Genomic DNA, 48,786 nt, shown 5'->3' on the forward strand with positions numbered 1-48,786 from the left:
GATCCCCTCATTCGCCCTGGGCAGGGCCCAGGAGATGGTGAGCATCCTGCTCTCCCACATGGCCAACAACCTGCTGCCCACCGCACCCATCTACCTGGACGGCATGGCCCGCAGCATGACCCAGGTGTACGAAGACCTCCTGCCAGAACTGCCAGAAGCCCTGCAAAACCAGGTGAAAAACGCCCGACTGCAGCCCTTCTTGCGCAGCCCAGTGGCCCTGGTGGAAGACGAACGCCACCGTGAATCGATCATTGCCTCCAGGGAGCGCAGCGTGATCATCACCTCATCGGGAATGCTGCAGGCCGGTCCCAGCCCCATGTATGCCAGGGGCCTTTTGGGAGACGAAAAAAACGGCCTGTTCATTGTGGGATACCAGGATGCAGAGTCCCCGGGTCGCAGGCTGCTGGAACTCCAGCAAGGGGGAGAGGTCATGCTGCCCGTGGGACCAAAAGGAGGAGGCAAAACGGCCTTTGAGCCTGTTGCAGCGTACTGCCGGGTGGAACGCTTCTACCTCTCCGCGCATGCCGACCGCATGGGCATCATCAGCCAGCTGACCAGTTACCCCAGCGACAAGGTGATCCTCACCCACGGGGAAGCGAATGCCCGTCACGCCCTGGCAGACCACCTGAAAAAAGAACGGGAAGTGCACCTGCCGAAAGCTGGAGAGGTGGTGGAAGTGCTGAAAGCCGCTCCGCACTTGAAGCGCACCAGCATCGTGATCCCACGCAAAGCGGTCTCCGCAAACCAGACTTCAGAGACTGGAGGGGCTACCACCGATGCCCCCAGAGAAACCAGGGTCAAAAAATTCAAAGAAGAGGTTCAGGGGGTGTTTGATGCAGAAACCAACACCCTCACCTTGCACTTCAAAGACCTGAAAGACCCGAACTTCTTCCCCACGGGAACTTACCGGGTGGAGGGTGTGCGGGGTTCTGTGACCCGGGTGCAGATCACAGAACGTTGGCGGGGTCCAAAGCAGGTGCCAGCGGCGGATTCCCTCTCGGCGATGATTGCTCGCTTGAGTCCCTATCCTGTCACCCTTCAGGAGGTGATCAACCGTGGGTTTTCAGGGAGCAAACTTTTGGCCCAGAAGTGGCTGAAGCAACGCATGGCCGAAGGAACTTTTGTGCGTTTGAAAAGAGGCGTTTACACTCTCTCCAGCGAATCCAGACAAAGCTGAGAAGTAGGGTGTGGGGGAATGTCGATCAGCTCTTCAGACCGAGGCGTTCTTTGAACTTGTAATAATTCTGGGTGGGACGGTAAGCCACCAGAAAACCCGTGTTGGCAAGCCCCTGGGAAAAAACCACGAATCCAGTTCTGGTGAGTCTTTCTGCCAGGCCTTTGAACTCCTCTGGATCTGCTGGAATTTCCAGGCACAGTTCTTCAAATTTAGCTCTAAGGCGTTCAGTTCGATCTGGTAAGGCATTGACCTCCTCCAGAAACTTGAAGAAACGTTCTATGACGATCAGAAGCCGCATTTCCCTTTCGGACATGTCTGCAAGGATTCTCAAATCTTCCTCAAAGACGTCCATGCTGGTGTCTGAAAACTCTCCTCGCATTTTGAATTCCATGAACAGAAACGCAAAATACCGCCGTTTTTCACGGTTGCGGGTTGCTGCGATGTTCTCTGAAACCAGACAGGAAGCATGGATGATCGGTTCCTGTTTCAGGTCTTCAACCGTCAGATGGCAATTGTTGCTTTCAAGGTCTGAGATGAAGTCCTGAAGACGCTGCATGCTGGCTTTGGTGAGGGCCTCTTTGGCCTGTTCTGCTGCAACTGACAGACCCATATCTACCACACCTACGGTGGCGGCCACCGTACCTGCAACCAATGCAGCGGCTGGTGCTGTAGCGGCCACCAGAGCACAAAGAAGAAGAAATGCCGGAACCCCATAGCGCAAACTGCTGGAATTGTAATTTTGGATGTCCATGGTTCAAGTATGCCTAATTTGGCTTTGCTGTTCTCAGGTTTGCGGGGTTGATGGACAGTGGAAGGTGAAATTTGGCCTGAAACGACAGTTGGTCGCAAAAAGAACAGGGGCCTGCATGGAAAGCAGGCCCCTTGAAGATCATTGAGAATTACTTTTTGGGAAAAATGGACACACGGTTGTTCAGGAGGCTCACCACTGCAAAATCCAGTTTGGTGTCGTTGTTGATGTCCCCGAGGGCCAGTCCGCGCAGGGCGGGATCCACGGCGGTGTCCACTTTGGTCTGGAAGGTGCCGTCCCCGTTGCCGTTGAGGATGCTGACGTTTCCGGTGTTGGTGTGGGCGGTGATGATGTCGAGGTTTCCATTCCCGTCGAAATCTCCGAGTTTCACGGCTCCTCCGAGGCCTGCCACGGTGTAATCCACTTTGCTTTGCAGGGTGCCGTCTCCGTTGCCGAGCAGCACGCTGACTTTGCTGGTGGTGGAACTGACCACCACCACGTCTGTTTTGTTGTCGCCGTTCACATCTCCCACGGCAACTTCACGGGCGTTGGCGGCGGTGGCATAGTCGGTTTTGGCCTGGAAGGTGCCGTCTCCGTTGCCGAGCAGCACGCTGGTGGTGCTGGATCCGTAGTTGGCGGTGACCGCGTCGAGTCTGCCGTCATTGTTCATGTCGGCGAGCGTGACGTGGTAGGGCTGGGTTCCGGTGGTGTAGTCGGTTTTGGCCTGGAAGGTGCCGTTTCCGGTGTTGAGCAGCACGCTGATGCTGTTGGAACCGGATTGGAAGTTGGACACCACCAGGTCGGGTTTGCCGTCACCTGTGAGGTCTCCAGCGGTGACCGCGAGGGGGTTGTTTCCGGTGGCGTAGTCGGTTTTGGTCTGGAAGGTGCCGTTGCCGTTGCCGAGCAGGATGCTGACGGTGTTGGTGGAGTTGGCGGTGGCAATGTCGAGGTTTCCGTCTCCGTTGAAGTCGTGGAGTTGCAGGCCGAAGGGGCGGGTGCCGGTGTTGATTTCCTGTCGGGCATCAAACACCCCGTTGCCGTAACCGAGCAGCACGCTGACCGAACTGGCGTTGGTGCCGGAGTAGCCCACCAGGAGGTCGAGGTTTCCGTCGTTGTTGACGTCTCCCAGGGTGATGTTCACGGGGCTCTGGGAGTTGGTGGCGTAGCGTTTGACGGTGTCGTAGCCCGCTGCACCTTGCGCTCCGGTGCCGATGCGGAACCGGAGCACGAACGCGGAGGCGGCGTTGGTCCAGTTGATGGTGGCTTCCACTTCTTCGCCGGGTTTGAAGCCTGCTGTGGCGGAGGGGGTGTATTGCCAGCTGCCGTCTGGGAGTTGGGTGAGCGTTCCGGAGTTGAAGGGGTTGCCGTCGGTGAGGCGTTTTCCGGTGAAGGAACCGAAAATCAGGAACTGGCTGCCGAGGGGGTTGAGGGTGAAGTTGTGGTCGGCGCAGTTGAACACGGCTTTGACGGTGGTGTTCTGGTTGGCTTTGCTGGAGGTGGGCGGGAGGGGTTTGCTGAAGCTGGAGGTCTGGTTGACCAGGTAGGGGGGGTTGAAGCCGCTGGCCAGGGGGATCTTGCAGATGGTGCGGGTGGGCAGTGCAGTGAAGGTGCTGCCGGGCAGGATGTTGACCAGGGTCGCTCCTGCGGTGTTGGCGCGGGTGACCAGCAGGTTGCTGTCTGCAGTTTGTTCATCAAGGGCTTCGGTGACGCGGGTTTCGGTGTCCTGAAGGACTTCGGCAATGAAGCTGAATTTGCGGGGGGTGTTCTCGATGGGGGTTTGCAGGGGGGTTTTCCAGGCCATGGTGAAGGTGCCATCGTACTGGTCGGTGAGGGGGTTGCCGGGGAGGGTGCGGCCTCCGGCCACGTTGTCGACCACATAGCCGTAAGGGAAGAGGTTGAGGACCCCATCGGAGAGGGTGGCGGGCAGGATGGCGTCCACTTCGGCCTGGGTGAGGGCCTGGAAGCTGGCTTTGCTGGGGATGGGGCTGAGGTTGGCGTCCACGGCGGTCATGGGGAACATTTGTTTTGCCAGTGCGGGGTCCACCAGCACATCGTCTGCCCTTCTGAGTTTGCGGATGGCGGTGTTGGCCATGGTGTTGGCGGTTTCAGCGGCAACCAGGGTGATGTTGGTGCGGGCATTGGGGTCGGGGGTTCCGTTGCCTGAGGCGTTGCGGATGGCGTAGGTGGCCACGAAGTACCGCCAGCCGTTCACGTCGTAGACGTTGCTGGAGATGCCTTTGAATTGCACCTGGGGGTTGCCGAAGGTGAGGGCCTGTTTCTGGATGCCTCCGCTGGTGCCGAGGTCGAGTTCCACCCTGCCGAGGGATTTGAATTTGGCGGATCTGTTGTGTTCGCTGTGGGGCAGGGGGGTGGTGCTGCAGGCAGAGACGAGAAGGGCGAGGGTGAGGCTGGAAAGCAGGGTTTTTTTCATGGGTTGCTCCTGGGGGGAATCATTGTTTGTCGTCGGGCAGCACGGTGGGCACCGGGGTGCTGTATTGCACCCGGGTGTTCAGGTTTTGTTTCTCCTGGGGGGGTTGGATGTCCACCAGGATGGGGGTACTTCCTTGCAGTTTGTAGCGGGTGAGGGAAAAGCCGACTTTGAGTTGGCCAGTGGCCTGGTCTTTGACCTGACAGGTGGCTTTGACGCTGAGGTCGCCGCTTTTCAGTTCACCTTTGAGGTAGTGGATGCTCCACTTTTCTCCGGGGGTGATTTCCGGGGAGAGGTCTTGACCGTCGGGTTTGGTGAGGGTGACTTGCATTTTCAGGCAGGGTTCGCCGGTCTGCAGGGTCACCACCACTTCCGGGGTGAGCACCGGGGTGGGGGGAGGTTTGGGGAACAGGAGGTCCAGTTCCTGGGCGCATCCAGTGAACAGCAACGCGCCCATCAGGCTGAGTGTGATGGTTCTTTTCATTCTATCACCACCGAGATTATATAACACTTCCAAAAAATATAACGCTTTGAATTATACTCAGGGAATGATTGACACCCCCAGTTTTATAGAGGAAGTATGACGCGCTTCGTTTCGCTTGATGCTCTGCGGGGAATTGCTGCATTGATGGTGGTGTTTTCCCATGTCGCGGTTTTCACCTACTATCCGTTTGCAGAGCACCCCAAAATCCCCAGTGCCCTGGAATTTGTGTTGTGGAACCTGGGGGCCACAGGGGTGGACACGTTTTTCGTGTTGAGCGGTTTCGTGCTCAGCTTGCCTTACCTGCAGCAGGGTCGGGAAATGCAGCCTTTGAAGTTCATCTTCAGGCGCTTTCGACGGCTCTATCCGGCTTATCTGGTTTCTTTGCTGCTTGCAGTGGCCCTGAAGCACTTTCATGGAACAGAGCCCCTCACCGAAATCGTGATGCGCTGGTACCAGCCCCTCACCGTTCAGGAAGTGCTGCAGCACCTGCTGTTGCTCAACCCGAAAATGCACATTCAGTCGGTGAATCCGGTGTTGTGGACCCTGCTGGTGGAATTGCACATGGCGTTTTTCATGCCGGTGGTGATCCGCTTCCTGGCATCCAACACCATGTCATCCTTCACCGTGCTGTTGGTCACCCTGGGAGGGGGTTTCCTGGGGGGGTTCTTTGTGTTTCCCCTGGGCATGGTTCCCCTGTTCGTGATGGGCGCACTGCTGGCCCTGCACCACTCCGAAGTGCAAGACGCATTCCAGAAGTCCCCCCTGCTGCGCAATGCGGCTTTCTTGCTGGGGGTGGCTTTGGTGTTTCACCGGTACTGGTGGATTCAAGAGGACCTGTTTTTCATCCGGTACATCTCTGCTTTCGGGGCCACACTGGTGATCCCTGCCATTTTGGCTTCACCTCAGTTGCAGCGCTTCTTGCAAACCCCGCTGGTGTCCTGGTTCGGGCAGATCAGTTACTCCCTGTACCTGGTGCACCTGCCCATTTTGTTTTTTGTGGCTTCACACGCCTACTCCAGCCTCGGCGGCTCGCTGGGCACCGGACTGGTGGGCATGGCCCTCAGTGTGGGCGCAGCGGCCCTGCTTCACCGCTGGTTTGAGAAACCCGTGCTCAACACTTCACGCCCCATCAGGCAAAAAAAGGAGATGGTTCATGCTGAGTAAATTGCGCAATTTGCCTTTCAGGGTTCAGGCCATGTCATTCACGCAACTCTTCCATGCGGGTTTGGGGTGCGTGACGGTTTACGGCACCACCATGTACCTGTCTGCGCTGCTCAAAGCGGGAGGTGCAGATCCAGCCATCAGCGCTGCGGTGCTTCCGGTGGCGCTGGCATTTCTGTTCAACTGGTGTGCTTGCTATGGGGCCAGGCGGCTTGCCGAGTGGATCCACCAGCAGGATTGGAGCAAAGAAAGGCGGTTTTTCTGGTCTTGTGTGACTGGAAGCATCCTGCTGGCTTCAAGCGTGGGTTTGCTGGTGTTGCTGCTGGCCCTGGCTTTTTTCGGTCTGGTGTGGATGGCTGCAGTGGCACCTGCTGCGGGATTGTTGATGCTGCTGGTGGTTTTGCTGTATGGCAGGGTGGCCTTGCCTTTCGGGATTCGGCTTTTTCAGGAACTGGACTGAGACCATGGGGGTGAAAGACAGCATCAAAGCCAAATTGCCGCTGGAGTCGGTGGTGGCAGAGCACCTGCAACTGCTTCCAGCAGGTCCGCACCGGCTCAAAGCCAGGTGCCCCTTTCACCGTGAGGACACCCCTTCTTTTGTGGTGGACACCCAGGCCGATTACTATTACTGCTTTGGGTGCAAGGCCAGTGGGGACGTGTTTTCTTTTGTGCAGCGCTCCGAGAACCTTTCTTTCTCGGAGGCCCTGCAGAAACTGGCGGACCGGGCGGGCATCAAACTTGAATTCGCCTCCAGCAAAGAGAAGATGTCATTGCTGGAGGTCAACCAGTTCGCCTTGCAGTATTTCCAGGCCTGCCTCAATCAGCCTGCTGGGGCAGCAGCCTTGCAGTACTTGCATTCCAGGGGCCTCACCAGTGACTCCATTCAGGCGTTCGAGCTGGGCTTTGCTCCCTCAGGGTGGACGGCTTTGCTGGAGCACGCCAAGGCGGCGCGCATCGATGAACAGTTGCTGCTGGACGCTGGATTGCTGGCGCAAAAAGAGCACCGCACCTATGACCGTTTCCGCAACCGGGTGATGTTTCCCATCCGGGATGCCCTGGGCCGGGTGGTGGGCTTTGGGGGCAGGGTGCTGGATGACAGCAAACCCAAATACCTCAACACCCCGGAAACCCCGCTGTTCAGCAAGAAAACCGTGCTTTACGGCCTTGATCGGGCCAGGGGGGTGGCCTTGAAGGATGGGTTGGTGCTGGTTGAGGGGTACCTGGATGTGATCATGATGCAGCAATCGGGTGTGCACAATGCCGTGGCCACCCTGGGAACGGCCCTCACAGCCGAACATGCGGACGTGCTGTCCCGGCTGGGAATCCGGCGTTTGAAGTTGATGTTCGACCGGGATGAGGCGGGCATCAAAGCCACCCTGGCAGGTCTGGATCAGGCCATTGGTCGGTCTTTTGCGGTTTCCGCCCATCAGGTTCCTGCGGGCAAAGATCCCGCTGAATTTTTGCTTTCCGGAGAAGTCTCGGAACTGGTGAACGGCCTGCAGCATGGGATCAGTGAGGTGGATTTTCGCGTTGAGGTGGCGCTGTCTGCCTGCGATGTGAAAACACCCGAGGGCCAGCGGGATTTCTTGCAGCAACTGCTTCCCCGCATGCAACCCCTCTCTGTGCTGGATTTTGCTGCACTGGACATGCGCCGCCAGGTTGCCAGTGTTCTGGGCATGCCGGAGCAGCGCCTGCTGGAGTGGCTGGACCACCATGCCAAAGGCCCAAACCTGGAATCCTGGCAGGTCACCCCTGGGGGGCAGCCCAGCACGGAGGACCTGCTGGTGTTTCACCTGTGGAAGCATCCAACGTGGAGGGAGTGGTGTGGGGAGGCGGACGGCTACCAGTCTGTGTTGCTGCAGCAAGTGTTGAAAGGGTTGCAACAGCATCAAGACCCGCAGATGCTCTTGGACTGGCTGGAACAGCAGGGCCTGAAAGACGTGTTGCTGCAGGTGGTTTTTGCTGAGCATGAAGCCATGAGCGAAGAGGCTTTTCAGCGTTTTTTGTCGGAGTACCGGGAGAAGTTGGGGCGGGTCACCCTGAAAGCGCAATTGCAGGTGTTGCGTGCGGAGTTGAGCACTGCAGATCCGCAAAGGCAGCGTATGTTGCTCTCGGAAATTCACATGTTGCAACAAAAACTTCAGCAGGTGGTGCACATTGATTGACAACGGCCAAATTGTATGATAGCAATGAAATAGAAAGGAGGTCATGATGCAGGGAAGACAATACATCGATAAAAGCAGCCAAGGAACCGCGAAAAACGTACCAGCAGTGATTGTGAAGGCGTTTTTCCCGCTGATCCTCCTGGCTTTCGTCATCCTGGGGGGTTTGGTGGCCATTCCCCTCAACCAGATGGGTGTGCACCCCACCACCACCATGAGTGTGGTCACGTTCATCGTGCTGATCGGTAAAATTTACCAGCGGTTGTTTTTGAAGACCGAGTGATTTGACCTGGTTCAAAGGGGTGCCTTCAGGCACCCCTTTTTCTTTGTATAACCTCCAGAAAATATGACGCTTCAATATTCTATGATGCTCGAATTTTATCTGTTATGATGTTTTTTATGAAGGCTTTTATAGCGGAAGCGAGAATCATTGTTGCCCCCTGCAATGTGAGTGTTGTGGGCCGTAGGCAATTGAAGGTGGTGTCCCAGGAGGGAGCGTCTTTTCAACTGGAATACCGGGGCAGTCCGAAACGTTTGATGGAATTGCTTTCCCAGGCCGCAGCACAGCAGTGCTGCATCAAATTTCTGGTGTATCTGACGGTGCCCAAAAACGGCATCGCCAAGAACCGTTCGGTGGCCAGTTACGCCGAGATCACCCACGACACCAGCAGCTTTTTTGTGGTGCAAGGCAAATACGCCAAGTACGAACACGACCACCAGACGGTCAGGCTGGGCATTTATCCCGAGAACAAGCGCCTGCAGCCTTTCACGGTGTTCATTCGCATGCCCCAGGACCTTGCTTCGCAAATGAAGCGCCGCAAAAACTACCGTTTCACAGGTCCCCTGGGGACCGGTCGGGTGCTGTCCGTGGAATCCATGCAGCAAATCACCCCCCTGGAGAAAGAAAACCATGAACGAGCAATTTAAGAACGACAAGAAGTTTCTGACCTCGGTCGGCAGTGGTCTGGTGGTGTTTCTGGTGTGTGCCACTGCCTTTGCAGGCACCCTGGCCAGCAGCCAGCGTTTCAGGGTGGATCCTGCCCTCGGGACCACCCTGGGCAGCCCCACGGCCAAAGTGGTGGTCACTGAATTCATTGACCTGAACTGCCAGCATTGCAAGGCTTTTCAGCCCATGGTCGGCCCGATCCTCAAAAAGCACCTGGCTGCAGGTGAAATTCGGCTGCAGTATGTCAACGTGGCTTTCTTGCACCAGGACAGCAAACTGGGCTTGCGTTATGAAGCCTGCATCCGCAAAGACAGCCCTGCACTGGCAGGGGCCTTTGTGCAAGAGGTGCTGTCCCACCAGACTTCAAACCATGGTGTGAACACGGCAAAAGTGTACCTGCAGTCCTACCGGCAGGCGGGTGGAACCCAGGAGAAGGCCTTGAAGCAATGTGTGCAGAAAACCAGCGATCAGGAAGCAGAGGGGAACCTGGATTATGCCCTGAAAGAGGTGGGGCTCAAAGGCACGCCCACCTTGCTGGTGAATGGGAAGTCTGCAGGCTTCAGTGCATCCACCCTGAAGCAGTTGATTGCCGAGCAGCTCCAGGAGGCAAAACATGAATGAGTCCATGACGGTTTACGAGCGCTGGCAGGTGTTCAACCTGGAAAACTACCCGAATGTGTTTTACACCTCCCTGGTGCTCGCTGGATTGTTTGCCATTCTGGGTCACGCCTTTCAGGTGGCGGTGCTGCTGCTGCTGGCCGGGGTGTTTCTGCTGCCCACCTTCAGTGTGCTGGTGCGTTGTTGCTTCAGTTATTTTTTGCCGCAGGAGCGCAACCGCATGGGGTTGACCGTGGCCATCATGGTGGCTTTCATGACCATCAGCATGCAATACAAGGTGGTGGTGAATGCGGCTTACCTGATCAGCCACAGCCCCAAATACGACTTTTCTACGATGAGTTGCCTGTTCTTTGTGGTGGTGTGTGTGGGACTGTGCATGGTTCCTCAGCTCAGCAGGCACTTTGAGGCCACTGCGCAGGCAGAAGAAAAAGCCAGCAAACAAGCACCCACCCCCAAAAGCGAACACACCATCACCATCTCACCCTTGAAAAGCAAGTAGCTCTTCAATTAATATAAAGCTACGCCTAGTTTTTAACGCCCCCAATTTAGGGGGTGTTTCATTTTTTCTATAACGCTCCAAAAAAATATGACGTATAATTTACGCATGACTGCCCTCGAAAAACCCGTACCAGCCACTTCTGGAGATGAAGTGCAATACCTCGCCAACCTCTACATCAACCTCTACCGTGCCCACAACATGCTGCGCACCTCCCGCTCCCTCAGGGACACCACCATGAAATACCTGGGACAGGAGATCGCCGGGGTGCGCAAGCGCCTCTTGCAGCTCACCGACAACACCTTTGATCCGATGATCCAGTGCATCGGACACATCTACAAAAGCGCCATGGAAGCCATTGAAGCCCGGGACTGGCTGTGGGAGCAAAGGGGCCAGCTGGAAAGCGAAATCAGGCGCCTCAAAGGCGACAAGGACCCCGGACCGGAACACAAAAAACGCCTCAATGCACGCATGGCCCTGGTGAAAAGCATCAACGAGGAAATCGAGCTCATCAACGGGCTGGGGCACGACACCCTCCGGGTCACCGTGCGCCTGGGAAACCGCAACTGAATGCTCACCCTGGAACAATTCTCGGCCCTCAGCTTCAGTTTCCTGATGGGTTACGCCAGTGCCCTTTCCCTCAAAACCATTTCCAAACTGGCCGCCATCTTGCTTGGGGTGATTTTCCTGATGCTGCAATGGCTGTCCTGGGTGGGGGTGCTCACCATCAACTGGGAGAAAATCCGTGACGCCCTCGGCATGGTCAGCGCACAGCAACTGGTGAACACCCAGAACCTGCTGACCGCTGGCCTGCCAGACACCGCCAGTTTCCTGCTGGGGTTCTTCTGGATCTGGAGGAAAAAGAAACTGTGATCATCAACCTCCCCCACGACCTGAAGGCAGAAGCCGCCACCCTCGGGGCTTTCATGGCCCACCAGCAACTCTGGCAGGAGCCGGTGGCTTTCTTGCTGACCCACAAAGACTTCTATGACCAGCGGCACCGACTGATTTTTGGAGCCATGACCCGGTTGCGTCAGCAGCACAAACCCGTGGACTTGATTCACGTGTGCGACTACCTGACCAGCCACAAGCAACTCGACAACGCTGGAGGGCCCGCCTACATTTCCAGCCTGCCAGAAGCCTTCTCCACCATGTACGAAGCCGTGCACCACGCCCGACTGGTCATCGAGAAAAGCACCCGCAGGCACATGATTCAGGGGGTGCAAGATGCAATGGGGCACGCGTTGGATCTGTCCCTGGACAACACCCAGGCCGCGTCAAACATTGAGGTGGCCGTGCTGGGGGCCACCCGCAAAGACAAAACGCAGGTGGGTCAGCTGGAGCATCTGGGTGACCTGGTGGACGACACCATGGAACGCATCAAGCAGCCCAGCAGCAACGATGACATCCGGTCCACCGGCTTTGCCACCCTGGATCGGTTGATCAACGGCTTTTCCCTGGGAGACCTGATTTACCTGATGGCCCGTCCCAGCATGGGAAAAACCAGCATCGCGCTGTCCATCCTTGAGTCCATCAGCAAATCCAGACCCTGCGCTTTTTTCTCGCTTGAAATGCCCAAGCGCCAGATCCTTTACCGTCTGGCCAGCCTGAACCTGCTGATTCCCCTCAACCGCATCATCTCAGGGGACCTGGATTACGATGAGAAACGCAAAATCGGCCAGTACCTGGAGACCCTCAAGAAGAGCCACCTGTACATTTACGACAAGCGCCTGAACATCCGGCAACTTGAAGAAAAATGCGAGCGCTTCCACCGCGACCATGGGGATGTGGGCATTTTCATGCTGGACCACCTGGGTTTCCTGGGGGCAGACCAGAAGTTCTCCTCCTCAGTGGAGAAACTGGAGAATTTGAGCAACCGCAGCAAGCAACTTGCCAAGGAACTCGACACCCCTTTCTTGATGTTGTGGCAGCTCAGCCGGGACCTGGAGAAACGCGAAGACAAACGGCCCATGCTCAGTGATGCCAGAGGCTCCGGGGCGGTGGAGCAGGATGCGGACATTGTGATGTTCATTTACCGTGACGATTACTACCAGCAGAACAAACCCAATTACAAACCCACCGGTCTGACAGAGCTGTTGATTGCCAAGCAGCGCAATGGTCCTCCGGGCATGGTGCCCATGATGTTCAGGGGCGAATACACCCGTTTTGATGAGCTGCAGGAAAAAGTGGCATAGTATGACGCTGTTTGACTTTCTTGATGCCAGGCGATAATATTAATGCAAGTGTGTGGAATTCCTCCTCGGAGGAACCTCTATATAACTTATCTGCAAATTGGGCGTAACTCCTCGTGGGTTACGCCCAATTTGCGTGTGGAGCCGAGAGTGTGAAAAATGAATGACGCTCTGCTTCTTGTATGACAGTGCTTGACTTTTGTGACGCTATAATATCTATTATGGTGTATACACCGTACCCGGAAATGTGCAACCTGGAGGCACCGAAATGCGCGACCCAAACGATCTGGACCTGAAACCCTTGAGCCAGTTATTAAGGGAATTCCCCAACCCACAGAAGACCGAAGCCATCTACAAAGCCATGCGGGAAGCCATGCGGGAAGAAAAATTTCTGGCCGCTGAAACCAAAGAAACCTTCACCTTGCCGAAAGAATTCAGAAAACGGGGAAAGAGCCAAGAGGACACCAATGCCACTTACTCCAAAACCGTCAAAGAACACGTCATTGACGTCGGCGACCCTGGATTCAAAGCCTGGTGGAAAGAGATGAACACACTCTATGGGCGGGTCACCGAGGCCAAAAACACCTTTCATGCCGCAGAAGAACTGCTGAACAACAGGGAGCTCTTCTTGCAACAGGTGCAAGTGTCCAGGGAAACATCTCGCAACCGGGCGGCCCGCATGACCACCGCCTGGCAGAGCCCAGAAACCTCACCCAGAAAACCCAAGTCTCTGGCCCGTTCCCGCAAGAAGAAAGGCTCAGACTCCACAGCGGAACCCAACAATTGATTGACGCTCAATTGCCTCCAACCGACCGGCCAAAATGCCCCCGCTGAGTGATCCAGCAGGGGCATTTTTCGTGCAGGTTCAAGGCGCTGCAGGAATGTTGAGGGTGGCTGTGGCCCCCCAGGGCAGCCAGGAACCCTGAAGTGTCACTGGGCCTCCCGTGGCCCGCAATTTGATGCGGTGCTGGTGGAAGCCAGACTGCACTTCCCCCACCCCTTCAGGGTTGCTGAGCACCTCAGCTCCTTGAACCTCATCGAGGAGCGCAATCATCCTGAGCCTGCCCGGGTATGCGGTGTGGGTGGTGAGGTACAGGTAGAATTCCTCCCCGGGATGCACCTGTTTCACCGAGGCCAGCAACTGGTGCTCCAATTGTGGTCGGTAGTTGATGATGGCGGTGGCCTCTCCGCCTGCAGGAACCGAAACCTGTAAGGGCTCGGCTTGCAGGCCGATCATGTTGATGGGTTCGACCCGGATGATTCCCGCGGCCTTCACATTGCTGCCGCTGCCGCTGGCCACCAGCACATTGCTGCCATGCAGGTTGGCGCTTGCAGTGATGGGAATGAGGTTGTAAGGCGTTTTGACGTAAGCCTCCAGGTGAAGTTGTCCGAAGCGCGGGGCACCCGCACCCGAAAGGCCCAACTGGAAAGCCAGGGTGTTGCTGGCCTGCACGGCCTTTTGAGGGACCTTGGCGTACACCCGGTAATGTCCCAGCAACTCGGGAAGCGGATACTCCAACCACTGAAGGTTGTCGGGTGCAGTGAGGTCATAGGTGTTCCCCAGGGGATCCACGAGTTTCAGCATCACCTCTGCAGGGCCGTCTCCATCGTAGATTTTCAGGGTGGCCCCTTCGCGCACTTCATTGAGGGTGAATTGGTAGACCTCAGTCCACGAACCAGGAACAGCGGTGTTTTGACGGTTGAAACTTCCCAGGGTGCTGGGGCCTTGCAAGGTGAGTTGGAAGTGGTTGACGGCAGCCCCCTGGGTTTCGGTGCTGAACTGGTATTGCCCTTTTGACAGGCGTGCATTGAGGAAGGTGACGGGCATGCTTTTGCCGAGTCCGAAGTACCGCATGGCCACGATGTGTCCCCGGGAGTCGGTGAGCTTGAAGGTGGTGAGCGCGGGCTGGTGATCGAAGTGGCGGTCCGCTTCGGTGGTGCTCTGGGTGTCGATGCTGGGGCCAAACAGCTGGATTTGGATGTTGGCGTCTTCCAGCACCGTGAGGGTGTACTGTTCCGGGGTGCCCCATGGGGAGGCTTGCCCCACACTCACCAGGGGTGCCGCTGACCCAGAAGAGACCATCAAAAGAAGGAGCATCATACTTTTCTTCATGGTCATATTATATGGGGAGGAATAGATTTTTTGTGGAGAAATACTGTTTTGGTGTATACTTTTGCGGAATGGAGGATTTGGGCTGCGATGTCAAGCGACATCATAAAATCGAGTTTTATGTGTTCTGGTGAGCGTTATGCTATTCTGTAGCCAATGAAAAGATTCCGGGCTGAATGAAGCAACAAAAAAAGAGCCCCGGCTAAAGCTCCGGGGCGAAAAACTCAACGTCCTAGGTGGACAGGGATACCGAATTCGACACTCGTAGTATACCTGATGTCCATCTCCTTTTTCAAGTGCAAGAGAGGAAAAACGAGATGCAGAACGACGACTTCGACCTGTTTACGGTCGTCAATCCCCATGACATGCCAGCACACTTTTTGCCCCACCTGAAACCCAAAATCAGGGCACGCTACTACCGCAGTTACTCCGCACTCAGGTTTGTGGGTGAGCACCTGCGCAGCCGCATGGACCCCGATGGAGAAACCCCTGAAGTGATGCACTTCTTCTTTCTGGTGGAGTTCCTGACCCCCATGCTGAACCTCAGCCCAGCCACCGTTTCCCGCCACCTCGCCGTGCTGGAAAAGGCAAATTTGATCTTGCGCAACCGCAGTTATGGTCGCGCTGACATTGCCCAGGGAGACGGCACCCGGCAAAGCATGGATGTCACCACCGGCACCATCCTGGCGGTGCGGATGGACCCGTATGGAGAGGAGCCCCTGTTTGTGCCTTACCTGATGAAAACCAGGTCCTGGCGCAACCTCAACCAGGACATTTTTGACCGTCAAACGGCCTACCATTTGAAAATGAGGGCATCAGATCAAAACTCCAGTAAAGAAGAAATCCTTGGAGACATTTTGACCTTCACCCTCAAAAGAAACCACACACAAAACAACACTTTAATGCTGATGCCCTCACTTCAAGAAAACCTCAAGCCAGAGGAGAAAATTTCCATTGCCATCTCCATGGCTGTCGCTGCGCCTGCATCCCAGCGCACACAGGTGATCCAGCAGAGTGCCCGTGAGTTGTGTTTCACCATGGATGATTTGGGGGTGGTGTCTTACCGCTACTACCTGTGGCTGCTGTGGAGGCTGTGCCAGATGCCCCAGCTGGTGCAGCATGTGGTGTTGACCTTGCAGAAAGTGCAAATTGAAGCCCGGGAGCGACTCAGCCTGAAACTCAAACCCACACGCAGTCTGGGGGCCGTGGCACGGAAAATCCTGAATCATGATGGTACCCGAAATCAATTGATGCTCAAAAAAACTATATTGCTCTGAAATCAATATGATCCTATAATCGTCCTCAGGTGACGATATGGAGATGAATTTTGCAACCCTCAGCATCAAAACCCATGACCGTGGGGAGATCTTGTGCACCCGTCTGAGTTCGATGGTGCCTCACCTGTTTTCACCAGAGCGCGAAGCCGAAAAGTTGACTGAAGCAGGATTGCGAAAATTTCTGCAGATGCTGCGAAAAGCCGTGGCAGACCAGAAATTCAGCGCAGGAAAATTACAGGAACTCTTTGACTTGCCTTACACCTCTCCTGCAGTGAAAACAGACCGCAACGTGCGACACAACGAATACCTCATTGAGGTCAACACCAATTTCAAGCTCTGGTACCTCGAAAGCCTGACCGAAGTGTTGAGGTGGCAGGAAAAAGCCCACAACAAGAAATCCAAGCGCAAAGTCACCCTCAATGCCGTGCAAGCCGGTGAAGTGGACCTCACCGAGATTTTTCGCCGCACCCAGGAGCAACTGGCCAACCCACGCAAACACAAGCCAAAAGGCAAAAAACAGCAGCAGGAGCCTGAACTGGTCACCCATCCCTGAAGCAGTGCTCAACGAAACAACCCCCTTCGAAAAGGGGGTTGTTGAGTGTGTAGGCAAAGTATACTTTAGTGAGCATCACCAATCAAGTGAGCATTAATGAAAAAATCACCGTTATAAAGTTTCGTGCTATTATACTTCCATGAAAAGATTTTCTGTTTTCATGGTTCTGGCGGCAGCGTCATCTTTTTTGGGTAGCGTTAAAGCGGAGACCTACGGTTCCGTGGGAAACGACATTGTGCAGGTGTTCAACAGTGAACTGCTGCAAAGCCGTCCAGGTTTGATCCTGATTTCCCCAGGCTTCACCACCACCCTCACCTTCGATCAGAACATTGACCTGGGACGCACCGGACTCCCCAGCTGCATCGAAGTCGAGACCGATGAAACCTACATGCGTGAAATCGAAATTCGCGCAGCCAAAGGGGTCACCAGCTGCGAAAGCAACATCCGACTGAGGCTCGAAGGTGGGCGCACCCAGCACTTCATCTTCAAAGTCAGCGACAAGATCCCCAAAACCCCCCGCCAGTACAACTCCGTCAGCCCCAAATCCAAAGTGAACGTGCCGCAAGAGCAACCTGAAGGGGCAAAAAACGACATTGCCTCCGAACCTGACCCCTACGCCCCCAAAGCCACCCCTGCGCCCAAAACCGCCCCCAAAACCCTCTCCAAAGGCGACCAGAAAGTTCAAGAAGCCCTGCAAAACCGCAAGGACACCCAGAGCAACATTCAACCCACCGAACAGCTGATCATCGACACCCGCGCCACCATCAAGGCCAGCGAAACCGAAGTGCGCAAAGGCAACGAAGCCAGCTGGCTGGACCTTGCCCTCAACCCCGTGAAAGACAAGACCGGCAAGGTGACCATCTACTTCAATTACACCAACCTCGGCGAGAGCGTGGTCAGCATCAACCCCGAGAACCTGCAGGTCAAAGTGGGGGCCACCACCGTCAAATCCACCCTGCTCAGCAGCAAACCCGGCCTGATCAAACTGCAACCCCAGGAATCCACCCAGGGCCTGATTGAACTCGGCCAGGTGGACGTCAACACCCTCAACAAAGTCAATCTGATCTGGAAGGTGACCAACCTCTCCACAGGAGAAATGTACGCCTATGACCGCATTTTCTCAGTTCAGTAAAACACCAGGCAAAAACAAAAGGAGGGCGACAGCCCTTCTTTTGACTTTGGGAACCCTGCTGGCCGCACCCGCACACGCCCAACTCCCAGGGGACAAGGCCACCGCGATTGTTTCTTACATTGAAACCAACTTCAAACCCAAGAACCTGACGGCCCCCACCGACCTCAAAAGCCTGTACCGCAAAGCTGGACCGTTCATTGAAGTGATGGACCTGCAAAAATTCGAGACCTTCCGGCAGAACAAATGCAACGCCATCCCCAAAGACAAACGAGACCCCAGCAAATGCCCCCGCTTTGAGTGGTACACCCCCTTCTGGCTGGTTGATGTCAAAGACCCCGCCAGAGACGGGGTCCAGGCCAGTCAGGAAGTGGCCCGCAAACTCAAAATGGAATGGCAGCGGTTTCAGGACCGACTGCACTGGTTTGTGGTGGCTTCCATCAACAACCGACTGGACTTCCGCCTGAAAGCCCCACCCTGGCACAACATTGCACCCAACTGCGCCTTCCCGGACATCGGCGACACCCTGGTGGATGCCGTGCGCACCGTCGACCCCCTCGGCAACACCGAACGTATCGAAAACATCCCCACCCCAGACCTGCAAATCAGCACCCCGAACGTGGTCTTCGACAATGCACAGATCCCCAACAACGGCAAGTTTCCCTTTGTGGACATCAAACCCAGCGTGGACCTGCCCTTCAAGATCTACCCCAGAACCCACACTGCAGACAACTGCGAACACTACGACGGCCTTTTCGCAGACAGCGGAAATGGCGTGGATGTCCCCTTCATGTACATCCCCCGCCACCGGGAATGCGTGTGGTACGTGTGCGTGGATGAAGGGCTGGTGGGCACCATCATTGGTGGAATCACCGGCAACAACTACCCCCAACCGCTGTACCTCAACATCAACCGCACCAAGTCCCGCATGGTGGAAGCCTGCAACAAAATGATGCAAGAAGAGTACCCGGAGTACCTCGCCAACGTGGCCAAAATCCTCGCGGAAGCCATGCCTCTCGCCATCCACTGGGATGGACTGGCATCCTTTGATGGACTCAAATCCGGCGTCATCTTCCAGCCCGTGGCCAGCTACACCCCACAACCCACCCAGATTGCAGAACTCGCCGCCAACAGCGAAAACAAAAACGCCCTCCCCTACTACATCGACAAAACCCTGCCCAGACTCAACACCGACCTCGATGTGCGCCTGCAGAAACGGGCCGGAGAATGGCGACTGGAAGAACTGAAACGCTGGCTGAAACCCGCCACCGTGCTGGAAAACGAAAGGTTCGGATACGTCACCCTCTTTCAGGTGTGGAATGAAATTGAAACTGTGGTGGATGCCCGCCCGAACATCTACCACTACCACTCGATCCTCTGCAACGCCTTCCCTCCATTCAGTTCGGAATGCCACGACGAAGAACAGATGTGGTGGATGCCCAACCTGGTGGCCACCCCGGCAGGATGCCACATTGACGGCGGAAACGACGGCCCAGGCACCACCATCCTCACCGGAGTGCAACGATTCTACTGGAAGTGGGTCAATGTCCCAGAAGGCGGATACCAGATCCCCAACACCAAAAATTCCCCCATCAACCCCTGAGGAGAACAACCATGCACCGACCCCTGTTCATGCTGATGCTGCTGGCCACCAGCCCGGCACTGGCCCAGACCCCCAACCCGGCCTACAAAGACGTGCAGAAATCGGATTTGATGCTCAAAGAAATCCGGGAGCGTCAGGCCAACAGCCTGAAAAACACCATCATCAACACCGCAGACATCCCCAGGTACCTCTCCCGCGCCAAAGCCGAAGTCCTCGCCCTCATCCCCACCATCAGCCAGACCACCGCTCAAACCCTGGTGAACCTGGCAGGCAAAAGAATCAAAGTCACGGTGTACACCAGCCAGGGGGCTTACAACCAGAAAAACTCTTACTTCCCCCAGATGGCCCGATACGGCGTGAACGTCATCACCCTGAAAAAAGTGGGGGCGGGAAGCGACTTTTTCATTGACGCCAACCAGCTCATCAAAGTGGCAGGCAAGCAATCCAATTACATGACCGGCACAGAAATCCCCACCATTCGCGCCACTGCCCTGTACGGCATCGAAATGCTTTTGAAACAGAAATGAGGTGACCCGCAACGGTGCCCCAAAACGGGGCACCGATTCACGCATGGAACTGCCCATCACCACCCAACTCAGAACCCTGCTCACCACACAACCCACCCGGCCCCCCAGCCCCAAAGAGACCGCTCTGCTGCAGCAAATCCACCACCGCAGGGCGGTTTCCCTGCAGGTGGCCCAGAGCGCCATGGACCCCACCACCCTGCAATTCCTGGTGGAAGAACGCTACCTGGTGATCTTCCCCACCGTGCTGGGACTTGCTGTGGCCCTGGGGTTCTCCGGCAGAAAGGCCATCGGTCACACCAAACATCAGAGCTTCGTGGGTCTCGAAGTGGCTGTGCGCAGCATCTACCAGCAAGATGTGCTGCGCATGCTGCTGGAAAAAGGTGCACAACTGCAGCGTTACACTCCCGTCAAGCCCAGCGAAGTGCAGCTGCACGGGCAACTGTACCTGCTGCTCACCCACCCGAGGGGCATGCGTTCCCCCAAAATCCTCAAGTGCCTGAACGAGCACCGCAACTGGTTGCTCCAAAATCAGGCAAAAATCATGCTGGTGCAGCCCAACCAGCGCACCAGCCAATACGTCCAAAAGCACCTCTCGGATGTGTTTGTGTGTCTAGATCACCGCTTGCCGCTGACCACCATCACAAAGGTCCCCACCAGCGTGAAGTTGTGAAAACATCGAGATCCAGACCCAACTGCTGCAACGTCGAACGGTACAACCGCTTGAGGGCCAGGGTGCGGGTCTGGCTGCTGGACACCCACACCAACCGATCGTACTCCCGGGAAAACTTCCTCAATTTCTGACGGATCACCTGAGGACGGTACGCCCCAGTGTCATATTCCACGGCCAGCCTCACATGGTCCACGGTGGCCACTGCGTCCGGCGCATTGCCTTTCCCCAGGCTCTCCGCACTGCAAGACCACTGTGCAGGAGGAATGTTCAGGTCCAGGCGGGCCGATGCCGCCCCCACCATGTGCCCCAGCTGGTCGGATGTGAAACGCAACGTGAAGTCTTTTTTCAGCCCCATCAACGGAACCAACTGGGTTTCCAGGGCATCGTTTGCCACTGGTGAAACCATACAGTATTCGATGTGAACCCCCGGAACCAACTGGCAATACTCCAGCGGCAAATGAAAGTGCTTCTCCACAAGGTAAGCAGAAAGCACTTGGTCGGTTCCAAGTGCTTCTTTCAGGCGGTTGACACCAATGAATTTGTTTCTGTTTGGCATCACGTGATGTCAGCGGGTGGAATCCGCCGCTCCACTCACCCCAAACACAATCAACGCAGGCTGATCACGGTTGGTGTGGGCAATGCTGATGAAAGGGGTCTTCTGGTCTTCAGGCAGGCTGAACAGGCTGCTGATGTTCCCCGCCAGCATCAAACTCAGCGGAGGCACCTGCCCTGTGGAACTGGCCACATTCAAACCATTGCCTGTGGACATCTGAATGTCCCGCTGATTGGCCAACTGGTTGACATACCCGGCCACACTCGAAATTCCGGCACGCAGAATCTGGTTGGCAATGTCAGGAGCCACATCGGTGAATTTGGCATTCATGCCCCAGGTGTAGTCCATGTCCGCCACCCGACCCTGAATGGGAATTTCAGTGCTGCCCTGCAGCACGCTTTGCAATTCCACCTGCACCCGCTTGGTGGCATCCACGTAAGCAACACCAAACCACACCGCTCCATCTTCCCCATAAAGCATGGCTGGAATCGCACCACCAATGGGCACATCCAGGTTCAGTGCAATGCGGGCTGGAATCATCTGACCTCTGGTGTACGCCACACCGTTGGGAAGTTTGGTGCGGGTGTTGGAATTCGCTTCCACACTGGTGTTCTGGTTGCTGCTCGGGTTGACCGTCTGATTGCTCTGATTGCTGCTCGGGTTGACCGTCTGATTGCTCTGGACACTGGAGTTCTGGCTTCCAGCGCTTTGAACCACAACGTTGGGCTGGGCGGTGGGGGAGGTTTTTTTGAAGCCAAAGGAACCAGAATTGCTGGTGGTCTGGTTTTGTTTGGCATTCACCACCTGGAAGGATGCGTTGCTGGTCTGGTTGTTTTTGCTGTAAATGGTGCCGGTGCTGGTGTTTCCTGCTGAGGTTTTGGAAACCACCGCCATGCCTTTTTGTTCGTTCCCGGCAGGGTTTTTGCCGAATGAGCCTGTGTTGGTGGTGTTGGTTTGCTGGTTTTGAACAAGGGTGAGGTTGCCCGGGTCTGCTTTTTGGGCTTTGACCAGTTGCATGGATGGGTTGCTGGAGGTGGTTTTGCCTGCCGTGAAAGCCCCCTGTCCGGGGTCTTTTGGGGTGTTTTTCACCATTTGCATTTTTGCGTTGTTGGGCTGGCTCTGGTTTTGCACCATCTTCATGCCCTGGGATTCGCCGGTCTGGGCATTCTGGGTTTTGACGAGTTGCATTTTGTTGCTCTGGGTGGGTTTGATGGCAAACAGCGTGCCGGGGTTTGAGGCCTGTTGGCCGCTGCCATTTTGGCTGGTGTTGCTGTTTTGCCCGGAGGCCTGGCTTGCAGTGGCTCCACCCACCACTGTGGGAGATTGGCCCTGCAGGTTGCCTTGTGCTCCTGCACTGCCTTTGTAGAGGGTGCTGGGTGCGGCGACGGTGACGGCTGCGCCTTTGGTGGTGGTGGCGGTGGTGCCGTGGTACTGCTCATCCGGGGTCAAAGGGCGGGGTGCAGCTCCATTGATCTGTCCGGAATTGCCGTAAGGGTATCCGTTGTTTTGTGCGTCTGGCATGATGATGGGTGCGGCCTGGGAGGGTTGGGGGGTGGGGGGTTTGAAGCCGGAACCCATGCTTGTTTCAGGGTTGGATGGGGTCTGGGCTTGCTGTGGGGTGGTGAGGTTGCCACTGGGGGTGGTGCCGTCTGCGGGGTTGCCGGGGGTGCCCGCTCCAGCGGTGCCGCCTTTGATTGCGAGGGGGTTTGCTTTGGATCCTTCCCGGGCGGCTTTGAAGGCCTGGGCGGGGTCATCTTCGGTCTGACTGGTTTGGTTGGGGTCGTTGATGGTGGGGTGGTTGGGGTCGTTGACCGTGGGTGCGGGTTCCACCTGGGTGTCGGTTTTGGGGGTTTCCTGGCTGGTTTTTTTGCTCTCTCCGGAGTTGCGCAGGAAGTTCATGAAGAACAACACGAAGACGACGCCGAACACCGAGGCGGTGATCCACATGATGCGTCTGGGGCCGAAGCGGTTGAGCAAATCTGGTTTGTACAGCACCCTGCGGGCGAATTGTCCCAGGCGGTCCATGCTGGCGTTCATGGTTTGCATGCGCTGCACAAATGGAGGCATCCGAAATGCGGTTCTGCTGGTGGGTTTGGGGGGTGGGTTTTGGGTGAGGTCGTGCGCCCTGAGGGCATTTTCGAGTTCTCGTCCCAGGCGTTCATCGCGGTCGTTGGTTTCCGCGATGAACTGCTCCACTTTGTCTCGGGTGTCAGGGAATTCTCGCCCGACAAGCTTTTCTGCAGCCTCTATCAATTCTGGGGGGAAGTGATGTTTCATGGAAGCATTATATACTCTCTGAGAATTTTGGAGCGTTATAGAAAATGGATTGACTAAGTAATTTCTGTGTGTCATATTAGGGTGGGTGATAGAATGTTAAAGAACAAGAACCTCGCTCTCCGTCTGCAGCTGATTCTGGTTGCCACACTCTTCGCTGGAAGTGCAGGGGCGACAAGCTCCACCGTTGACTTCCTGAATGCTTTCTGCCCGGTCATGTACGAGTGGGGCTACATGATCCTGTTCCTGCTGGGGGTTCTCGGTGTGTTTGGGGGTTTGATGGCATTCAAAACCAACCCCAAAGCCGCCATTCCCAGCCTTGGCGTGGGCCTCGTCTTCATCGGTGCAGGTGTGGTGGTGGGCTTTTTCATGAAAGAAGCCATCCAGCTGATTCCCGCCGGATCCTGGAAGACCACTTTGACCGGCTCGAAGTGCAACAACCCTAACGCCTGATCTTCTGCTCTACTCGCATTGACATTCATCAAACGTCACCGAAAGGTGACGTTTTCGCCTTCAAGGAGGGCAAGCATGAACAACCCCACCCCTGCCATTCCACCCCTGGAATCCACTTCCATCCATGAGCCTGTGCAGACCTGGGATGTCAACGACAACCCGGAGATGCTGGGGATGCAGCCGATGCAATTGTTTGCGGTGATTTTCACCATGCTGCTCAGCATGATGCTGATGAAAAGCGCGAATTCTCCCACCTTGCTGTTTCTGGCTGTGGAGATTGGGTTGTGGAGGGTGGGCACCCTGACTTTCTGGCATTACAACAAGCGTTTTCCTGTGGGGTACTTCGAGAATTGGGTGTTCGGAATTTTTTTGCAGACCGAATATTACCACACCACAAATGATGCAGACCATTTGCCGGTGTGTGCAGAAGTTTATGATGCTGAGAAATAATTTAATGCACCAATTTTAATTTACACTATACTAATCCTATGACGAGACGAAACAGTGTGACGGATCTGATGCCATACCGCACCATCCAAGACGGTGTGGTGTTCACCAAGTACGGACAGGTGGTGGTGGGGCTGGAGTTGTTCCTTCCTCCCACCATGACGCTGGACAAAGACATTCAGGAATCCATGTGGCGGAACCTGCACAGCGCCCTGAAACTTGGGGTGGATGAAACCTGCCTGGGCCGCCTGTACATCCACAGCAGTGAAGCCCCCGCCAGTGTGATTTCTGCCAAAGGCAACACCACCCTCTCTTCTGAGAATGATTTGCTGCACGAAATGGCTCTGCGCAATGAACACCTGTTCTCAGAGATGCGCAGTGACGGCAAAATCAAAACCCTGCGTTACTTTTTCACCCTCACCACGGTGAAATACACCAAGCCACGCAAACGCATGACGGTTTTCACCCCCAGGCAAAAAGCAGAACTGGTTCAACAAGCCAAAGAGAAACGCCAGGGCATGGTGGATTACTTCCAGCGTGCCCGCTTTGGTGTGAAGGAGATGGACAACCAGGATGTGCGCATGTTGATCAAAAACTGGTGGAATCCCTCGATGACCCAGCTGGAGAACCTGCGCGATCCGTTGCCTGAGGATGTTGAAATTTACCTCACCCCCGAAGAACTGAAAAAGAATCCAGCGGTGGTGATTCCCACAGTGAACCAGATGCTGGCGGGCAGCAGCATCATCAACACCAGCCAGGAAAGCCTGGTGATCGGGGAGCATTTCGTCAAAACGGTGTCCATGTCCAACCGTCCCATCTCCACCCAGACGGGCATGATCAACAAGGTGATTGATGCGCTGGCCGGTGAGAACTTCTGGGTGGTGCTGGACTTCTACCACGATGAACGCAACACGGTGATGCAAAAACTGCTGGAGCGGGCAAAAATGCTCACGGCTTTCAATGATGAATCGGCAGGGGCGCTGCGCAACCCGGCCACCAAAGTGCAACTCGAAGAAACCGACAAAACCGTGATGGCCATGCGGCAGTACGCCCAGGATCCTTTCAATGTGGGCCTCACCGTGGTGCTTTACGACACCAGTGAAAAACGCCTGCGCAGCATGGGAGAGCGGGCCAAGACCGCCCTGGGAGACATGACCGGGGCGGTGCCGCGCGTGGGAACCGTGCAGAACTTCCGGCTGTTGATTGAAGAACTCCCCCCATTTTCGGGCAAACCCAACCACCTGTGCTTCAAGATGCTCTCTTACCACAGCACCAATTTGCTGCCGATGGGGGGTCCCTGGAAGGGGGGCAAAAAAGGATTGCCTTTCCTCACCCGCGCCAAAACCATGGCCAGGGTGGACATCCTGGACAAAGAGTGCGCCTCCTGGAATGGCGTGGTGTTCGGACAGATGGGCAGCGGGAAGAGTGTGCACACCCAGAAGATCATGTCTGAATTCCTGGCCCGCAATGGCATTGTGATCATCCTGGACCTCGGGTACTCCTACCAGACCTTCACCGACATGTTCGGAGGATCCACCGTGCTCATGAAGCCCGGTGAGACCTCCATCAACATTTTTGACCTGGCAGAAGGGCTGATTGAACCCGACATGGACCGCATTGAGTTCATGATCAAGGTTCTGGGCACCATGGTCAGAACCCACAAGAGCCCCAAGCAAACCGTGGAGGAGGCCATTTTGCGGCAGTGCCTCTTTGACACCTTCCGCAACCGCAGAGAAGAATACCGGGATCCGCTGGACAACCAGATCAAGAAGCGTTTCATGGGTGCACTGCTTGAAGACTATGTGGACCGCCTGAAAGAAATGACTGCCCTGGGCAACGTGGAACTCGATGCAGACCAGAAAGCCGTGCGCAACGATCTGGTGGTGCGCTTCCAGGATTGGATTGGGGACAGCCCCAAAGCGCAATTCGTGAACCGACCCACCAACATCAAGATCGACAACCAACTGGTTTACTTCGAAGCGTCCGGCCTGGATGACAACAAGGAACTGGCTGAAGTGGCGTTGTTGATGTTCAACAACATGCTTTTCACGGTGATGGAAGACCCCAAATTGCGCGGGGTGCCCAAGTGCTTCATTTTTGAGGAGGCCTGGAAATTCATCACCAACGATTACACCGCCGATGCCCTGGGCAGGCTCAGTGTGACCACAAGGAAATTTGATGCCGCCATGTACACGGTGCTGCAGGAACTGTCGGTGCTGGCCCGACTGGAAGGCTTGCTGAACAACACCACGTTCTTCTGGATCGGCAAGACCGAAAACCAGGACGAAAGCATGCGCAAATACCTGAAACTCAATGATGCTGCCATCAAAGAAGCCGGATCCATCATCAACCGCCCCGGGGAATACTTCGAGTGGATGGTGTACATCCGTTACTTTGACCGCAAAGAAGGCGGCATTGTGCAGAGTTACAACAACCCATTTTTCTACTGGGTCACCACCAGCATGGGCAGCGATGTGGCCATTCGCAACAAAACCATTCAGGCGTATGGGGGCCACAAAACCATGGCCTTGCGTGCCCTGGCGGATGGAAAACTCAAGGAGGTGTCTGCATGAAAAGAACCAAGCTGGTGATGGGGATGACCGTCCTGATGTTGGTGGGGGTCTCCCAGAAAGCCGAAGCCATCACCGCCCCGAACATCAGTGGCATTCCCGGGGTGGAGGCCATCAGCAATTACCTGGGGTCTTTCAAAGGCCTGGAAACCATCAACAAATACCTGCAAACGGCTTGCGATTACGCCGGGTCCTTCCCTGACTTTCGTTGGATCTGCAACATCCGGGAAATGACCGGTTACGTGGATGATTTGCTGTTCAAAGGCGGCTGGAAAGGTCAGGTCAACAAGGTTCTCAGTGGTCTTTTGAGCATTGTGCGCAAGCATGGTTTCAATGACCCGGCCATGAACGATCTCAACAAATGGACGGCAGACATGAACAATTTGCTGCAGAACTCTGTGGACGGTTTTGCGGATTACATCCTGGACAGGGCCGATGAAGCCTGGAAGCAGATGGTGTTCGGGGATCCCACCAACCCCAACACCACTCCGGAAGCGCAGGTGGTGGACGCCGTGAGGCCTTACCTGCCCACCGTGGAGTATGCCATCCGGCAGCAGGCGGAAGCCAAGCGTGCAGCGGTGCTGGCGGTGGGAGAGCAAACCCTCAAACAAAAAGAAATTGCTGAGCAGGCCGATGCGGTTCGCAAAGTGATGGAAGAAACCAAGAAGAACACCGCAGTGACCCTGGGGTTGCCCGGCATGGATGGCCTCGCCACCCAGCTGGAGAAAGCCAAAGTCAATGCGGAAAGCAGCCGTGAAGTGATTGAAGTGCTGACCCAGACGGCCATTGAGCAAATGAAACAAAACGTGGCCATGGACCAGGGGGACAAGGCCCTGCTTGAAGTGATTGCCAACCAGCTGATCATGAACAACCGCAGGGTGGAAGAGCAGCAACAACTGGCTTTTGAAACCATCATGACCGAAACCGATGAATTTCAGGCAGAAGTGGAACAGAACATCCTGGAAGGGGTTGACGAGAATGATGCCCGTCTGGACGAAGCGCAAACCACATATTCGGTGGTGCAGTCGTTCCTGAAGGAAAAAGGGAGGTTGAAGAAATGGAAGGAGTTCTGAGGCGGCTGTTGGTGTTGCTGGTGGTGCTCTTGCCCTTCAGTGAGGCCTTCGCTTTGTTTGGTGAGGATGTTGGCATCATGAAAGGCAACTCCCAGGAGTGCACCTTGCTGCTGGAATACGAGGCCGTTCCGGCAGCAGGCACCGGAGACAACCTCAAAACCAAAGATGAGGTCGATTCGATGTACGCAGGGCTGGCTTTCCAGGCGCTGTCGAGTTACGCCGACAATGCTTACGAGGGCGTTTTGTGTTACATGCGGGTGTTCTCGATTTTCACCTTCATTCAGGTGATGGCCACGGTGGTGATCCTCACCAACGCGATTTTTGGGACCATCAAGTACATCCGGGGTGGGGGCAGCACCGCCATTCCCATCCTGGCCAAACTGATGCTCAATCCCATCCTGGGCATCGGGTTTCTGGTGGTGATTTCAGACCAGGCGGTTTCCAGGGCCCCGATGTACGAACTGTACCGGGTGGGGGTGAATTCCAGCGATGCCATCATGAAAGACCTGCTGAAACCCGCCATGGCCAAGGCCGGTGCAAATGCTGCCATGAGCCTGGTGAGCATCGGCTGGTTGAAACTGCTGGGTCGCGCAGGGCAGATCGGCAAGCAGGCCATTGGGATGGGTGGAAAAAACCTTGCGGTCAATTCCGAAAAGATTGCACAAACCACCAACGAAATTGCTGATGCGACAAAAACCCTGTCCACCGCCACCAAAAATGGACTTGATGATGCTGCTGGGGGGATGTCCACGGCTGAGCAGGTGCTGGCGCAAGCCCCGAGCAATGCCACCAAAGCCAAAGGTTTTGCGGACACCGTGGGTGACATGGTGCTGGGCAACTTCAAAAAGTCTTTCAGTGAAGGCTGGACCAATGCCAAGGCCAAATTTGGTCAACTGCTCACCACCTCGACGGTGAGAATGATTGATTCGGTGTCCAGGATTGGAACCATGTTCATTTTGCCGCTGACCATGACCTACAGTGTGGCGATGTTCATGCTCAATGTTTCTCTGGCGATTTTGTTTGTGTTCATGCCGTGGCTGGCGGTGCCCATTTCCAGGGGGGACACCAAAGAACTCCTGAGGTATTTGACGCGCTACATTTCCATTGTGATCACCGGAATTGTGATGCCCTTTGTTTTTCTGATTGCGGTTTATATCGGTTACATCATTCCACACGACCAGGTGAATTCCATCATCAACGAGGCCTGGGGGAGCATGTTTAACGATGTCTTCACCAACACCCCCACCGGGGAGACCATTGAGGTGGCGGGCGAGTGGATCGGCAAGATCGGCTCGATCATCTTGAATGTGGTGTTCATATTGCTGGTGGTTTTCTTTGGTGGAATCATTTTGATGGCCGCAGGTATTGTGATGGCCGTGCAGTTGCTGAGGCAGGTTCCGAAACTGATCTTGGACACCATCAAATAACGCTTCGATTTTTTGTGACGGGGGTACTTTCGTATCTCCGTCTTTTTTTGTATGATGGTGTCAGCTTCCCCAAAAGCTAAGGAGTGTGTGTATGTCATCTGTCCAGAGTCGTCCGGTTAACCCCAGGGACTTGGAACGGCAGGCGCATGATTTTGTCATGTCCTGGCGCACCAAACTTGGCCAGCAGCAAATGTTCGACTTCCTTGAGTTTTTGAGGAAATTCGAACAAACCCATGAAATCAGCATGATCAACAAAATCCTGCTGTTTCTCCAACGAAAAGAGGTTCTCAGGGTGCTTCCACTTGGATTTACAATGCCTGGCCACAAACTCCATATCGAGTCTGGTGCCCAGCCGTTGTATCTCTTGAAGCAAGTCACCAGCGGTCTTTCCGTCTACGACGTTGAGCTTTTTTACGACGTTCAGGACTGGCGAGGCTGGCAGGTTCCCGAAACAGTGATTTACGAGGATGAGAAGATGGTGCTGGATCAAAAGAACCGGTTCCTGAACGAATCCCGTTACGCTGCTTTCGTGAATTCTGTGGCTGCTCCATTGAAGCCCACCGCGTCCACTCTGCATGCCCGTTTCAACAAAAACCTGGTTTTTGTTGATTCCAAACAGAGTCTGGAACGTCAGTTCGCCACTTTTGTTCACGCATATTGTGTGAATCACATTGAGCGCACGACGTCTGTTCGCGGTGAGAATTCGGATCGTGTTGCGTTTTTCATGACCTTCCTGATTGGCAGGCATTACGGCATTGATGAGGCCTGGATTGAGGAAACCGATTTTCGTTTCCTGGACCCGAACGTTGCTTACGCAACCCTCACTGTTGCCTACAACCTTTTCCTTGGTTTGCTTCCAAAACTGCCCGGCTGACCGCCCCAGTTTGGTTTGACCAAGCACAACAATCGCATTTGCAGCCCACAAGCTCAAATGCGATTTACCATTTTTTGGACCATCATGAATGATATACGAAATTTTTTAAGCATCATGGTTTTCAGGAGCGTTATATTTTTTGTAAGCTTAATACATGAATAAGCGACTGCAGAAGAAATTGCGAGCACTGGGCTGGTTGAGCATGCTGCTCAGCGCTGGATCCCTGGTCACTTCCACAGTGATGCTCATTCAGGCAGTGCCCACCCTCAACGAGCAACTCTACCAGGGCGGCTGGGGCAACATCCTGAAAGAAAACTCCAAAAACAAAATGGTTTTGCGCTGCTTCACCAAACGCAAATGCCAACCGTACCTGTTCAAGGGCATCGCCTATTACAGCAATGCCGCCTGGGCCTTCGGAGGGTTCCTGGCCCTGGCAGCGGCATGCGTGGGATTCTTCGCAGCTGCCCTGCCGAACTACAAAGACAAAGCCCCGGGGGGCAGCGACTGGTCGAACAGCAACCGCATGAAAAAGTGGGTCAGCCCCAAAGGCAAACGCTACGGTTACCTCGGTTACGCCCTCGACACCGGGAAACTCATCACTTACCCTGGCCAGTCCTTGTTTTTTCACACCGTGATGCCCACCAACTCCGGGGGAGGGAAAACCAGCAAGATGATGCTTCCCAAGGTGTTGAGCAGCGCCAAACAGGGCATTTCTGAAGTGATCATTGACATGAAAGGGGACCTCAAAAGTGGATTCATGCTGGCCCCACTGATGTATGAGCACTACGGGCATGACGTGCAGATGTTCATGCCTTTTTCCGCCTCCACCATGGGCTGGAATTTGTTGTGGAGTGACATGACCCTGGAGCAGGCTTCCGAACTTGCGGAAATGGTGCGGCCCCGCAGCGGCACCGGCAATGCGGGGGTCGATTACCACAAGAACAATGAGCGTGAACTGGTGCAGGCCCTGATTTATGGGGTGTCCCACTCTGCCAACGGCAGCATCTCCGACCTGTTTGAGATCATCAACACCGGCGAGGTGGGGGTGCGCAGTTACATCAAGAACCACCCCCTGATGGAGGTGCAACAGACCGCTTCAGGGTTTGAGAGCATGAGCAGCACCCAGCTGCAGGGTTTGCTGTCGGGTTTGAAGGCAGAACTTTCCATTTTTGTGAACAAAAATGTCGCCAGAGCCACCTCCAGTTACGGCCAGCAGGTGGATTTGCACCGCCTGTTCGAGAAACCCGGCCTGCTGTACATCAAGCTGCCAGAGAAGTTTGTGCGTGGGGGGAAAGCCCAGGTGCTGCTGCAGCTGCTGCTGATGACCATCCAGAAAACCATCTGGGAGTACACCGACCAGCGCGCCAGCGCTTCCCTGCCGATCCCGCTGGTGATCCGCATCGATGAGAAAACCAACCTGGGCCGCATCCCCAACTTTGTGGAAACCATCACCACCATGCGTTCCCGCAACGTGTGCTATGAGGTGGCCTTCCAGAACATGAAGCAGGGCTTTGCCCTGTACGGCGAGAAAGATTGGAATGCCATCCTGGAAGCTTTCGGGGTGACCTTGTTTCTGCCCAAATTCATGCACGCTGAAAGCCAGAAGTATTACTCCGAAATGCTGGGTGAGATGACGGTGCTTTCCACCAAAATCACCCGCTCTCGTGGCCCCATGATGTTTGATTTCACCTCTCACCGTCACGGGGTGGCCGAAGCCGAAGACAAACGCCCGCTGCTCGCCGTGCACGAAATGGAACAAATGGATGAGCACCTCGCCGTGGTGAAAAACTACGATGGAAAAATGCAGGTGGTTCTGCCCTACCTGTCCCAGAAATCTGTGGTGGTGGCCCACCCTGAAACCGGCCAGAAAGTCACCATCAAAAACACCCTTTACCGTGACTTTGCACGCATCGTCAAAGGGGTTGCTCCTGAAGCCATCTGGAGCGGAGACAAAGACAAAGCCGATGAAGCGGTGGAAATCCTGGGCAGGCGGGTGGACCGGCTGATTGACCGGGTGTGCGGAACCACCGATGAGAAGCTGGTGGAAGCCGAAGGCGGAGCGCTGGTGAACCCTGAAGTGGAGTTTCCCATGTGGTTCAAGAAACTGCTGGAACTCCACGCGCAGATGCATGTGAAAGACCGCATTGTGCTGCACATCACGGAGCGCATTCCCTCTGAACTGAAATCCGAAGTGGTGCTGAAAGAGTTTGAGAAGCGCGATTACCTTCAATTCAAAACCCATGAGGAAAACCAGAAAATCCGGGTGGAAATCACCCAGAAAGGCATGTCCATTCTGGCTGGGGTTGGGGGCGGGGAACTGCACCGGGAAGCCAGGCACCGGGAGGTGAGTGGTCCCCTCTTTGAATGGATTCACCAGAACCGCACCCACATCAAAGACCATCCGGAGTGCTCGGTGGCTCAGGGCAGTGAATTTGTGGGGGAATTGCGGCAGGATGCCGTTCTGATCTCCAAGACCGAAATCAAAAACCTGTTCAACGAAAAAGTGATTTCGTTGCTGGCCACCCAGCGTGTGGGCACCAAAAACATGTGTGTGGTGCCGCTCTCCAGCAAGGAACTGTATGAAATGGTCACCGATGCAGACCGCCGACATCGTGCGATGTTGGCCCAGCAAAGCCCTTACACCGTGGTGGAAGAAGCCCCCAAAAAAGGGAAAACCTCCGGAGCGGTGGGGGTGCCAGTGGTGGTTCCGGTGGAAAACAAAAAGAAATCCAAAAATGACACCCTGGGTTTTGGGGTTCAGGAGAACAACCGTGATGGCTAAAGTGCTCGTTGCATGGGGCTTGTTTGCAGGGGTGGCTGTTGCCCAGTTCAACCTGCAGCCCCAGTCTTACACCCCGACCACCCCTCAGGAGCAAAGCGCACCCAAAGCGGTGCCCAGGACTGCAACTCCCCCCAAGACCGTCTCCCCTGCCCCGAAGGCACCGGTTGCTCAAACCCCTGCTGTGCCGCAAAAGTTGACGGTCCCAAAAAACCAGCCGAAAAACCCCAAAAACAGCATGAACGATGATCAGGTTGCGTATGCGATTGAAGGCGCAGAGCATTACGTGCTGATTTACAGCAATTACTTGCGGCAGCCCACCATCAATGTGGCCCTGATGGAGGCCAGTTTGCAGCGGGGGGTGTATGTGTTCGTGGTGGTGCCGCAGGAGAATTTCCGGGATGGGGCCAGCAACTTCATTCGCATGGCCATCGGCACCTTCCAGGGTTCACCCATGGCGGTCTTCCCCAGCAAGGTGAACAACTGGCAGAACACCGAGTCTTTCATGGTGATAGATGGGAAGTACGCCATTCAGGGGAATTTGATTGGAGAACGAAACAGCCTGTTCCACAACCCCAAGGCGGTGCTGATCACCGACCGCAAGCAGATCAGGACGTACAACGACTGGCTGATCAAGGCCATCAAGGGCCGGGCTCCCATTCAGCCGAAGCCGGGAAAACCTGGCTTCATCATGTGTTTTGCACGGGAGGATGCACCTGGCTGCAAAGATCGCTGAGCGTCATTCAATTTTCCCTCCGTTAAGAACGGAGGGATTTTTCATTGCATTATATTTTTTTGGAGTATCATAAAAACCATGACCACCATACCAAACGAGCAGGATCATGAAAAACGAGCCTCAAGCCCATCGAATGCTGCTCCTGCAGGACAGACAGCTGCACGCAGAACGCCAGGCAAAGAGAAAAGAGGCCTGAAATTTGTGGATGTGCTGTTTGTGCTGGGATGCTTTTTTGCCTTTTACACCTTTCTGGGGGCAGGAACCAACGGAGGGGTGCTGTCCTGCGTGATCCTCAGCGTCACCTACGTTCCCAAACTGCTGGACTCCTGGATGCGCCGGTTCTACAAGGAACTCAGCGCCATGAGCGCAGACAGCTACCGCAACAACCTGCTGCTGAAAAAAATGGTTGAGCACCACACCACACCCATCAGCAAAGAAGAGGCAACCCATGAAACCCAGGTGGCTTAAAGCCCTGGCCACCACCATCATGCTGGGATCTCTGGGAGGCGCGTGCGGATACGTGCCTTTTTCGCTCTACCAGAGAACCTGGCATTACGCCCAGATGTGGGGTCTGGATGGCAACCTCCTCACCGCGCTGATCTGGCAGGAAAGCCGCTACTGTGTGGACGCGGTGTCCCCCAAAGGGGCGTATGGCCTGGGACAATTGATGCCCGGCACAGCCCGTGAGATGGGCCTCAACCGGTATGACGTCGACCAGAACATCTTCGGTGCAGCCCGCTACCTGAGGGGAAAGTGGGATGAATTCAAGAACTGGAATCTGGCCCTCGCCGCCTACAATGCAGGCAGTGGCGCTGTCCAAAAGTACGGGGGTGTCCCGCCCTACAAGGAGACCCAGGAGTACGTCAGCAAAGTGCTCGGCACCTATGAAGCCATGCAACTCCAAGGCATGCACCCATGAAAACCGAACGCAGGGTCTTCATGCCAGAGTCTCCCCTCACCCAGGATGAAATGGACAGGGACCATCACTTGCGGATGCGGATCAAGCAGTTTGAAGACAGCAAACTCAACAACCTGCTGGTCAAAATGCCGCAGTTGATCAAAGAAGCCATTCAAGGCCGCATCGATGATCTCCAGGAAATCAAGATTGCCCTGGGATGCCCGGCTCAGGTGCTGTTCCGTGATGGAACCGTGACCCTGGAAGATGTGATTCTGGACAAAGACGAATTCAAGACCCTCTCCACCAAGTTCGGAGAGCCACGCCATGACGGGCGCATCGGCATCGACGGTACCCTGCACCGCGTGAGTGTCACCCGGTCCACCAGTGGCGTGGTCCGGGGCTTCTCCATTCGATTTGGCCGCCATGTGATCGGGGCAGCAGACGCCCTCAGAGACTATTTGCAGTCCGGCCAGTCTGGCATCATCATCGGGGGTCCAGGGCGCGGCAAGACCACCATCCTGAGGGAAGCTGCCAGACTCAGTGCCAGTTCTGCAAGTGCCCAGGGTTTCCAGACGGTGGTGGTGGACAAATCCAACGAGATCGGAGGGGAAGGGGACATCGCCCACATTGCCCTGCGTTCCGCCTGGATCAAGCAGGTGCCCAGAGGCCAGACCAACGCCGAAGTGATGATGGAAGGCCTCACCAATGACAACCCCAGATTGATGATTGCCGACGAAGTGGGAGACGAGGAGGATGCCCGCAGTGCAAAGACCGTGATTCGTCGCGCTGTGCCCATCATCTGCACGGTGCACGGAGACACCCTGGAAGAGGTGATGGACAACGAGGACATTTCCCTGCTGATGGGGCGCATTGACCTCAGCAAACGCAAACGCTTCACCCAGCCTCTCTTTCAGTACGCCATTGAAGTGGTCAAGACCGGTCAGTTCGTGGTGCACCCCAATGTGCGAGAAAGCATTGACCGCATTTTGGAGAATGAAGTTCCACACACCATCAAGCGCGGAATCTGGGACATTGAGGTGGAGGACGTTCAGCCGGTGCGCTGATCCTGGCACATCCCAGCACGACCCGCATCCCGCTTCAGCAATCGAAGCGGGATGTTTCATTTCAGGGGGTGTACGGTCTGCAGGCGATGATTTGGTGGTCAGGCCGTCATAATTTTTGCAGGTGAAAGGCAGGTCAGGGTCAAACGCATGCAGAATTTTTTGAGGGAAGCAGGGTGAAAGGAAGAGGACCTGCATGAGCCGCATGGATGCTGCATCCATACCCATGCTGTAGCCCAGACCCGTGGTGTTCACGCCAGAGCAGGTGCTCTGCTGCCCCTCACGTGTGGTCTTGCCACCAGGATCAGTTTGTGCCTTGATGGCTCGCTGAGCACTGCTGGTGCGCCCCCCCAGGAGCAAGCCCCAGTGATGGTGTTGCCCCGGGCGGGATTGGATGAGTTGAAGGTGGTGCCTGTGTTACCCGAGGGCACGGGCAGCCGTGGTTTGCAGGAATGCTGCGTGGACGGCAACATGAACATGGTGCCCTTTTACCCTGAGTGGTTGCTGCAGGATGCGTGAGGGTGAAGCCAGAGAGAGGCAGTCTGGTGGGATGCAGAGATGAATGGGATGCGTGCACGAGACGGGTGCGGATGAGGTGGGGATGTGTGGGTTGTCGCCAGGGTGGTCTTCACAGGGGGCGTTGATCCAAGCCCCCTTGAGCGGTCCGAGCAGGTTGAACTGTTGGAGCTGGTGGTGTTGGATGTGGGGGTCACAGCTGTTAAAATGAGGTGTCGTTCTATCACCCAATACAACGATGCTGCGGGATCCCTGGAGTCAATGCCAGGGGTTCCGCAGCTTTTTTGTGGCCGGAAAGCATTGGATTTGTGTATCGGGTGGGTGGGTCCAGGTGGGTTCAGAACTGCCCGAAATTGGGAATGCATGACCTTACATCAACCGTACAGTTGAGACGACAACACATTGACCAGAGGGTTGGGTGTCTGAGGTGTCTGGGTGTGGGTTGCGGGCTGTGCATGGTGGGTTTTTTTGAATGTACGGTTTATTTTTTATAGTGCCTGGGGTGGTTTGGGGTTTTTGGGGGGTTTGTGTATGGGGTGGGCCAGAGGGTTGGTGGCCCAGAGGTGGGGTGTTGGGTGGGGTTGCCCGGTGGGTGTTGGGTGGGGTTGCCCGGTGGGTTTTGGCTGGGTGCCGCTGGCGTTGTGGGGTGGGTTCATTGGGGTTGCCTGGGTGTGGGGTGGGCCTGAGGTGGATGCCAGGGTGAGGGTGGAGGGGTTGTGATGGGTGTGGGTTGCGAGTGGTGCTTGGGGGTGTTCTGGGTGGCTGGGGCTTGTGCGGGATGGGTTGTTTGAGCGTGGGGTGCCAGGGCGGGGGTGCAGGGTGCTCGGTGGTGGTGGGCAGGGTGTGGTGTCTGGAGGCAAGGATGTGGCGGGCAAAAGAGGGGTGGACTTCTGTGCGGGTGAGGGGGGTTCGGACGGTGAGCTGTGTGTGGAGCTGATGGAGGGTTTGGCCTGAATGGAGCGGTGGGCGGGGTGATTGCAGTGAAGGGCTTCGGGTGGTCTGGTGAGGGTGTTGCGGTTTCGGGTGACTCGGTGGCATGTGGGGTGTTTTGCCCAGTCCGCCATCAGGGCCACAGGTGGGGTGTTGCTGCTGGGCCGGGTGTCTCGATGGTGCGGGGTGCAGGGTGCGCCCTTGGTGGGTGGGCAGGGCAGTGAAGGAAAGGTGGTGCCTGGGTGCGCGGATCGGTGGGAGGAGAGGAGGGTGTGCTGGGGGTGGGAAGGCCAGTGGCATGGAAGGCACTGGGATCGGAGTGCCGGATTGAACGGCGTGCCTTGGGTGGGTGAGGTGGTGCCGCTGGGTGTTGCAGGCGAAGTGGCGGCATGCAAGAGGTGGGCATGGTGGATGGGCCTGACTTTCACCGGGGTTGGTGTGGAAAGGGAGGGAGAGGGTCATGGGAGGTGAGCCCTCTTGAGGTGAGGTGGGAGGGATCCTGCTTGATGGGTGCGGATGGGGTGCGGCTTTGCTGCGGGGTTGCTGTGGCATCCCGGAAGTCAGGCAAGCCTGCAGGATGAACCCAGGGCGTGCTTTTGGTGGTTGGGAAGGTCGAGGGTCAGGCATGAATTCAGGTGCAGGGCAGGTGATGAGGGGTTTCCTGGTGGAGGGTTCTGGACGGGGTTGCCTTTGAAGCCCAGGTGTTTTCTCCTGAGGGGGTCAAAGGAACACCCTGGCATCGTGGGATGTCAGGGTGTGCAGGGAGAGAAGCGCAGGGTTGTGGAAAGGGTGATGAGGGGTTCATTGCCAGACGGTGTTCTGCTCTTCTCCCCTGTTGGGTTTGCTGCTGAAGGGGGAAGGCCTGGTGGGGGTGTCTGGGTCATCCCGGTGGGCTTTCTGGAAGGTGAGGTGCCAGGAAGAAGGGTTGAGGGCTCTGGGGTTGGTCATTCCAGAGGGTCGTCGTTTTTGTCTTGCTGGGGAACCATCAAGGGGCCTTCTGTGCAGGTGCCGCAACGGATGCGCAAACCGGGCTTTCCCCACGCGTAGGTGGGTTCGCCCCTTTGCAGGCATTCGGGGCAACCATAGCGGGTTTTGCTGAGGCGTTTACGTTTCTTTTTTTGTTGTTGAGGGTCAGGCGGGGTTTCTTGCTGGTCGGGGTCCTGGAGTTGCCCTTGTTGTTTCGTGGTGATGGTGAAGGTGAAGTGGCGTTCCAGCAATTCCAGGGTGGTGCGGTGAAAGGGTCCGTTTCTCACGATGAAGTGACCGACTTTGAAGCCGGTTCCGCAATGCGGATCGTCGGAGGTCATGCATTGCGGGTGCAGCCCGATGCGGTGCATGATCGCCACCCAGGTTTTGCGGTGGTAGCCGTTGGGTTGCAGTTGTGGGTTCTCGTGGTGTTCTGCGTGATGGCACATTTCGTGCACCAGTGTGGAGAGGTAGTCTTCGAGGTTGCTGAAAGGGTGGGTTTGTTCGGGGTGTTGGGGCAGGAGCTGACTGTAACCTCCGGGCAGGTCGATGAAGATGTCCGGGTTCAGTGCGATCTCGGAGATGGCCTCTTTGGTCTGCAGGTTCACGAAGGGTTCTTTGCGGTAGTAGCCCTGGTATTTCTTTCCGGGGTTGAGGGTGATCAGCACCTGAGGGAGTTGGTTTTGGAAGAGGTGCCGGTTGTACCAGTCGAAGGCCATCTGGTGTTCTTCGGCGGTGAGCAAGGTGGGGCTTTTGAAGGCGGTGAGGGGCTGAGGCTGGGTTTCTGTCTGGGGCGGGTGCAGGTCCTGGAGGATTGCCTGGATGTCCTCGTCGAGGTTCTGCTGGGGACTGGAGGTTTTGTGGGTGGCCTTCATTTTTTCATGGTAACGGATTTGGTCGTACCATCAAATTTTTTGGTCGTACTTTCAAATGCGTGGATTCATTCAGGAGGGGACCGAGGTCCCCTGAGGGTGAAGCAGAGCGGGTCAAAGGGTGGGGTTTGAATGCCTGCGCCATTCACCAAGCTTCCTCCGGTCGCTTTAACCCCACCCTTTGCCTGTGTGCGCCAGAATGGTCAGGGGGACACCTCGCTGGGGTTTCCCGCTCTACTTCACCCTACCCCCCTTCCGCTGTCGCGTGACGGCCATCCTGTGAAGCGAGAGGCGGAGGGGTGGGGTGGTTTTCGCACGGCTTTTGGAACACCTGGGGTTTTTTGCCAGAGTGTGGTTTTTATGACGTGAATGAAATCGCAGATTTCATTTCTGCTGTGAATTGATTCCAATGGGCATCTGGTGTATACTTATATATAGATAAGTTACTTTGGAGGCACCATGAAAATCGACCACCGCAAAATCAATGCCCAGGCCAAAAAGGCCCTCAAATTGCTGTTGAAAGCCAGCAAAAGCCTGCGCCCAGAAGCGCAACTCGCCTCACTGGAAGCCTGTTTTCTGGAACACCCGGAACGGGTCAACAAGGGGTCATGTCAATCATTAAGGAATCTGCTTATTCCCATCCAGAACTGTCTTTTTCGACTTGATCTGTTTTTGCCGATCTCTGGCCCTTCATGGAGTTGTCTTCCCAGACAGTCTTTTTGCGCTCCTCACCCACTGACAAAATCAAACGGGTTTCGTCAAAATGATATCGTCATGGGTTTCGTCAGTCCAATATCAGCATGGATTCCTCCTTCAACAAGGGTCGGCGTTTGCCTTCTTCCGGCACCTGATCCTCCCGCCACACGTAATCCCCAGAAAAAATGATGTGCTCAAACTTCAAGGGAGACAGCCGCTCAATCAGTTCATCCGGAATCATCTCACCTTCGAGCCGAAGTTGCTTGATGGCTTCCTCCAGGTACACCGTGTTCCACACCGCGATCATCGTGGTCAGCACATTCAGCCCACTCGCCCGTTTACTCTGTGCCCGCAAGGACCGGTCCCGCACCTCCCCACGGCCATGCAGGTAAGCTGCACGACGCAGTTCATGCAGTAATTCGCCCTTGTTCAAATTCCTTTGCACCCTCCTGCGCAACTCTGGGTTAGACCACCAATCCAGAATGAAAAAAGTGCGATACAGCTTGCCCAGTTCATTGATCGCCGCCAACAGGGAGCTTTTCCGCTGAAAGTTCGCCAGTTTGCGCAAGATCACCGAAGCCATCACATGCCCGGACTTCACGCTCACCGCCAGTCGAATGATCTGGTTCCAGTGTGCCTCAATCAGCTTCCGGTTCAGGGTGCCACCCACCACAGGGGAAATGGCTGCCCATTTCTTTTTGCGACCTGGCACGAACAGCTTCAGTTCCTTCAGGTCCCGGATCCTGGGGGTGAACCGGAACCCCAGCAGGTTCAGCAAGGCAAATACAGCATCGGAATAGCCGTGGGTATCCGTGGCATGTTCCTGGATACGCAGGTCACTTCCGTGGTACAACAGGCCGTCCACAATGTGCACTGCATCCCGTTCATTGCTGGCAATCACCTTGGTGAAAAACGGGGAATACTGGTCCGTCACATGGGTGTAGAAGGTCATCCCAGGATCCCGACCATACCTGCGGTTGAAGGTCCCAGAACCCTCCGCTTGCCAGGCTGCAGGAAAACGCTGTCCATCCGAAGCCGAGTGGGTTCCATCTCCCCAGTAGCGGGTCAAGGCCTGTTTGGTGTGGTAATTCACCAACTCTGCCTGCAGGGAACGGTAATTCTCCTCTCGGACATACTGCTGCCTCACCCAGATCAGGCGCTTGAGGTCCGCAGCATTGGTGGACTGGGCCATCTTGGTGATGCCCATGTTTGACCCCTCCGCCAGCATCACACTGCACAGGAGGGCCAGGTCATCCACAGCTTTATGCAGGGTCAGGTGACGGAAGTGATCCCGGAACGGCACCCAGCTGGAGACTTCCAGCATCAGGTCGGTGATCTTGATGTTCCCGATGCGCCGAAACAGCTTCCTGCTCAGCTCCTTTGCCTGTTTCGCCTGCACTTTGTCCTGCTTGTGGGGGGTGACGATTACCTGTCCTTTCTCCATCCGCACCTCTGGAAGGAGGCCCTCATGCAGTTTGCGATCCACTTCGTTGAGGCGGTCCAGCAGTCGGCTGCTTTGCTCTTCCCAAAAGGTGTTGAAATCCACCGGAACAGACAGGGGAAAGTGCTTCAGTTTGGTGGTCAGCTGGCTCCTGGGGAGCAGCAAATCATCGAAAGGCCCGTACTTGCGGCTGTGCTCTACATTTATTTCCCCGGCATGCATCCGGGACACCAGTTTGGACAGCACACACAACTCGTAATACCTCTGGTCAATTTGTCCCTCTGGCCCCACAAAAACAAACTTGGCCCACCTGCGGTCTACAAAGGAGGTTGGTGCATCTCTTGGGATGGGCTGGGAGATTTTCTGGTGGGTGGCTTTCACTAGGTGGATGGCCTTTAAAAGGTCCTGCTCACTGTCCGGCCCTTTGAAGTCAAACCTGGAGAGCAGGCGGCCAGAGTACTTGCGGAAGGTGTGGATCTTCCTGCCCAGCAGGCGAAGGCTGTCCTGCTCCACCTCTTTCTTCAGGGCATCGAGTTCCTGTACGGAACGCACGTAATCTTCCCAGGGGATCACCTCCTCAATGCTCTTGAAGGGGTTCTTCTTGCGTTTCCTGGCCGAAATCAGGGCCTGCCCGACCCGCTGGTGCAACTCCAGCAATTCCAGCAGGTGGGCTTGCTGACCTTTGAGTTCATCAAAGTGCTCCCTCTCACAGTCCCGGAAGGCAGAGAGCAGCATTTTTTCGTGCAGGTCAAAGGTCTGGTCGGTGAGGGTCTGGACTAGGTCCATGATCATGACCACAGCCAGGCTTCTTCTGCGGTTATCTTCAAAGCCCCGCAACTGGTAAACCTGCAAGCTGCGAGCTTCCTGGATGAGGTGCTCCATGCGGTTGGGGTGGATGAATTTCAGCATTTTCCAGGGCAGGGCGAAATGCTTCATGAAAATCAGCCGGTCCAGCACCCGGCTGATGCCATCACTACTGGGCTCATGGTTCTCTTCCCTCAGCCAGCCGAGCTTGGATTGGTTGGGGTCTTTGTGGTAAACGTGGGGTTCAATCAATTCGTCCAGGTGCTCCCCCTGATCCGGGTAAATGGAGAGCAATAGGCGCTCCACATGTTCCCGGGCTTCCTTCAGGCTGGCCCGGATCAGGTGTTCCAGGGTGGTGAATTTCGGCATCAGGATCTTTCGGGCCCGAAGTTCATCAAATAGTTGGCACATCAAGGGAAAGGGCACTGGAGTGGCTTCTGCCAGGGGCTTGAGGAATTCCAGCAGTGCCCTCTGGTGGGACATGGTCCGGTAGTGCTGTAGGCCCAGGACCTCGCGGATTTCCCTGAGGTGGGTTTCCAGAACGTAGGTCTTGACCTGCAGATACGTCTGGTACAGGGTAGGATCCAGGCCCAACTGGCTGGCGATGCATTCCACGATCACCTGGGGCACTTCCACTTTCAACGGACTGCGCACAAGGTGCTGCATGACCTTGAGGTGCACGGCGAAACCCAGCTGGGTTGCTGGACCTGTTTTTTGGCCCACCAGATTGAGGTCGTCGAAAGAGAGGACATAGTGACTGGAGAGCACCCAGTCATCCACCTCCGGGAACTTCAGGAACATGTTTCGTTGCGTATGGCTGAACATTCCTCATTTTATGAATGGATTCGGATTTCAGAACATCAAAGCATCCTTGGGATCTTTGATGGAGTGATATGTTGCCTTGATGTTTTGAAAGAATCTCTTTTCACAGTTTTAAAAGCAAGTCAAAGTGTGTAGTGCGACCTCACACTTTGACTTGCTTTTGTTTTGCATTATTGATCAGGGATGTGCTGAAGCAACCAGGCTGTCATTTGCATGGACAGACAGTGGATCGGTCACCCATGTGGAGTGCTCTCCCCATTCATCGTAATCGACGGTGAAGGTGCCCTGAAGGCCTGTGAAATTCAGAACATCAAACGTTAACCCTTCTGCGGAAAGCCGGTAAGGCACATCCATGGGCACTCCATTGAAAGCCAACTGGATGTTTTGCAGCACACTGTTTTCAGGAACATTCACAAGGATGGTCACCACAGGCACATCCACCAGGGTGTCTTCCAGGAAGCCATTGCCTGGAATGCCTGCAGGCAAAGCTCCCACCAAGTGGTCCGCCTGACCTGCAGTTTGCCCCGCCCACAGCTGAATTCCGGGCAATTCAGGGGTCCAGGCTGTGATGTTGCAGGAATAACCCCCATTCTGGATCAAAGGTGTGCAGAGGTCATTCCCGCTGGTGTCGAGCACCTTCAAGGACAGGGACAGCACCCGACCGTTGGCATTGACCAGCCGGGACTGGATGCCGCCACTGTACAGTTGGATGTCCTGAACCTGCTGGTCTCCTGCCTGTTGTGGGCGGGTGGTTTCCAGCCTGAAATGGTCATACGGCACACCCTGTCGGGACAGCACGTAAGTGAGAACTCCAGTGGGTGATCCCTGCAGGTCGTAACATTTGTACCTGCCCCAGCCCACTGTGATGGTGCAGATGTCCCGGTTTTCATCTTTGATGGTCATTTCGATGCTGGTGGTGTGGTAATCATTCCAGTAACCTGGGTTCCAGATGAATTCTCCCGAATATATGGGGTAGCGGTTGTTCAGGCTGGTTTGCAAAACCGTCTGGGGGTTCCATGAGGCATCAAGCTGGATGTCCTGTTCAAGCGTGATGCCATAACCATAGTATTTGACCTTCAGGGTGTGGGCAAGACCATCTGCCACATAGAGGAGACAATTGAAATGCAGCGGATCCACTTGGGTACAGCGGCCAGATTCAATGTCATCCACCTGCACACCCATGATCAGGTCAGGATCTGCAGTGGCAAGTTGCACCTGCACGGTCACTTCCCGCATCAAACCCTCCAGGTTCAGGGTCTGGGAGAATTGCGGAGTGTTGCTTAAATGAACCTGTTTCTCGACTTTAGAGAACCAGCCAGATTCCACCTGCACCTTCACATCAGTGTTGGAGGGAAGGAATACCGGGCACTCAAAGTTCCCTGCAGCGTCACTCTGGACCTGACAGACCACCTGGTTGTCACGCAGCACACTCACCAGCATGTTGTTGAGTGTGAGGTCTGCAGTGCCAATTTTGATGGGTCCAGTGAAAAGGTACTCGTACAGGCCTCCACTGCGCTGGGTTTGCCAGGCATTGTTGCTGCCGGTTCCGCCCAGGCGATTCCAGGTGGGGTCTGCAGGACTGCTGGTGTTCACTGCATACAGGGTGCCCAGTTGGTCCGTTGCGTACAGCCCACTCCCCAGCAGAATGGGATGGCTGGAGATTCCACTCTGGGCTGTGAAGGTCCAGTTGAGGCTGCCCTCTGAGTTGAAGTTCTGGATGCTGTTTCCACTGCTGAAATCCACCCCTGTTGCCGTGAACACTGGACTGAGGGAGGATGCTTCCCCTGCCTGCTGCCATTTTGCTCCTGTGATGGGGTTGAAGTGGGTGAAACTCCCTTCAAAGTCAACATAGGCTTGCTGGCCATTGCTGCCCAGTGCTACAGGAGAAGCAGGAGAGGCCCTGCTGCCTGAGATGGGCCTGGAATGCAAGGTGTGGTCTTGCAGGATGTGGTGTTCTTGCTGGTTGCTGGTGAAGAACAGCACATGGCCTTCTGCTGTGACGGACAGGGTGCCTGCCACCTGGGCACCAAGCGGGTAGGTTTTGATGGGTTGCCCCTGGGCACTGATTTCCAGAATGCTGTTATCCTCAGGAGCCACAAAGAATGAAGTTCCGTTCCACACCACCGGCAGACGCACCGTGGAACCCGTCTGGTGTGTCCACAGCACGGTGCCATCAGGATGCAAAGCGTAAACTTTGCCATCGGCTGAGGCCACCATCACCAGGTTGTTTGCCAGGACCACCGGAGCGTAAATGGTGTCTCCTGTGGGGAACGTCCACTGCAAGGCCCCACTTTTGTCGACTTTGAAGACCTGACCATTCTGGTTGCCGAAGTAAAGGTTGTCCTGCGCGTCCACTGCTGGCGTGCCGAGCACATCTGAGGCTGGAAGGGCAAGGGACCACAGTTGCTCTTTGTCAGACTTGATGGCCAGGAGCTTCGAGCCGGAGGAGGTTCTGACCGCAACAATCAGGGTGTCATCGCTGAGGGCAGCCAGACCCGCGTACACCCCTCCTCCCAGCGGCAAGGACCAGCGTACCCGTCCTGCAGCCACGTCTGTGAACTGCACATCCTGGGTGTGGGTGGTGAGGGCCTGGGGTTGCACGGACAGGCTCAGGGTGCGGCTTTCCACGTTGAGGCCGTTGGACACCTTCAGGGTGACGCTCAGCGGCTGGGTGTTTTCGGTGATGGCGATGACGGAGTATTTGCCGTTGGCATCGGTGGTGCGGGTGGCAGTGAAAGCCCCGGAGAATTTCACTGGGGTGTTGGGCATGGGGGCACCCTGCGCAGAGCGCACAATCCCCTGGAGTTCCACCCGGTTGCCTTTCAGGGTGAGGTTCTGCGTCAGGGTGGTGGTGCCTGTGTTGGACCATCCGGGCATCGGAAGGACCATGCTGCCGCTTCCAAAAGACCCGCTGTACTGGAGGGTGAAGGGCACAGCCGTTGTGTCGGTGAGGGTGATCATGCAGGTGTAGGTTTGACTGGCGAGGTCCACGCGGGCGTTGCACAGCACTGTGTTGTTGGATATCACCTGCACGTTGCCCGCAGGATCTCCGATTTTCACGTCGCTGGGCTGTCTGTCCAGGGTGACCTGACCGGTGACCATCACGGTGTGGCTGATCTGCAGGTTGTGTTGCAGGTTGGTGACCTGTCCTGCGGGCACCTGACTTGGGTTGAGGGGGATTTGTTTTGCCCCTTCCTGCAAACCATAAACAGCGCTCAGGGTCACAGGTCCAACGGTGCTTCCAGGACGCTGGTAACCCCACAGCTGGTAATTTCCCTGGGCATCGGTGGTGGTGCGGGGGGTGGTGGTGATCCACCAGTTGGACACTGCAGACACCATCACGTCGGGCAGGGCGGTCTGGGTGACATCTTTGATCTGGCCCTGCAGGCCAAAGAGGGTGACATTCACCGGGAACTGCAGGGTGTAATTGTACTGTCCGGGAATCAGGGTGAAATTCTGGGTGGCGCTTCCCCAGTCACCGCTGACGGTCGCCGTGGCCTGTTGGTTCTCGGTGACTTTCAGTTCGGTCACGCACTGGCTGGTGTCGCTGCTGCACAACACCGTGTTGCTGCTGTTGCGAATGGTGAGGGCACCAGGAAGCAGCACGTCCGTGCGGGCAGGGTGGGTGATGCTGGCCGTGAAACCCACGAACTTGCTCAACTCCAGGTCCACCGTGCGCTCGGTGATGCTTTGTGGCGTGAAGGGCAGGTCCACCGGGGTGTGGGTGATCAGGTTGTCCTTTTTCACCTCAAAAGTCACAGGCCAGGGGGAGGGGGCAGCAGCGGGAACCGGGACGGTCAGCTGGTAATGCCCTGCGGCATCGGTGGTGGTGCCCCATTTTCCGGTGTCCGTCTGCAACTGGACTGAGGCTCCCGCAGCGGGTTGCCCGGCTGGCTCGGTGAGCACCACGTTTCCTGAGAGTTTGAGGGTGGTGATGGGCACCTGGGCATCCAGGGTCATTTCCAGGTTGCTGCCCTGTGCGGCCTGACTGGGGAAGGTGCCACTGGTGACAGGAATGCCTTGCACACTCACCTGCACGCTGGGAGCGGTGCTGCTGGGGGTGCTGGGGCTCAGGGTGCAACCATAACGGCCATTCTGGTCGGTGGTGGCCATGCAGGAACTGAGGGTGCCTGAAGTCACCTGCACGGAAGCCCCTGCAACAGGTGCGTTGTCCATCAGGGTGTTGAGGATGGTGCCGGTCACCTGGTAGTTGCAGGTGTTGAAGACCACCTCTGATTCTGGTGTGCCCACATACAAATCCAGCGCGGTGGCATCAATCACATCCTGTTCCACGGCAGAAGTGCTGAGACAGTAGCCGGTCAGCAACTGGCGGGCCCGGTCCTGGAAAGGCTGGAATTCTGCAGCAGGGATGGTGTTTTGCAAGAAGGGGTTGGTTTTGTTGTAGGTGCTAGGGCCTTCGCCAGCACGGTAGGTGAAGAGGGACTGGGCGTGGGTGGTGACGCGCCAGCTGTCCTGGAAGGCGAGGACATCGGAGGTGAGGGCGCCTGTTGAGGTGGTGAAATCATCGGTGGGGTCACCGTTGGGCGTGCCCAGCAGGCCACCATATGGAATTCCTGCGGCAAGATTCCTGACGAACACATCATCCCCAGAGAGTTCCACGTCACCATAAGGGGTGTTCATTTGCACAACCGCATAAGAGCGATTTACGGTGATGCTGATGTTGCCCAGTTGGATGTGGTTTTCTGTGAAGGGCACACCATTGAGGAGGTAGCCCTGTGGGCCCACTTCGACTTTCACGCCGTCTGCGGAAGCAACGGTGGCCCTGATTTCAGCAGGGAAACGGGTGGGGTTGGAAAGCACCTGACGGGCCTGGATGGTCAGGCCATTGCCGGTGAGAGGGGTGAGGTAGGTGAATTCTCCGAGCTGGTGGGCGTCGTAGCGCCTGCCGTCAAAGGTGCGGAGGTGCGGGTCGCCGTATGCCCGGGCAGTCTCGGGAAGGGGCAGAGATTTGATCTCGATTTTGGCAGACTGTTTGTCTTTGATGCTGGTGTTGCTGACCAGCACCAGCAGGGTAGATGTTTTGGGGTCCGAACCAAATTCTCTGAAGTCCAGGCCATCAGCGTCCCCATCAGCAATGCCATTGCAAGTGTATTTGGTGGTGGATACACTACGATAGACTTTGTATTTGATGTACGGAGCTGCATCTTTCAGTTTAATGTTAAAACCCTGAAAGGGGACATTGCGCATCGCGATGGCATAAACTTTGCTGGTCAGCGGAGGAATATCGGTCATTTGATATTCTGGATTCTGCGGTGAACCGAAAATAAATTCACTTGGTTCAGCAGAAGCCTCTGGACCCTCTCCAGATGCCGGTATAATGTACACACAGGGTCTATCATCAATTCTTAGTTTGAATTTGTGTTCAACCAGTTTTTCTTTTGCAAAGCCCCAATAAACTTCACTTAATCCGTCCGATATACCCATAGCCCTGAAAGAAGCATCAGTTGCTTCCACTGGTTCTTGATCTGAGCTCCAGACATTCAAAAAAATTGGCATAAGATAGCGTAAACCACTGAGGCTTCCATTGCCATCGAACAGGCGACCGGCATAAACCCATAGATCCTGATGGTGATATGGGTTTTGACCACCAGAACCACCTTTAAGATTAAAAGGCTTGTCTATTTTATAGGCGATGGTTTTTAGTGCCACTTTGGTGGTATTTATTGTATTGATATCGAGAGACGAATTATCACTGAGTTCACTTGCGCGAGCGGTGCCCTCAACTAACCAGGCAAGCGAAGCATCTCTCGTGTGCGAAATCAGAGCATATTGAAAAGCATGAAATATTTCATGTCTTAAGGCATGCTGAGAATATGGATCAAGGCTACCATCGTTATTAGTACATACCTGTAGAGTATCATCATCATTGCTAAATGCTCCTTGGATTTTACCTTGTAGTGGATTTCTACTAAAACAAGAAGTGGTGGTATGCTCACCCGTGGCTTGGTCAGTATATTCAGGCGGAGTAATGATTATATCTCCCTTCCATTCCTGATGTAATCTTTCTATACTAATATTAAATATACGCATGAAATCCTTAATTGGAATATTCGACCAATCAATAGCAGTTTGCCTAATCTCAGGACTGCAAGTTGAGTACAAAGTTCTTTGCGTTGCTCCTCGGCCAATTTCTTTCGAAAAACATGAGGCCGTAGTGCCATATTCTTGTTTTTGTATAATCTGCTTCGAAATAATTCTATTGTGTACCGCAGGCTGAAATGCTGTGGTGTCAGCGATCAAAAAGAAAGGAAAATCCGCTGAAAGAGTAGACCTGGACATTTCCACAAAACCG

At 55.5% G+C, this 48,786-nt stretch carries 40 protein-coding genes (1 of these 40 cut by a window edge); 30 read left to right on the plus strand and 10 right to left on the minus strand.

What is annotated here, in order from left to right; genetic code table 11:
* Positions 1-1,177: the 3' portion of an MBL fold metallo-hydrolase gene (locus IEY52_RS18730; RefSeq protein ID WP_189005306.1), read on the plus strand. It extends 683 nt beyond the left edge of the window; the window shows 1,177 of its 1,860 coding nt (coding positions 684-1,860); its start codon lies off the left edge, out of view; it ends in the stop codon at positions 1,175-1,177.
* A gap of 25 nt (positions 1,178-1,202) precedes the next feature.
* On the opposite strand, the gene IEY52_RS18735 is transcribed toward IEY52_RS18730, so the two are convergent.
* The 3 genes from IEY52_RS18735 to IEY52_RS18745 form a co-directional block, all read right to left on the minus strand.
* Entirely contained in the window at positions 1,203-1,928 is a 726-nt protein-coding gene (locus IEY52_RS18735; RefSeq protein WP_189005307.1) for a hypothetical protein, read from the minus strand.
* A gap of 148 nt (positions 1,929-2,076) precedes the next feature.
* A complete protein-coding gene (locus IEY52_RS18740; protein WP_189005309.1) occupies positions 2,077-4,356 on the minus strand; it encodes an FG-GAP repeat domain-containing protein in 2,280 nt (759 codons plus the stop codon).
* 19 nt (positions 4,357-4,375) lie between these two features.
* Positions 4,376-4,837, minus strand: coding sequence for a hypothetical protein (locus IEY52_RS18745; RefSeq protein WP_189005311.1), 462 nt, complete (start codon positions 4,835-4,837; stop codon positions 4,376-4,378).
* Positions 4,838-4,933: 96 nt separating this feature from the next.
* On the opposite strand from IEY52_RS18745, the gene IEY52_RS18750 reads away from it, so the two are divergent.
* The 11 genes from IEY52_RS18750 to IEY52_RS18800 all read left to right on the plus strand — a co-directional run bounded on the left by IEY52_RS18750 (position 4,934) and on the right by IEY52_RS18800 (position 13,199).
* Positions 4,934-6,001 (plus strand): acyltransferase family protein, encoded by a 1,068-nt coding sequence (locus IEY52_RS18750; protein ID WP_189005313.1) that lies wholly within the window; start codon positions 4,934-4,936, stop codon positions 5,999-6,001.
* On the plus strand, positions 5,991-6,458 hold the full coding sequence (locus IEY52_RS18755) for a hypothetical protein (protein ID WP_189005315.1): 468 nt from the start codon (positions 5,991-5,993) through the stop codon (positions 6,456-6,458). Before IEY52_RS18750 ends, IEY52_RS18755 begins: the two co-directional genes overlap by 11 nt.
* A 4-nt stretch (positions 6,459-6,462) precedes the next feature.
* Complete coding sequence (gene dnaG, locus IEY52_RS18760) at positions 6,463-8,163, plus strand: DNA primase (protein WP_189005317.1); 1,701 nt, start codon at positions 6,463-6,465, stop codon at positions 8,161-8,163.
* Between the two features lie 43 nt (positions 8,164-8,206).
* Complete coding sequence (locus tag IEY52_RS18765) at positions 8,207-8,443, plus strand: hypothetical protein (protein ID WP_189005318.1); 237 nt, start codon at positions 8,207-8,209, stop codon at positions 8,441-8,443.
* Between the two features lie 173 nt (positions 8,444-8,616).
* Positions 8,617-9,087, plus strand: a complete 471-nt coding sequence (locus IEY52_RS18770; RefSeq protein WP_189005320.1) for a hypothetical protein — start codon at positions 8,617-8,619, stop codon at positions 9,085-9,087.
* A complete protein-coding gene (locus IEY52_RS18775) occupies positions 9,071-9,727 on the plus strand; it encodes a DsbA family protein (RefSeq protein WP_189005322.1) in 657 nt (218 codons plus the stop codon). Before IEY52_RS18770 ends, IEY52_RS18775 begins: the two co-directional genes overlap by 17 nt.
* Positions 9,720-10,223: a hypothetical protein gene (locus IEY52_RS18780; protein WP_189005324.1), complete on the plus strand. Its 504-nt coding sequence runs from the start codon at positions 9,720-9,722 to the stop codon at positions 10,221-10,223. Before IEY52_RS18775 ends, IEY52_RS18780 begins: the two co-directional genes overlap by 8 nt.
* 105 nt (positions 10,224-10,328) lie before the next feature.
* Complete coding sequence (locus IEY52_RS18785; protein WP_189005326.1) at positions 10,329-10,790, plus strand: hypothetical protein; 462 nt, start codon at positions 10,329-10,331, stop codon at positions 10,788-10,790.
* Positions 10,791-11,093 carry an FUN14 domain-containing protein gene (locus IEY52_RS18790; RefSeq protein ID WP_189005328.1) on the plus strand — a complete coding sequence of 101 codons (303 nt, stop codon included), beginning with the start codon at positions 10,791-10,793 and terminating at the stop codon, positions 11,091-11,093.
* Positions 11,090-12,415: a replicative DNA helicase gene (locus tag IEY52_RS18795; RefSeq protein ID WP_189005330.1), complete on the plus strand. Its 1,326-nt coding sequence runs from the start codon at positions 11,090-11,092 to the stop codon at positions 12,413-12,415. The genes IEY52_RS18790 and IEY52_RS18795 overlap by 4 nt, the downstream gene beginning before the upstream one ends.
* A gap of 265 nt (positions 12,416-12,680) precedes the next feature.
* Positions 12,681-13,199 (plus strand): hypothetical protein, encoded by a 519-nt coding sequence (locus tag IEY52_RS18800; protein WP_189005332.1) that lies wholly within the window; start codon positions 12,681-12,683, stop codon positions 13,197-13,199.
* A gap of 78 nt (positions 13,200-13,277) precedes the next feature.
* On the opposite strand, the gene IEY52_RS18805 is transcribed toward IEY52_RS18800, so the two are convergent.
* Positions 13,278-14,525 (minus strand): hypothetical protein, encoded by a 1,248-nt coding sequence (locus IEY52_RS18805; protein ID WP_189005334.1) that lies wholly within the window; start codon positions 14,523-14,525, stop codon positions 13,278-13,280.
* Positions 14,526-14,839: 314 nt separating this feature from the next.
* Here IEY52_RS18805 and IEY52_RS18810 point away from each other — a divergent pair, with 314 nt between their 5' ends.
* The 6 genes from IEY52_RS18810 (at position 14,840) to IEY52_RS18835 (ending at position 20,281) form a co-directional block, all read left to right on the plus strand.
* Positions 14,840-15,799, plus strand: a complete 960-nt coding sequence (locus IEY52_RS18810) for an ArsR family transcriptional regulator (RefSeq protein WP_189005336.1) — start codon at positions 14,840-14,842, stop codon at positions 15,797-15,799.
* A 43-nt stretch (positions 15,800-15,842) separates the two neighbouring features.
* Complete coding sequence (locus IEY52_RS18815) at positions 15,843-16,352, plus strand: hypothetical protein (protein ID WP_189005338.1); 510 nt, start codon at positions 15,843-15,845, stop codon at positions 16,350-16,352.
* Positions 16,353-16,572: 220 nt separating this feature from the next.
* A complete protein-coding gene (locus IEY52_RS18820) occupies positions 16,573-17,484 on the plus strand; it encodes a hypothetical protein (protein WP_189005340.1) in 912 nt (303 codons plus the stop codon).
* 40 nt (positions 17,485-17,524) lie between these two features.
* On the plus strand, positions 17,525-19,084 hold the full coding sequence (locus IEY52_RS18825) for a hypothetical protein (protein WP_189005341.1): 1,560 nt from the start codon (positions 17,525-17,527) through the stop codon (positions 19,082-19,084).
* Between the two features lie 11 nt (positions 19,085-19,095).
* Entirely contained in the window at positions 19,096-19,611 is a 516-nt protein-coding gene (locus IEY52_RS18830; protein ID WP_189005342.1) for a hypothetical protein, read from the plus strand.
* Between the two features lies 1 nt (position 19,612).
* Positions 19,613-20,281: a hypothetical protein gene (locus IEY52_RS18835; protein WP_189005343.1), complete on the plus strand. Its 669-nt coding sequence runs from the start codon at positions 19,613-19,615 to the stop codon at positions 20,279-20,281.
* Here the strand turns inward: IEY52_RS18835 and IEY52_RS18840 are convergent.
* Positions 20,250-20,837: a hypothetical protein gene (locus tag IEY52_RS18840; RefSeq protein ID WP_189005344.1), complete on the minus strand. Its 588-nt coding sequence runs from the start codon at positions 20,835-20,837 to the stop codon at positions 20,250-20,252. The two genes, IEY52_RS18835 and IEY52_RS18840, sit on opposite strands and share 32 nt — an antisense overlap.
* 9 nt (positions 20,838-20,846) lie before the next feature.
* Entirely contained in the window at positions 20,847-23,111 is a 2,265-nt protein-coding gene (locus IEY52_RS18845) for a hypothetical protein (protein ID WP_189005345.1), read from the minus strand.
* Positions 23,112-23,204: 93 nt separating this feature from the next.
* Between IEY52_RS18845 and IEY52_RS18850 the strand changes: the two genes are divergently transcribed.
* The 12 genes from IEY52_RS18850 (at position 23,205) to IEY52_RS18905 (ending at position 35,945) form a co-directional block, all read left to right on the plus strand.
* Positions 23,205-23,561, plus strand: coding sequence for a hypothetical protein (locus IEY52_RS18850; protein ID WP_189005346.1), 357 nt, complete (start codon positions 23,205-23,207; stop codon positions 23,559-23,561).
* Between the two features lie 75 nt (positions 23,562-23,636).
* The gene (locus IEY52_RS18855) at positions 23,637-24,011 is read left to right on the plus strand and encodes a hypothetical protein (protein ID WP_189005347.1); all 375 of its coding nucleotides are present in this window, start codon (positions 23,637-23,639) and stop codon (positions 24,009-24,011) included.
* A gap of 38 nt (positions 24,012-24,049) precedes the next feature.
* Entirely contained in the window at positions 24,050-26,581 is a 2,532-nt protein-coding gene (locus tag IEY52_RS18860; RefSeq protein ID WP_189005348.1) for a VirB4 family type IV secretion system protein, read from the plus strand.
* Positions 26,578-27,651, plus strand: a complete 1,074-nt coding sequence (locus tag IEY52_RS18865) for a hypothetical protein (protein WP_189005349.1) — start codon at positions 26,578-26,580, stop codon at positions 27,649-27,651. Before IEY52_RS18860 ends, IEY52_RS18865 begins: the two co-directional genes overlap by 4 nt.
* Positions 27,636-29,078, plus strand: a complete 1,443-nt coding sequence (locus IEY52_RS18870) for a hypothetical protein (RefSeq protein ID WP_189005350.1) — start codon at positions 27,636-27,638, stop codon at positions 29,076-29,078. The genes IEY52_RS18865 and IEY52_RS18870 overlap by 16 nt, the downstream gene beginning before the upstream one ends.
* Before the next feature lie 157 nt (positions 29,079-29,235).
* The gene (locus IEY52_RS18875) at positions 29,236-29,952 is read left to right on the plus strand and encodes a hypothetical protein (protein ID WP_189005351.1); all 717 of its coding nucleotides are present in this window, start codon (positions 29,236-29,238) and stop codon (positions 29,950-29,952) included.
* 154 nt (positions 29,953-30,106) lie between these two features.
* Positions 30,107-32,734, plus strand: coding sequence for a type IV secretory system conjugative DNA transfer family protein (locus tag IEY52_RS18880; RefSeq protein ID WP_189005352.1), 2,628 nt, complete (start codon positions 30,107-30,109; stop codon positions 32,732-32,734).
* Complete coding sequence (locus IEY52_RS18885) at positions 32,727-33,467, plus strand: phospholipase D-like domain-containing protein (RefSeq protein ID WP_189005353.1); 741 nt, start codon at positions 32,727-32,729, stop codon at positions 33,465-33,467. Before IEY52_RS18880 ends, IEY52_RS18885 begins: the two co-directional genes overlap by 8 nt.
* A gap of 78 nt (positions 33,468-33,545) precedes the next feature.
* The gene (locus IEY52_RS18890) at positions 33,546-33,935 is read left to right on the plus strand and encodes a hypothetical protein (RefSeq protein WP_189005354.1); all 390 of its coding nucleotides are present in this window, start codon (positions 33,546-33,548) and stop codon (positions 33,933-33,935) included.
* A complete protein-coding gene (locus IEY52_RS18895) occupies positions 33,916-34,386 on the plus strand; it encodes a lytic transglycosylase domain-containing protein (protein WP_229684867.1) in 471 nt (156 codons plus the stop codon). Before IEY52_RS18890 ends, IEY52_RS18895 begins: the two co-directional genes overlap by 20 nt.
* On the plus strand, positions 34,383-35,429 hold the full coding sequence (locus IEY52_RS18900) for an AAA ATPase domain-containing protein (RefSeq protein WP_189005355.1): 1,047 nt from the start codon (positions 34,383-34,385) through the stop codon (positions 35,427-35,429). Before IEY52_RS18895 ends, IEY52_RS18900 begins: the two co-directional genes overlap by 4 nt.
* Before the next feature lie 366 nt (positions 35,430-35,795).
* A complete protein-coding gene (locus IEY52_RS18905; protein ID WP_189005356.1) occupies positions 35,796-35,945 on the plus strand; it encodes a hypothetical protein in 150 nt (49 codons plus the stop codon).
* Between the two features lie 1,728 nt (positions 35,946-37,673).
* Here IEY52_RS18905 and IEY52_RS18910 read toward each other — a convergent pair.
* From IEY52_RS18910 to IEY52_RS18925, 4 genes are all read right to left on the minus strand, one after another.
* Entirely contained in the window at positions 37,674-37,820 is a 147-nt protein-coding gene (locus tag IEY52_RS18910; RefSeq protein ID WP_189005357.1) for a hypothetical protein, read from the minus strand.
* The gene (locus IEY52_RS18915) at positions 37,817-38,713 is read right to left on the minus strand and encodes a SprT family zinc-dependent metalloprotease (RefSeq protein ID WP_189005359.1); all 897 of its coding nucleotides are present in this window, start codon (positions 38,711-38,713) and stop codon (positions 37,817-37,819) included. The genes IEY52_RS18910 and IEY52_RS18915 overlap by 4 nt, the downstream gene beginning before the upstream one ends.
* 781 nt (positions 38,714-39,494) lie before the next feature.
* A complete protein-coding gene (locus IEY52_RS18920; protein WP_268239738.1) occupies positions 39,495-42,476 on the minus strand; it encodes a Tn3 family transposase in 2,982 nt (993 codons plus the stop codon).
* A gap of 174 nt (positions 42,477-42,650) precedes the next feature.
* Positions 42,651-47,726 (minus strand): outer membrane protein assembly factor BamB family protein, encoded by a 5,076-nt coding sequence (locus IEY52_RS18925; RefSeq protein ID WP_189005363.1) that lies wholly within the window; start codon positions 47,724-47,726, stop codon positions 42,651-42,653.
* Positions 47,727-48,786: the final 1,060 nt, after the last annotated feature.

Source organism: Deinococcus roseus, assembly GCF_014646895.1.
GTDB lineage: Bacteria > Deinococcota > Deinococci > Deinococcales > Deinococcaceae > Deinococcus_C > Deinococcus_C roseus.

Excerpts from the sequence above, each read along its gene's own strand:
- IEY52_RS18775 (WP_189005322.1), top strand. The coding sequence starts at position 9,071 with ATGAACGAGCAATTTAAGAACGACAAGAAGTTTCTGACCTCGGTCGGC.
- IEY52_RS18745 (WP_189005311.1), bottom strand. The coding sequence starts at position 4,837 with ATGAAAAGAACCATCACACTCAGCCTGATGGGCGCGTTGCTGTTCACT.
- IEY52_RS18915 (WP_189005359.1), bottom strand. The coding sequence starts at position 38,713 with ATGAAGGCCACCCACAAAACCTCCAGTCCCCAGCAGAACCTCGACGAG.
- IEY52_RS18740 (WP_189005309.1), bottom strand. The coding sequence starts at position 4,356 with ATGAAAAAAACCCTGCTTTCCAGCCTCACCCTCGCCCTTCTCGTCTCT.
- IEY52_RS18875 (WP_189005351.1), top strand. The coding sequence starts at position 29,236 with ATGTCCTGGCGCACCAAACTTGGCCAGCAGCAAATGTTCGACTTCCTT.
- IEY52_RS18855 (WP_189005347.1), top strand. The coding sequence starts at position 23,637 with ATGAACAACCCCACCCCTGCCATTCCACCCCTGGAATCCACTTCCATC.
- IEY52_RS18920 (WP_268239738.1), bottom strand. The coding sequence starts at position 42,476 with ATGTTCAGCCATACGCAACGAAACATGTTCCTGAAGTTCCCGGAGGTG.
- IEY52_RS18765 (WP_189005318.1), top strand. The coding sequence starts at position 8,207 with ATGATGCAGGGAAGACAATACATCGATAAAAGCAGCCAAGGAACCGCG.
- IEY52_RS18900 (WP_189005355.1), top strand. The coding sequence starts at position 34,383 with ATGAAAACCGAACGCAGGGTCTTCATGCCAGAGTCTCCCCTCACCCAG.
- IEY52_RS18805 (WP_189005334.1), bottom strand. The coding sequence starts at position 14,525 with ATGAAGAAAAGTATGATGCTCCTTCTTTTGATGGTCTCTTCTGGGTCA.
- IEY52_RS18925 (WP_189005363.1), bottom strand. The coding sequence starts at position 47,726 with ATGACCGATATTCCTCCGCTGACCAGCAAAGTTTATGCCATCGCGATG.
- IEY52_RS18865 (WP_189005349.1), top strand. The coding sequence starts at position 26,578 with ATGAAAAGAACCAAGCTGGTGATGGGGATGACCGTCCTGATGTTGGTG.
- IEY52_RS18880 (WP_189005352.1), top strand. The coding sequence starts at position 30,107 with ATGAATAAGCGACTGCAGAAGAAATTGCGAGCACTGGGCTGGTTGAGC.
- IEY52_RS18785 (WP_189005326.1), top strand. The coding sequence starts at position 10,329 with ATGACTGCCCTCGAAAAACCCGTACCAGCCACTTCTGGAGATGAAGTG.
- IEY52_RS18750 (WP_189005313.1), top strand. The coding sequence starts at position 4,934 with ATGACGCGCTTCGTTTCGCTTGATGCTCTGCGGGGAATTGCTGCATTG.
- IEY52_RS18800 (WP_189005332.1), top strand. The coding sequence starts at position 12,681 with ATGCGCGACCCAAACGATCTGGACCTGAAACCCTTGAGCCAGTTATTA.
- IEY52_RS18830 (WP_189005342.1), top strand. The coding sequence starts at position 19,096 with ATGCACCGACCCCTGTTCATGCTGATGCTGCTGGCCACCAGCCCGGCA.
- IEY52_RS18905 (WP_189005356.1), top strand. The coding sequence starts at position 35,796 with ATGGTGTTGCCCCGGGCGGGATTGGATGAGTTGAAGGTGGTGCCTGTG.
- IEY52_RS18810 (WP_189005336.1), top strand. The coding sequence starts at position 14,840 with ATGCAGAACGACGACTTCGACCTGTTTACGGTCGTCAATCCCCATGAC.
- IEY52_RS18860 (WP_189005348.1), top strand. The coding sequence starts at position 24,050 with ATGACGAGACGAAACAGTGTGACGGATCTGATGCCATACCGCACCATC.
- IEY52_RS18870 (WP_189005350.1), top strand. The coding sequence starts at position 27,636 with ATGGAAGGAGTTCTGAGGCGGCTGTTGGTGTTGCTGGTGGTGCTCTTG.
- IEY52_RS18895 (WP_229684867.1), top strand. The coding sequence starts at position 33,916 with ATGAAACCCAGGTGGCTTAAAGCCCTGGCCACCACCATCATGCTGGGA.
- IEY52_RS18790 (WP_189005328.1), top strand. The coding sequence starts at position 10,791 with ATGCTCACCCTGGAACAATTCTCGGCCCTCAGCTTCAGTTTCCTGATG.
- IEY52_RS18755 (WP_189005315.1), top strand. The coding sequence starts at position 5,991 with ATGCTGAGTAAATTGCGCAATTTGCCTTTCAGGGTTCAGGCCATGTCA.
- dnaG (WP_189005317.1), top strand. The coding sequence starts at position 6,463 with ATGGGGGTGAAAGACAGCATCAAAGCCAAATTGCCGCTGGAGTCGGTG.
- IEY52_RS18850 (WP_189005346.1), top strand. The coding sequence starts at position 23,205 with ATGTTAAAGAACAAGAACCTCGCTCTCCGTCTGCAGCTGATTCTGGTT.
- IEY52_RS18845 (WP_189005345.1), bottom strand. The coding sequence starts at position 23,111 with ATGAAACATCACTTCCCCCCAGAATTGATAGAGGCTGCAGAAAAGCTT.
- IEY52_RS18910 (WP_189005357.1), bottom strand. The coding sequence starts at position 37,820 with ATGACCAACCCCAGAGCCCTCAACCCTTCTTCCTGGCACCTCACCTTC.
- IEY52_RS18815 (WP_189005338.1), top strand. The coding sequence starts at position 15,843 with ATGAATTTTGCAACCCTCAGCATCAAAACCCATGACCGTGGGGAGATC.
- IEY52_RS18840 (WP_189005344.1), bottom strand. The coding sequence starts at position 20,837 with ATGCCAAACAGAAACAAATTCATTGGTGTCAACCGCCTGAAAGAAGCA.
- IEY52_RS18885 (WP_189005353.1), top strand. The coding sequence starts at position 32,727 with ATGGCTAAAGTGCTCGTTGCATGGGGCTTGTTTGCAGGGGTGGCTGTT.
- IEY52_RS18780 (WP_189005324.1), top strand. The coding sequence starts at position 9,720 with ATGAATGAGTCCATGACGGTTTACGAGCGCTGGCAGGTGTTCAACCTG.
- IEY52_RS18735 (WP_189005307.1), bottom strand. The coding sequence starts at position 1,928 with ATGGACATCCAAAATTACAATTCCAGCAGTTTGCGCTATGGGGTTCCG.
- IEY52_RS18890 (WP_189005354.1), top strand. The coding sequence starts at position 33,546 with ATGACCACCATACCAAACGAGCAGGATCATGAAAAACGAGCCTCAAGC.